The following is a 56,976-nucleotide window of genomic DNA, read 5'->3' on the forward strand; positions in this document are numbered from 1 at the left end:
CCAACAACTTACACCACACACAACACACTGCACGCGTCCACTATGTGGTTCCCAACCAACAACCCCGCCCCCAAACAGGGGCACGGTCACAGGAACACACAACTCAATAACAACACCACAGTTGTAACCAGAGTCTTCCCACCCACCCCACCAAGGGGCCCGGGTCCGGGTAACAAGGTTACGGCGGTCATAGCGTGGGGGAAACGCCCGGTCCCATTCCGAACCCGGAAGCTAAGACCCACAGCGCCGATGGTACTGCACCCGGGAGGGTGTGGGAGAGTAGGACACCGCCGGACAACCATTAGGTCGAGACCCCCCAACCCACACCGGGTTGGGGGGTCTCCCACATTAACCAACACAACACCGCTCAAGGCCTCCCCCAGGGGAGGCCCTCAGCCGTTAAGGACTACCCCAGAACCCACCCAGCTCAGCGGCCAGGGACAGCCCTTGTTCGTAGCCGGCCCGCGCCGCAGCTGGGCGGAGCGACAGGTCCATCGCGTTGACCCCGAACATGTGCTCTGAGCCGCTCTCAGGGACGATGGTGCGCACCTGGCTTCCGCTGCGCTGCAGCGTAGACACCTGGGTCTGCAGATCCATTCCCCATTCATGAGGCATCCGTGTCCGGCCGCCAAACGGCGAGAGCACCAAGACCCTGTGATATCCCGCTGCAAGGTCGGCGTTCTCCGCATTGGTGCGGTATCCGCCGTCGATGTAATGGTTGGTGCCTATGTTGTAGGCGAAGCCGCTGGCGCAGCTGGCGGCCACGGCGTCCACCAAGTCGACTCCGCTGTGGCGGTCGAACACCACAGGCTCCCCGGTTTCGGCGTCTACGGCTGTGAGAAGCACAGCCCGTTCCGGCCACTGCTGCCGGGGCAGTCGGCCCGCTACGGTGGCCCTCCACCTTTTGGTGGCCCCGTCCATGGCTGCTGCCAAGTCGAGGGCCGCGGCCCCCATACGGCGGCGCATGTCGGCCATGTCCGCCGAGGCGTCCAGGATCTTGCCTGTCCGCTCCATATGGTCACTAACGGATCCAGCGGGCCGCTGTGCTGGTGCCGCCGAAGCTGCCGGGCCCGCGCCCCGTGGTGTACGGGAAGGAAGGGAAGCCGGAGAAAGCGTGGCGTTCAACAGATCCGCGGGGGCAGCGCCGGCGAGCTGGGCCGCTGCCGTGGAACCGGCCGAGGTCCCAACCGTCAGGTCCGCGCGGGTGACGTCCACACCGCCGTCGTAAAGTCCTGCGACGACACCGATGAGCCACGCGTTGCCTGTGGATCCGCCGCCGCCGAGGACCAATGCGCGCTCACCGCGGGGGATGCGCGCAGAAGCGTCGACGGAGGGCCGTACTTGTGCTGCCGGTGAGCCTTCCCGGACAGAAGGGGCGGGTAAGGGAGATGTGTTCATGGGAGTTGCCTTTCGCGAAATGCGTATCAGGCGCTCCCAGGGGCGGCTTGCTCAGCCGCGGGATCGTGGACTGCAGGGAGCGCCCACTGTGGATACTGCCTTCATGGGTCTCACCTCCAGTCCGAAATTCACGGTTGTTCGAAGATCACGATCACCGAGAAAGTACCACCGGCGAGGGTCGGTGTGCAATGCCGGCACAAAAGCAGGGTCCGCGAACGCGCTGCGAGGGAAGGGGCCTTCCCGCCATGTCTGATCGGCACAGGGTACGCCAACGGCTTAAAGGGCTCCTAAAAACCCCTGAAATCCGGTGATTTTGGTCAAAAAAGCGCGGAAACACGCGGAATTTGCTGGCCAAGGCAGCCCAAGCTGGTAAGTTTTCGAACAGTGGCTTGCTCGCATTCCGCTTGAAAGCTCAAAAACGTATGAGTCCAGGAGGACGTAAATGGCTAAGAACCGTAGTGAACTCGTTGCAGAGGTAGCAGGCAAGGCTGGCACCAGCCAGGCAGCAGTCAACTCCGTGCTCGATGCACTGTTCGAAGTTTTCGAGACTTCTGTCGCTGCTGGCGAGAAGATCACCATCCCGGGCTGGCTCGCCGTTGAGCGCACCGACCGTGCAGCCCGCACCGGCCGCAACCCGCAGACCGGCGAAACCATCCAGATCGCAGCAGGCCACAGCGTCAAGCTGACCGCTGGCTCCAAGCTGAAGGCAGCTGTCGCCAAGAAGAAGTAACTTCTTCGGCACAGGCCTTGAAAGGGCGGCAACCTGAAGGTTGCCGCCCTTTCTTCTTTGAGTAATGCACATAGCGCACCTTCGATTCGCAGCCCGGCGACAGGTAGCGGACAATGGATAGGTGCCATCAGCAAGAAGTTCCGCAACTGCCCCTTCGTCTCCTCCCAAGCCGGGAGTGCGGGGAGGCTCTACAGCCGCGGGGATTTCACTTCCCTGGCAAGTGGCGGGATTGGCAGTTCTGTTCCTCACTCTTGCCGGCGCGCTGATCTTCTCCGGCGCCTCGGCGGCCCGCCAGGTTTCAGACCCCGGTGCCTTGGTCAGATGGGGTCTGCCGTTTGCCAAAGCCGTCCACAACGTCTCGATAGCCACCGTGATCGGCGGCCTGATCTTCGCTGTCGGCATCCTGCCCAAGAACCTCGGCGGATCCCGTTCGCGTGAGAAGGACGCCGACGCTCCTGAGCATCCGGCCTTCGCGAGGGCCCTTGCGGTGGCGGCTGCCGCAGGTGCCGCGTGGACCCTGTCCGCTGTGGCAGTCCTCGTCCTGACCTACGCCGACGTCGCAGGGCAGTCGCTCTCAGGTGACGCCGAGTTCACCCGTTCACTGGTCTACTTCATGACCGACATCGAAACGGGCAAAGCGTGGCTTGCCGTGACGATTATTGCCGCCGTGGTCACGACGGCGCTGTTCGGCGTCCGGTCCTTGACCGGTCTGGCATTTACCCTCGTGCTCGCGTTGATCGGGTTGATCCCGACAGCACTTATCGGCCACTCCTCGAGTTCCAGCGACCACGAAGGCGCCATCAATTCCCTGGGCCTGCACTTGGTGGGCGTCTCCACCTGGGTGGGCGGAATCATCATGCTGGCTGTCTTGTCGGGACTCCTTACCGGTTCACGGAAGGAAGGGATTGCGGATATCACGGAGCAGACCCTCCGGCGTTTCTCCTCCTTGGCAGGCTTCGCTTTTGTCCTGGTGTTCGCTTCGGGTGTCATCAATGCTGCCATCCGGGTCACCAACCCCGCAGACCTTTTCGGCTCGTCCTACGGGCAACTGATCGTGGCCAAAGCACTGGCCACGTTGGTGCTGGGCGGCATCGGCTTCATGCACCGCCAGTGGGTCATCCCGCAACTCGGGAAGAACGGTTCCATGTCGGCCCGCCGGGTGCTCTGGCAGCTGGTTTTGGTTGAGCTGCTGGTGATGGGCGCGACGTCGGGACTCGCCGTTGCGCTCGGACGCTCGGCTCCGCCGCAGCCCACCACCTACGCACCCGACGCCTCGCCGTCGTTCATCCTCTCCGGATACGAATTGCCTCCGGAACTGACCCCTGCGCGCTGGCTGACCGAATGGCGCTTTGACTGGCTGTGGGTGGGCGTTGCCTTGTTCGGCGCCGTCACGTACATCATGGGCATCGTCAAGATCCGCCGGCGCGGAGACCGATGGTCTGCCTTCCGGACGGTGAACTGGATGATCGGCCTGGTGGTCCTCACCTACATCACGTCCGGCCCGCCGGCAGTCTACGGCCGTGTGCTGTTCTCTGCGCACATGGTGGACCACATGGCACTTACCATGGTGGCACCCATCTTCCTGGTTCTCGGCACTCCCGTGACGTTGGCCTTGCGTGCGCTGCCGTCCCGCGGCGAGGGTGCCCACGGCTCACGTGGCCTGCGGGAGTGGCTGCTGCTCTTCGTGCACTCCCGGTTCTCGCAGGTGGTCACGCACCCCTTGTTCGCGGCTGCCAACTTCGCCGGCTCCATTGTCTTGTTCTACTACTCGGACCTGTTCGGCCTGGCCATGCGAGAGCACGTTGGCCATGAGCTCATGAACCTGCACTTCCTGCTGACCGGATACATCTTTGTGCTCAGCATGATCGGCAGCGATCCACTGCCTCGTCGTGCGCCCTATCCGATGCGTCTGCTGCTCCTGCTGGCCACCATGGGATTCCATGCCTTCTTCGGAGTGTCCATCATGGGCGGCACAGGTCTGCTCGCGGCCGACTACTTCGGCAACCTGGGCCGTGCCTGGGGCCCCACGGCCTTGGGGGACCAGCAACTGGGCGGCGCAGTTGCCTGGGGCATCGGTGAAATCCCCACGCTGCTGGTGGCCATCGGTGTAGCGGTCATGTGGTCCCGGTCGGACGAACGGGAGAAACGACGGGTGGACCGCGCGGCCGACAGGAATAACGACGCCGATCTCAGTGCTTACAACGATATGTTTGCCCGGCTGGCTGAGCGTGATGCCAGGCTGGCGGGCCGGACGGCCAAAGCTGCACCATCAGCCCCGGCCGAACGCCCCACAAACGACAATGCCGGGCAGAGCGACCCGAATACCAAGCTGGAAGGACGCTGATGAGCGAATCCGTACGTACCCAACACCGGGTCCGGGCCTCCGAACTCGAGGGCCGCGGCTGGCTCAATACGGGCGGCAAGTCCCTGGACCTCGAGTCCCTGCGCGGCAAGATCGTGCTGCTCGATTTCTGGACCTTCTGCTGCATCAACTGCCTGCATGTGCTCGATGAGTTGCGCCCCCTGGAAGAGAAGTACTCGGACGTCCTGGTGACCGTCGGCGTGCACTCGCCCAAGTTCGAGCATGAGGCAGACCCCGTCGCACTGGCATCGGCTGTTGAACGCTACGAGATCCACCACCCGGTCCTGGACGACCCCGAACTCGCCACCTGGAAGGCGTACACGGCTCGTGCCTGGCCCACATTGGTGGTGGTGGATCCGGAGGGTTACATCGTGGCCCACCTTTCCGGTGAGGGCCACGCAGACGGCCTCGCTGTCCTTCTGGAAGAACTCGTCGCCGAACACGAAGCGAAGGGGACCCTCCACCGCGGCAACGGTCCCTACGTAGCCCCGGTGCCGACGTCGGGCACCCTGCGGTTCCCCGGCAAGGCAACCCAGCTCGCCAACGGCAATTACCTGGTAGTGGATTCCGGCCACCACCGTCTGGTGGAGTTGCGCCCGGACCTGGAAACCGTCGAGCGCGTCATTGGTTCGGGCACCAAGGGTTACCTGGATGGGCAGTCCGAAATTGCTCAGTTCAACGAACCCCAGGGTGTCACCCTGCTGCCGTCCGAACTTGCCTGGAAGCTCGGCTACGACGCGGTTGTGGCAGACACCGTCAACCACCGTCTCCGCGGTGTGACACTCAGCTCCGGTTACGTCCAGACGATCGCCGGCAACGGCGTGCAACGGCTCCTGGACACAGGTCCTGCCCGCGTCACCGATTCAGGCGCCGGTACCTGGTCTGAACACCACGACGACGGTCCGGCTGACTTCGCGGGCGACGCCGTGGATGTCGGAGCGCTGGGTGTTGGTACCGAGGTTTCATTGTCCTCCCCGTGGGATGTGGTCTGGAGCGAAAAGCTGCAGAAGGTTGTCATCGCAATGGCCGGCACCCACCAGATTTTCGCTTACGATCCCCTGGCCAACGAGGTCTCCATCCTGGCCGGCTCAGGTCTCGAAGGCCTGCTGGACGGTAAAGCCGAGGAAGCCTGGTTCGCCCAGTCCTCGGGCTTGGCGATCGACGGCGAAGACAACATCTGGGTAGCCGACTCGGAGACCTCGTCCCTGCGCCGCCTGGTCCTCAGCGATTCCGGTGTCACGGTGGAAACCGCTGTGGGCAAGGGTCTGTTCGATTTCGGTTTCCGTGATGGCGAGGCTTCGGAAGCCCGACTTCAGCACCCCCTCGGTGTGACGGTGCTGCCGGATAACTCCGTGGCCATTGCCGACACGTACAACGGAGCTGTGCGCCGCTACGACCCCGCAACCAAGTCCGTCTCCACACTGGCGAGGGGCCTTGCCGAGCCGAGTGACGTCGTCGTGGTTCAGGTCGAAGGCAGCGACCCGCTGCTGGTGGTGGTTGAGTCGAACAAGCACCAGCTGGTCTTGGTGCCGATCCCCAAGGAAGCCCTCCAGGTGGACGAAGGTGCATCGCAAACACAGCGTCCCAAGAGCCCGGTGACCCCCGGAACACTGGAGCTTGCTGTGCGCTTCAAGGCTCCCACCGGGCAGAAGCTTGATGACCGCTGGGGCGATCCCACCCAAATGAAGATTTCCTCCACCCCGCCTGAGCTGTTGGTTTCCGGCGGCGGAACATCGGTGGGTCTCCTGCGGACGCTCGAACTGTCAGCGGATGTTCCCGAGGGCATCCTGCACATCACAGCCCGCGCGGCTGCTTGTGACGGACCGGAGACCGAAGACGGCGAGATTCCTGACCACGCAGCATGCCATCTGTACCAGCAGGATTGGGGCATTCCCGTGGTCCTGCAGGCCGACGGCGAGTCCGAGCTGGTGCTGGACCTGCGCGGCATGGACTAAAACGGCAACCCCAAGCCAAAGATGAATGGCCCGGTTCCTCCCCACAGCGGGGCAGGAGCCGGGCCATTGTGCGTTGAGCAGCGGAACTTGAGCAGCGGGGCTTACGCAGCGGGGCTTGAACAGCGGGGCTTACGCAGCTGTTTTACGCGGGGCTTACGCAGCCAAGCGGCTAGAACGTCAGCAAGGGCGTCACCGTCACCGTGTCGCCTTTGATGTCCAACTGTGTGGTGAAACTGAAGTCATGCTCTACGTTGAGGTCGTTGACGAGCCCTGTGAAGAGGTTGACCTCCCTGGCGGTCAAGGTGGCCTTGCCGTTCAGGGGTGCGACAACCCACCTGCCGCTGAACGGCTCGATGGTGATCTTGGGGTACTCCGTAATTGCCCACTTGATGGTTCCGTCCACTACCCGGGCGTTGCTGACGTGGTAGAAGGGGCAGTCGGGCTGCAGGCGTTGTTGTTCAGTCGCCTGTGCCGCGCAATTGTCGAGGAACTCGCGCACCTTGCCTGCCACGGCGTCGTTCATGGCCTTGGTGGAACGGGTCTGCAGGTTCAGGGGGGCCTGCCCGCCGTCGCGCGTTGCCACCAGTGCCGATGTTACGGGAGCTTCGAAGTAGGTCCCGTTCAAGCTGGCTTCATATTTGCCCGGGAAGAACACGGCGAACGTGTTGCGGCCGTTGGGCATGTTGACCGGCACACCGTTGAGGGTAGCTTCGCTGGAGTTCACCACGGTGACGTCAATGGTGGGCAGGGTGGTAGGAACGAACGCCCACTTGGCAAAGAAAAGCCACTGTGTTCCGGTGCGTTCCATCAGGAATTCGGTGTGGAGGCGGCTGCCGTCCAAGGTGTAGTCCACCGGGACCGACACCCGGTTGGTACCGCGGGCCTCCGGGTTCCCCACTTTGACGTCGGACAGCTTGGAAGCGGCGGTCTGAAGGGCGGTTCCGTCCAGCATGGCAGCATTGGCACTGGGCACTTTGGCTCGCAGCAGCCCGAGCGCTTCTTCGCCGTTTCCATCCTGGAGCGCCTGTAAATACTCCTTGACCGGCTGCTGTGGACTGGCCACGGAGGAGCTCACCAAGTTGATGGAGACGATCGCTCCCGCGACAGCAAGCATCAGACCGAGCAGCCATCCGGCTGCGGTCTTTACGAACGCTTGACTCAACTGCACGCCCTTTACGTTACCTGCCGCAGCAGCCACCGACGTGCAGGAGGTGCCGGTTGTGACGCCTGGTGCTAGCGCCGGCGACGTGAAGATGTGCCGAAAACACCGCGCATGAGGTCACGGCCAAGCTGCGTTCCCATGGACCGGACCATGCTCTTGAGGCCGCCTCCCAACGCTCCACCGAGCGCTCCTGCAATGTCTCCGAACACGCTGTCCTGCGGTGAGGGCTGCTGGGGGACAGGTACGGGAGCGGGCGGCGTCGGGAAGGAATCGGGGGCTGATGACGCGGGACGCGAACTGGGCCGCCCGAGGATCTCTTCCTCGATACGGCGTGCCTCGGCATCGATGTCGGCCTGGGAAGTGCCTGCAGGCGAAGCCGGTGAACCGGAGGATGGGACCGGCGGCTGGCCCGGTGCGGCATCCCCGGTGGGCGCTGCGGCCTTGCCGTTGAGTTTCTCGTAGGCCGAAAGATTGTCCACTGCTGTCCCGTACTTGGCCAGGAGGGAAGACGAGGCGATGGTGCTCTTGATGAGGTCATCGGCGCTGGGACCCATGACGGATTCAGGGGCGCGGAGCTTGGTCAAGGCCACAGGCGTAGGTGCGCCCTTCTCGTTCATGACCGTGATGACGGCCTCACCGATGCCGGCCGAGGTGAGGGTCTCTTCGAGGTCGTAGTCGCTCACCGGGAACGTGGACACGGTGGCTTTCAGGGCCTTGGCGTCTTCGGGCGTGAAAGCGCGAAGGGCGTGCTGGACACGGTTGGCCAACTGGCCCAGGACATCTGCCGGGACGTCCTTGGGCGTCTGGGTGACGAAGAAAATGCCTACGCCCTTGGAACGGATCAGCCGGACGGTGGTGGTGATGGCTTCAAGGAAGGCCTTGGAGGCGTCGTTGAAGAGCAAGTGGGCCTCGTCCAGGAAGAACACCAGCTTTGGTTTGTCGAGGTCGCCTGCTTCGGGAAGTTCCTCGAACAGGTCCGCCAGGAGCCACATCAGGAAGGTGGAGAACAGGAGGGGCTTGGTTTGCAGGGTGGGCAGTTCCAGGCAGCTGACCACACCGCGGCCGTCCGGGGCTGTACGGAGCAACTCTGCGGTATCGAATTCGGGTTCGCCGAAGAACTTCTCCATGCCCTGGGCTTCCAGGCCGATCAACTCACGCAGGATCACCCCGGCAGTAGCCTTCGACAGCCCGCCGAGTTCAGCGAGTTCGGCTTTGCCCTCGTCCGACGTGAGGAACTGAATCACCGCGCGGAGGTCCTTGAGGTCGATCAGCTCAAGGTTCTTCTGATCCGCGAAATGGAAGATCAGCTGGAGGCTGGACTCCTGGGTGTCGTTGAGATCCATGATGCGGGAAAGCAGGATGGGTCCGAAAGATGTGATGGTGGCCCGGACCGGGATCCCATTGCCGTCTCCGCCGAGGGAGAGGAATTCCACCGGGAAGTTCTTGGCTTGCCAGTTCTGTCCGAGCGCAGAGGTGCGCGCAGTCAGCTTCTCGCTGCCAGTGGCCGGCGTCGCCAAACCGGAAAGATCACCCTTGATGTCCGCGAGGAAAACCGGAACACCCGCCGTCGAAAGTTGTTCGGCGATCATGTGCAGCGTGACCGTCTTGCCGGTGCCCGTGGCGCCGGCCACCAGTCCGTGCCTGTTCATCATGGCGAGTGGCAGGCGTACCTGGGCTTCCTTGTGGACTTCACCGTCCACAATCGCGGCGCCGAGCTCAATGGTGGCCCCTTCCAAGGTGTAACCCTCTTGGATGGTGGCGAGTTTTTCCGCAGTGGTTTTCTTGGCCATGCGCATAGCTTAGCTGGGCTTGGCAAGATCCTTGCTGAAGGCCAAATGCTTGATGTCCTCGGGGTCGGCGGCGAGGTCGAACAGGGCTTTGTACCCTGTGGCGAGGTAGAGGTTCTTGGCCTCGGGTTGCCTTGGCCCGGTGGTCAGGTAGAGCTTCCGGTAGCCGCGCCGTCGTGCCTCGTTCTCGAGCTCTGCCAGGACCAAACGGGCCAGCCCGCGTCTGCGGTGCGCCGAGTGCGTCCAGATCCGCTTGAGCTCAGCGGTGTGCTCATCGTAGCGACGGAAGGCGCCGCCGGCGACGGATTCGCCGTTCTCCTGAATGATGATCAGCGCACCATGCGGGGGTGCGAATTCCTCGGCGGGGTAGCGGTTCAGTTCCTCGGAAGCACCTTCGCTGCTGAAGAGGTCCCCGTACCGGGTGTTGTATTCAACGGCGAGCTCGTCCAGGAGCGGACGCACGCGAGGGTCCCGCATGGGCAGGCTGAGGACGGTAAGGCCCGACGGCGGCCGGGTTGGGGTTGAGGTCATAGCGTGCCTTTCGTAGGTGGAACCCAAGTAGGGGACAGATAACGCTCTACTGAGGGGCCAGAGCGACAGTATCTGTCCCCTAGTTGGGTTGGAGGGCTGGGACGGCGGTGGTCAGGGTTTCCAGGATCCTGCGGGCCAAGGCGTCGTTCTCCCGGAAAGGAGCTGCGTTGGTGTTCGGACGCGCGAACGCCCCAGCGCCCCAGCCCGAAGTCCAGGGACCCACGGCAAACAAACCCTGCTGTGGGCTTCCAACAGGCGACAGGACCTCGAAATTCCCGGAAACCAGGAGCTTGCCCGTCGAGTGTGTGCCCTCGGAAGTGAGCAGCCGCTGTTCGGTGCCCCAACCGGCGTCGTGCAGGTCCGCCAAGGCGGGATTCGCCGAACGCTCGACCGAAGGGGAGGGCAACCGCGCTTCAATGTACGCGACCGCATCGACAACCAACGGCGACTGGAACGAGCCCGCCACGAAGCGGCCCAGGGACTCATCAGCACGTACCCACATGCCGGGGCCGAGGAATTTGAGGAGTCCGGCCCTGTGGAGGGCCAGCATCTCGCGGAGACGGTGCGACGGCGGCCCCGAGTCCACGAAACTGAAGAAACCGTGCCACCACCCATGGATGGACTGCTGGGAGCGGGCGTTCAGCCGTTCCTGCGGGACCAGCCGGCCAAGGTCCATGTACACGTACAACAACGCAGTGAACAGGGCCAGGGTTTCGGAGTGGTCGGGCCCGGTCCGGAGGTCGAGGTCCCGCTGGATGTAGGCGGTAACTGCCCGCTGGACGGCGTCGTGGTCGGCGAAGGCGCAGCCACTGAGCGGGTGGTCAAGCTTTTCCAGGTCAAGGCGCAGGGCAGCATCGGGCACGGACACCGCCACGAGTTCCTCGCGAAGCTGGCTGTACCAGTCAAGGGCATCGAAGCGGGCTTCAAAGTCGGCCCAAGAGCCCAGGACACGCTCCGGGTAGCCGGTGAAGAGCTCACGGTAGTAGGCGTAGCCCGCGTCCTTGGCGATCAGCGGCCACAAATGCGCCCGGAAATCCAGTTCCTGATGCTCGGCGAGCAAGGCGTCGATGGCTGCTGCGGTGAAGTACCGCGGACGTTCCACCGGCGTGCGCAGTGTGGAGGAAATCTTGGAGTGGTAAGGCACCCCGCGTCGTGACCCTGCCCAAATCCGCGGCTCGGCACCGGAGGGCAGGTAGTCCAGCCCACCGTCGGGCCTTTCCTCGAAGCGGCCGCCACGGCCCTCGAACAGCAGCACGAGAAGGTCAACGAACGCCAGGCCCATGCCGGAGACGATGACGTCCTGGCCAGCCTCAATCCCCGAATAGTCCACGTCCGTGGTGTAGGACGGCGGCGCATGGAACCCGCCATGGCGGGCGGCGAACTCGCTGTGCCGGGCGGACTCGGGGTCAACCTGGGAGTCGGTGTGGCCCAGGGCGTACACGACGACGTCGGCGACCACCTCGGAGCCGGAGGCCAACCGCACGCGGTGGGAACCGTCGTCGTGTCCGCCTTCAGTGGCGGCCGAAACGGCGGAGGCGGGCGAAACGGAGGTGGCGGTGTCCTGGTGGACCGTTACCGTCACCTCGGGGCCAAGGGCGCTGACTGCCCGGCCAAAGAACCATTCGAGGTACTTGCTTTGGAGCTGGCGTGTGGGAAAGGACGCGGGGGTCAGTTCGCGCAGTTGGGCCAGCAAGTGCGCTTCCAAGGGAGGGACGTCGCGGATGGTTCCGTTCAGAACGCCGGCGGCCCACGTCGACAGCCCCGGACCCTGCACGGAAGGACCCTCGCAGGTTACGGAGTCATCGGTGAACATGGTGACGTCCGCGGCGGTGGAGTTAAGAAGCAGTCCCGGGCTCTGGTCATAGCGCCAGATCCTCCCGGAACCGGGCTGGTGGGGTTCTATGACGTGGATGTCCAGGGGGCCGTTGAACAGGTCCGGCCGGTTGGCTGCGAGTCGTTCCAGGACACCGGCCGTGCGGGGACCGCCGCCAATGAAGGCGATGGCGGGAACTCGTGGCGGCATGGTATCTCCTGAAATGCAGTGGTTGGTGATGCCCAATCTAGGGACTGACCGACGTGCTGGTCGAGGAGCGGGTAACCGCCGTTCACCACGCGTCATGGGCCGTTAACCAACGCAAAACAGCGACTCATACGACGTTTCGTGACGCGGATTGTGACGCCCCAAGAACTCCGGCGAAGCCCCGAGAAGTCCAGTGAAGAAGTGCAAATACCCGCCTTGCTGGAGGCTTTGGCACGCCCATAGATTGGCAGCCATCCGATAGAGAACAACCAACGAAATGAGGTGGCGCATGAGTGCAATCGCACCGCCTGCCACGGCGGACACTGCACCGCCCACCCCGGATTACTCCGAGTACAAGCTGGTGCCCGCCCGGCATCCCTGGCGTTGGGTGGGGACGGTGGTTGTCGCCGCCGGTGTAGCCGCGATCGCCTGGTCCCTTGTCACGAATCCCCGCTGGGAGTGGGGCGTGGTGGCCCAGTGGTTCACGGCGCAGTCAGTGGTCACCGGCCTTGTGGAGACGCTCAAGCTCACCGCCATCTCCGGCGTCCTTGGCTTCGTGCTCGGCTTCATCCTGGCGCTCATGCGTCTGTCGGCTTCGCCATTGCTGGTCTCGGTGTCCTGGACGTTCTCCTGGATTTTCCGCTCAACCCCGCTGCTGGTCCAGCTCCTGCTCTGGTACAACCTCGGCTACCTGTACGAGAAGATCAGCCTGGGCATCCCCTTCACCGATGTCCGCTTCTTCGAGGCGCAGACCACCACGCTGATCAGCCAGTTTGCTGCAGCGGTCCTGGGCCTGACGTTGAACCAGGCCGCCTATTCGGCGGAAATCATCCGTGGCGGCATCCTCTCCGTGGACCAGGGCCAGCTCGAGGCTGCCTCCGCTTTGGGCATCCCGGCCTGGAAGCGCAATACCAGGATCATCCTGCCCCAAGCCATGCGAGCCATCCTTCCCAACGCGTTCAACGAGATCATCGGCCTGGTCAAGGGCACCTCGATTGTGTACGTCCTGGCCTACTCCGAGCTGTTCTACACGGTCCAGGTCATCTACAACCGCACCCAGCAGGTGCTGCCGCTGCTCCTGGTGGCGACGCTCTGGTACGTGGTCATCACCTCGGTGCTGAGCGTTTTCCAGTACTACATCGAACGCCACTTCTCCAAGGGCGCCGTCCGGAACCTGCCGCTCACCCCGCTGCAGAAAGCGCGAAAGTTCTTTGCAAGCCATGCTCCCGCCTCGACCACGAAGGACGCCCGATGAGCATCATCGCCGCACGCAAGCAAGCAACGACGACGGCGGCACAGGCTGCCGCTGAAACCCCGGCCGCCGCCTCGGCCGGGACAGCTTCAGCCGGGTCAGCTCCGGCCGCAACGGCTGTGCAGCGCGCTGCCACGCGTGGGCAGGTCGACATCACCAACGTCCGCAAGTCCTTCGGTGCCACGGAGGTCCTCAAGGGGGTGTCCCTCTCGGTGCCCCCGGGTGGTGTCGCAGTGATCGTGGGCCCGTCCGGCTCCGGCAAGTCCACCCTGTTGCGGACCATTAACCACCTGGAAAAGGTCGACGGCGGCTACATCACCATCGACGGCGAACTGGTGGGCTACGAGGTCCGCGGCAACAAGCTCCATGAACTGCGCGAGAAGGACATCCTCAAGCAGCGCACGAACATCGGCATGGTGTTCCAGAACTTCAACCTGTTCCCGCACCTGACTGCGCTGGAGAACGTGGCTGAGGCGCCGGTCGTGGCGCAGGGCCGTTCCAAGGCCGAAGCCCGCAAGCGCGGACTGGAACTCCTGGACCGCGTGGGCCTGAAGGACCGTGCAGACGCCTACCCCCGCCAGCTTTCCGGTGGGCAGCAGCAGCGCGTTGCGATTGCCCGGGCACTGGCCCTTGATCCGAAGATCCTGCTCTTCGACGAGCCCACGTCCGCCCTGGACCCGGAGCTGGTCAACGAGGTCCTCGATGTCATCCGGGAACTCGCCACGTCAGGAACCACCCTCATCGTGGTGACCCACGAGATGGGCTTTGCCCGGGACGTCGCAGACACGGTGGTGTTCATGGACGACGGTGTGATCGTCGAGTCCGGCTCGCCCCAGGACATCTTTGCCAACCCCCGTGAAGAACGTACCCGCACATTCTTCTCCCGAGTCATCGAACCGGCTTTCAACATCTAGGACCCCTTCATGCTTCGCACCACCCGTTCCACCTCCGCCGTCCGTCCCACCAAAACCAAGCTTCTGGCACTCGCGGTGCTGCCCGCCGTCGTCCTTCCTGTCCTGGCCGGTTGCGCCGACCCTGGGGCGTCGGCAGCCAAGCCGGAATCCGAAGCCGCCAAGAACGGCATCGTCTACAACACCTCCGTGGACCAGAACCGCATCCGCAGCGAAAAGGATGCAACTGCCGCTGCAGCCGTCCCTGCCGCCATCGCCAAGGACGGCAAGCTGACCGTTGCCACCACCGCCGGTTCCATCCCGCTGTCCTTCCACGCCACGGACGACAAGACCCCGATCGGCGTCGAGGTGGACATCGCCCAGCTGGTGGCCGACAAACTCGGCCTTGACCTGGACCTGCAGGTGACCTCGTGGGAGAACTGGCCGCTGAAGACCCAGTCCGGCGACTTCGAGGCCGTGTTCTCCAACGTGGGCATCAACGCAGCCCGCGTGAAACTCTTCGACTTCTCCACCTACCGCGCGGCCTTCATGGGCTTCGAAGCGAAGAAGAGCTCCAGCTATGACATCAAGGGCTCGGACGACATCTCGGGCCTGAAGATTTCCGTGGGCTCGGGCACCAACCAGGAAAAGATCCTGCTCGCCTGGAACAAGGAGCTCGAAGCGAAGGGCAAGGCGCCGGCCACGCTGCAGTACTACTCCTCCGACGCCGACACCATCCTGGCGCTCTCCTCGGGCCGAACCGACCTGAACCTCGCTCCGTACCCGTCCGTGACCTACCGCGAGAACACCCGTGACGACCTCAAGGTGGTTGGCAAGGTCAACGCCGGCTGGCCGTCCGAGACCTTGGTGGCAGCAACCACGCTCAAGGGCAACGGCCTGGCCCCGGCCATCACCGACGCCTTGAACTCCACCATCAAGGACGGCTCCTACGCCAAGGTCCTGGAACGCTGGGGCCTTTCCGAAGAAGCCGTCCCCGAATCCAAGACCGTCACCGAAGCAACCTTTGGAACGGGCAAATGAAATTCCAGGTCCTGGACATCATTCCCCACCTGAAGAATCCGGTCACGGGGGAGATCGTCTCCACCGCTGACCGGCTCAACCAGGTGGTGGAGACTGCCCGCCGTGCCGAGCAACTCGGTTTCGACAGCTTCTCCGTGGGGGAGCGGCACGCCGGCGAGTTCGTCTCGTCCTCGCCGACGACGGTCCTCGCCGCCATCGCGGCCGTCACCAGCCGCATCCGCCTCCAGACCGGGGTCACTGTGCTCTCCGTGCTGGATCCGGTGCGCGTGGCCGAGGACTACGCAACGATCGACCAGCTCAGCCGTGGCCGCCTCGAACTGGTGATCGGCAAGGGCAACGAGGTACTGCAGTACCCGCTCTTCGGCCTGTCACTGGATGACCAATGGGACCTCCTGGCCGAGAAATACGCCCTGCTCCGGAGCCTGTGGCGCAAGGAAAGTGTCACCTGGTCCGGCCGCTTCCGGCCCGCCCTCACCGAACCAACGACGACGACGCCGCGCCCCTTCGCGGGTTCGCCGCGGATTTGGCACGGCTCGGCTACAACCCTGACGTCCGCTGCGCTCGCCGCCAAGTGGGGCGATCCGCTGTTCACGGCCAACGCAATCCAGCCCCGGGAAAACTACAAGGTCCTGATCGACCACTACCGCGAAGAGTACGAACGCCACGGCCACGATCCGCGGCACCAGTACCTTGGCTCTGGCAGCGGGGCAGGCGGGGTATTCATCGCGGACACCACGCAGGAGGCCATCCGTCAGTACGGTCCCGTCTATGAGGGCCTGACCGCCGGCCGCAATGTGCCGGGCAACAACTCGCCCTTCCGGGACATCGAACACGCGGTTGCCGAGGGGCCCGCCCTGGTGGGAAGCCCGGAGCAGGTCATCGACAAGATCCTCAGCTACCACTCGCTGTACAACCACGATCTCCAGTCGATCTCCCTGCCCACCACGTTGCCGTTCGAGAAGCAGCTGGAAATCCTGGAGCGGTTTGCCCTGGAAGTCATCCCGGCCGTCCGTACGGCCGCCCCCACCACACTGTGGGAGTCCGGGGATCCCTTTGCCGGCCGCCCGGAGTTTGCCGGGGCCACGGAACCGGACGCCGCTGCAGCCGTCACCGCCGACCACGCCTTGAACAGGAGCGACACCGCACATGTCTACGCACACTGAAACCGCGCTCGAAGCCTTCGACGAGGAATGGCAGGAGTGGCACGCAGCCCACGAACGCTACCGCGCCCACCCGCACGGCTTCCTGGCCGTCACCCACCTTCACTGGTTGACCGCTGAGCCGACCCGGCTGGAAGGTGCGCCGGGAACCTGGAGCGCGGCAGACGACGTCGTACGCGTTGAACTTGAGGCGGGCGAAAACCTGCTGCAGGACGGAGTTGAGCTCAGCGGCAGCGTTGGGCTCGGGCCGATCGCGGAACGCGGCGGCATCAACCTCGTATCCGGGGACACCGTGATCGAGGTGGCCAAGCGGGGCGGCGAGTACATCGTGCGCCCGAGGAACCCGGAGAACGCGTTGCTCCAGGAGTACCAGGGCACACCCGCGTACACCCCCAATGCGGCGTTTGCCGTGGCTGGGACCTTTGTCCCGTTCGAGGCGCCACGCGAGACCACCGTGGGTGCCGCCGTCGAGGGCATCCAGCATGTCTACGAAGCCCCGGGTGAAATCCGTTTCAAACTTGCCGGGCAGGAGCTGTCGCTGACCGCGTTCAACGGGTACGCACCGGGGTCCTTGTCCGTGCTGTTCACGGACCAGACTTCCGGAAAGACCACATACGCAGCGAACCGGTCGCTGTCCGTGACACCCGCCGCTGATGGCACCGTGACGCTGGACTTCAACCGCGCGGTCAACCTGCCGTGCGCCTACACGGACCTCGCCACCTGCCCGCTGCCGCCTGCCGAAAACCGGCTGCCCGTGGCCATCGAAGCCGGCGAAAAGATTCCCTACGAACGTCAGGACCAGAAGTGAGCATCTCCCATACCCCAGGATTCCTGGCCATCGAACTGGATGGGGCCGGATACCAGGACCTCGCCGGGGCTGTCTTCGCCGCGGAATCCGCCGGCTTCCACGTAGCCACGTTCCAGGACGCACCCCAGCCAGGACGAGCAAATGCCCTGCAGCGCGCCGCGTTCGCCGGCCCGATCACCCGGACCATCGCCGTCGTGCCGGAAGTGGACACTGTCTATACGGAGCCCTTCCACATCTCCACGCAGCTCGCCAGCCTGGATTACGTTTCCGGGGGCCGTGCCGGGTGGATCGTAACCGCGGACGAGTCACCTGAGGCGGCTGCCGCCGTCGGACGCTCCTTTGTCTCCGGTGAGGCACTCGCGCAGGAAGCCGCGGCCTCCATCGAGGTGGGCCGGCGTTTGTGGGATTCCTGGGAGGACGACGCCGTCATCCGCGATGTGGCCACGGGCCGCTACCTGGACGTCGACAAGCTCCACTACGCCGATTTCGAAACCCCTGCCGATTTCGCAGGCACCCCGTATTCGGTAAAGGGACCGTCCATCATTTCAAGGCCGCTGCAGGGGCAGCTGCCCGTACTGGCCGCCGCGTCCTTGGTGGGCGACGGCCTGGTGCCGGCTGAGGCCGTCGACGCTGTTCTGGTCTCGGCGCCCACACCCGAGCTGCTGAACGCCGAGATCCGGGACGTCCGTGCAAGGCTGGGCGGTTCGGTGGCCGTTGTTGCCGAGCTCGACGTCGTGCTGGACGCCCGCGGGCAGGCTGCGGAAGCGCGCGTAGCCTCTTTGCCGGACAGCGGACGGGCACGTTATGCCGGCCCGGCTGCGGGACTCGTCGAGCTGCTGGACGTCTTGCTGGGCGAAGCCGATGGCATCCGTCTCCACCCCGCTGCCGTGGACGTGGATCTTGAGGAGCTTTCCCGTCTTGTCCTTCCCGAGCTGCGGCGCAGTGGTTCGCTGCGCGGACCTATCCAGGATGGAACCTTCCGCGATCTGCTGGGCCTTGGGCCGGCGCAGAACCGCTACGCCACCGCCGCCTCCGGAACAGGAAAGTAAGGACCACCATGACACGCGATATTTTTCAGCCGAGCGGCCAGATCCAGTTCGGCATCTTCTTCCAGGGCGTCAACTCAGGCACTGTCTGGAAGGCAGCGGAATCCGGTTCGCAGACAGACTTCGAATCCTTCCGCCGGATCGTACAGACCGCTGAGCGCGGCAAGTTTGCTGCGTTCTTCCTGGGCGAAGGGCTGCGGCTTCGTGAACATTTGGGGCGTCCACATGCCTTGGATGTTGCCGGGCGACCCGATGCCCAGACCATGCTCGCCGCCCTCGCATCGGTGACGAAGAACATCGGCCTGGTGGCCACCCAAAACACCACCTACAACGATCCAGCGGACCTGGCGCACCGTTTGTCCTCGCTCGACCTGATCTCCGGCGGCCGGGCGGCATGGAACGTGGTGACCACGGACAATGCGTGGACCGGGGCCAACTTCCGCCGCGGCGGCTACCTGGACCATGCCGATCGCTACAAGCATGCGGAAGCTTTTGTCGAAACGGCAAAGCGCATCTGGGACTCGTGGGAGACGGCGTCCGGACCCGCCCGGCCTGTGCTCCACGAAGGCCAGCACTACACCGTTGACGTGACTCCCCGCCTGCCGCGCAGCGCCCAGTACCGTCCCGTGCTCTTCCAAGCCGGTGACTCACCCGAGGGTCGTGACTTCGCTGCCCGGCAAGCGGACGTTATCTTCTCCGCACACCCCAAGTTCGATGATGCCGTGGAGTTCCGCCGCGACATCGTTGCCCGTTCGGTGGCAGCAGGCCGCGGTGCCAACGCCGTACAGATCATGCCTGCCAGCGAGTTCATCCTCGCGGACACTCCGGAGGAGGCAGAGGAAAAGAAGGCTTGGGTGCGCAGCCTGCAGATCGGACCTCAGCAGGCCATCGCGTACCTGGAGCAGTTCTGGGGCCGTGAACTTTCCTCCTACGATCCCGATGGCCCGCTTCCGGATATCGATCCCGTAGTGGAAGAAACGTCGGAGACGCGCGGCAGCGGATTCCACGGCGCCAAGGCCCGCCAGCTTGCCGATCAGTGGCGTGCGGAGGCCAAGGACAAGGGGCTCTCCATCCGCCAGTTCGTCACGTCGAAAACGGCGCGCATCGACTCCACGTTCACCGGCTCCTACTCGGCGGTGGCCGACCACCTTGCCGAGTACGCCCGCGTGGGTGCTGTGGACGGGTTCAACATCTCGCCCTGGCTGATCCCCACCGGCCTGGACGACATCGTGAACCACCTGGTGCCCGAACTCCAGGAACGCGGTGTGTATCCCACGGAGTACCGGGGCACGACACTGCGGGAAAACCTGGGCTTGGAAACCCCGGTTCGCTCCGAAGAGTCGGTCCAGGTCTGATGAAGCTGGAAAATTCTGCTGGATCATCGCTCCCGGACGGGAACGAAACCCCGGAATCACGGGGGCTGTTTCCCACGCTCCTGGCGATGATCCAGCAGAATTTCACGGCTGGCCCGGTGGATGAGGAACGCGGAACCGTCGCACTGCAGCTCACGGTGTTGGGGCAGCCGCTCTAGCTCGTCCCTTCGATGCGGGCTACAGCAATTCCCGGAAGACGTTCCAGCCATTGCCGACTGGCCCGTACGGTCCATACAGACTCGTGGTGGCTGCGCCTGTGGAGTACAGCACAAGATCGCCGTTCTGGTTGATGGCCACAAGGTTGTTGTACCTCTGATGGGCGAAACTGCCCAGGCCGGACACATCCAGGAAGGTGTTCCAGCCGCCGCCCATGAAAGCCGGAACGCCCCATCCTCCCTGACCGTCGGTGGGGTACAGCTGAAGGCCGCCGTTGTGGTCCCGGCCGAAGATCTCCACTGTGCCGTCGCCGTTCATGTCGCCGCTGGTGATGATCTTGTTCATGACCTGCCAGCCCCAACCCACCTTGGCGGGTGCGAGCCAGCCGCCCTCGCCGTCACCTGGGTAGAGGTAGAGATCGCCGGAGGGTGTGCGGGCCAGGACGTCATTGCTGCCATCGCCATTGAAGTCCCCGGGACCCACTATCGAATCGAAGATGTTCCATCCCGAGCCCACCTGGCGGGTGGGCAGCCAGCCGCCCTCGCCGTCGCCGGGGTAGAGGAACAGTTGGCCGGCGGAGTTCCGGGCAAGGAGGTCATTGAACCCGTCGCCGTCGAAATCACCGGGTGAGAAAACGATGTTGAACATGTTCCACCCCGCGCCAACCTGCCGGGGCTCGTCCCATGAGCCCCAGTACGCCGGGCAGGGTCCCTCGCAGGAGCCCTTGTAGTACGTGTAGGTCCGCGGGTACAGGATGAGCCTGCCGTCATGGGTGCGTGCCAGGGGTTCGAAGTTGCCGCGCCCTGTCCAGCCCATGGCGCGGGAAGAAGCCTTGATGGCAGTCGTCTCAGGGCTGAGCTGGGTGCCGGTGGGACAGCCGGGTTCCCCGGGAGTCAAAGGATGGACCCGCACGGAGATGCGGCTGCCCAGGTCCTCGGGCAAGATCCGCAAGGTTTCGCCCTGCCGCTCCTGGGGCAGTGTTTCCCCGTCCCGCAGCCACTCCAAGGAGATGCCGTCGCCGGAGCCGTCAGGATTTTTGCAGCCCCAGTAGTCGTAGTTGTACTGGCGGCGCATTTCGGAACCGACATACGGAACCCCGTCGATATACGGAGTGGGCTGGTAGTCGGCCGTGGCTGGTCCGGCAGCCAGGAGGCCGGACGCCAAGAGACCCGCTGTCATTGCGATGGTGCCTGCGTGCCTCAGAGTGCGCGCTCGAAAGAACCCCATTTTTCCCCCCGGAAAGTGTCGCGTCGAAGCCGCGTGGTGTGCTGAGGTTACCGCATTCGGCGACAACTGTGGTCAGCTGTTGCCCGGGGCCACCATGAAGACGTCGACTGCGTCCTCGGATTCGAGCGTGAAGCCGTGGCGCTCGTACAAGCGCCGGGCAGCGCTTCCTTGCAGCACATCCAGCCGGAAGGGCCGCTCGTCCACCGATGCAGCCATGACGTGCCGCAGCACTGCCCCGCCAAGTCCCTTGCCCTGATGGGCCGGCGCAATGAAGAAATGTTCTATCCAGCGCGCGTCCGGTTCAGGCCTGACAGCAATGACCCCGGCGTCGACACCGTCTGAATGGATGATGTACGTGTGCTCGGGCTGGAAGGCGTTGAGGAATCGCTCGCGAACACGGACCGGGTCAAAGCGTTCAAGGCGCTCCAGATCGGGCCGCATCACCACGGCGCGGAGTTCGGCGATCCAAGCGGCGTCGGTGGCTGCGGCGGGGCGCAGGACGAAGTCAGGCATGGATCAAGCCTAGGTGCTCCGGCTCAGCCCTTTTCTTCTACGGATGCCTGCGCCGCGTCACGTTGTTGCGCCGCTTCACGTTGTGTAGCCACCCAACTGGCGAGCACCTTCAAAGCGTCCTCGGACGGTGTTCCCGGATCTGCGGTGTACACGTTGATCCGCAGGCCAGGATCGGCCGCGAGCTCCAGCGCCTCGAAGCTCAGGTCCAAGTCGCCGACAACCGGATGGTGGAGGTGCTTCCGGCCCGTCCGGTGGTGTTTCACGTCGTGACGGGCCCACCTGATGCGGAATTCTTCGCTGCGGGTGGAGAGTTCTCCAATGAGGTCCGTCAGGTCCCGGTCATAGGGGTTCTTCCCGGCAGTCGAGCGCAACACAGCCACGATGTCGTCCGCGCTGCGCTCCCAATCAGCGAAGAACTGCCGGGCCTTCGGATTCAGGAAGGTGAAGCGGGCGCTGTTTGGCGGCTTGGTCTCCTCGGCCATCAGGTCCATATACAGCGCCGCGCCCAGTTCATTGGAGGCCAAGACATCACCGCGGTCGTTGCGGACCCAGGCCGGCGCCGTCGTGATTGCATCGACGACGCGCTGAACGCTTGGGCGGACCGTGCGGGGGCTTCGCTTGCGGCGGACCCGTGGGGCGGCGCCAGCCGCGCGGGCGAGGTCGAAAAGGTGGGCTGTTTCGGCGTCGTCAAGCTGTAAAGCGCGGCCAAGCGACTCAAGGACGCTGTCCGACGCGCCGGAGAGATTCCCCCGCTCCAGCCTGATGTAGTAGTCGATGCTCATCCCGGCAAGCATCGCCACTTCTTCCCGGCGGAGCCCGGCAACGCGGCGGTTCCCGCCGTAGGCAGGCAGGCCGGCGGCCTCGGGCGTGATCCGCGCCCGGCGCGAGGTCAGGAACTTTCGCACGTCGTCACTGTGGGTCATGCCTGCAACGCTACGCTGCCCGGGTTCCGCGAGGGAGGGACTGCCGTTACTTGGGAACGCAGGGAGGTAATAGTGTGCACTCCCAGGCGTGCGTTGCCGTGAATAGCGTGGAGGGCATGAACAGTGAACTGACTCTCAACAATGGCGTGACCATGCCGGCGCTCGGCTTGGGCGTTTTCCAAAGCGCCCCGGAAGAAACGACGGCGGCAGTCCAGGCCGCGCTCGCGGCCGGCTACCGGCATATCGACACTGCGGCGGCCTACGGGAATGAACGGGAGGTCGGTGACGGAATCCGTGCTTCAGGCCTGGACCGCTCGGATGTCTTCATCGAGACGAAGGTCTGGGTCAGCGACTATGGCTACGACCAAACGCTGCATGCCTGGGACAAGGCCGTGGGCAAGCTTGGCGTGGACTACCTTGATCTGTTGATCCTGCACCAGCCGGCTCCGGACCGTTTCGACCAGACAATCGCCGCCTACAAGGCGCTGGAAAAGTTGTTGTCCGAGGCTCGTGCCCGGGCGATCGGGGTCAGCAACTTCATGCCTCACCATCTCAAGGAATTGCTCGCTTCCACCGACGTTGTGCCGGCAGTGAACCAGATCGAGCTTCACCCTTACTTCACGCAGCCGGAGGTCCAGGCCGCCGACGCTGAGAACGGAATCCTCACTCAGGCGTGGTCGCCGATCGGCGGGATCACCTTCTACCCCGGCTGGGGCGAAGAGCGGCAGAACGTCATGGAGGACCCAGCGATCGCTGCCATCGCACAGGCCCACGGGAAGACGCCGGCGCAGGTCATGATCCGCTGGCACCTTCAGCAGGGCCGCTCGGCCATCCCGAAGTCCACCAACCAGGCCCGGATTGCAGAGAACTTCGACGTCTTCGATTTCGAACTCAGCAGCAGCGAACTGGAGGCCATCGACGGATTGGACCGTGGAGTGCGGAACGGGCCGGATCCTGATGTTGCCCGGCCTGAGCGCTTCGCCATGGTGATACCGGAGGCGTGATGATTCCTTCAGGACGCAGGGTACGAGCTGTCCTTGAAGGAGTGCGCGTGCCCGGGTATACCCGCCAACCATAGGATGAACCTGACGAAAGGGGCATCCATGGTCACACGCGAAGAAGTGGAAGCTGCATACTCCCGGACGAGCGGTTGGGTTCGGCACACTCCCATGGCGGAGAGTGGCAACGGCGAGCCATACCATCTGTGGTTCAAATGCGAATACATGCAGCACACGGGATCCTTCAAGGCCCGCGGCGCCTTCAACCGGCTGCTCACCGCAAAGGAGCGCGGCGAACTCAACCCTGATGTGGGGATTGTGGTGGCCTCCGGGGGAAACGCGGGACTGGCCAACGCCTATGCTGCGGCCAAGCTCGGCGTCCCGGCAACTGTTTTCGTTCCGGAATCCGCTCCGGCGAACAAGGTCCACAAGCTGTACGCCATCGGGGCCACCGTGGTCCAAGGCGGTGCAGAGTACGCCGAGGCCTACGCGGCTGCCGTCACTTTCGCCGAGGAGAAGGGCGCCGTCTACTGCCACGCCTACGACCAGCCTGAAATCGTGGCAGGCGCCGGTGGCGTTGGGCTTGAGCTCCTGGATGAACTGCCCGACGTCGATACCATCCTGGTCGCTGTTGGCGGCGGTGGGTTGATGGGCGGCATTGCCGCGGCCGCGGAAGGCCGGGCACATGTTGTTGCTGTTGAACCGGAAACGGTTCCCACCCTGCACACTGCTTTGGCGCAAGGAGAACCGGTGGATGTCGCCGTTTCCGGCATTGCCGCTGATTCCCTGGGTGCCCGCCGGGTAGGGGAGATCGGTTTTGGCGTTGCCCGCCGCACGGGTGTGGAGAGTGTGCTTGTGACGGACCACGACATTGTTGAAGCCCGGCGTGCCCTTTGGGAGAAGCACCGGATCCTGGTGGAACACGGTGCCGCGGCAGCGTATGCGGCGCTGCTCTCGGGTGCGTATGCCCCGCGCGATGGTGAGACGGTCGCCGTCGTACTGTGTGGGGCGAACACGGACCCATCACAGCTCTGATTAACCCAACCAGGGGACAGTAAACGCTCCAATGACGAGTCATTAGGACGTTTGCTGTCCCCCAGTTGGGTGAGCTCCTTGGGTGGGGCGCTACTTCTTGGGCAGGCCCGGCGGGTTCAGCTCTGATGCGGGGATGGCCTCGGACGAGAGCCCCCAGCGGTCCAGGATCTTGCCGTAGTTGCCGTCCTTGATGAGGGTGTTGAGGGCGGCCTGGGCTGCGACAGCCAAGCCGTTGCCCTTCTGGGTAGTGAACGCGATTTCCGCCTTCAGCGGCCAGCCACCCTCAAGGGTGCCCACCTGCTTGGTCTTGCCGTCCTTCGCGGCCTTGTAGGCGGCGGAAGCGTTGGGCCCGAACGTCAGGTCCGCGCGTCCGGACTGGAGGGCGAGCTGGGAGGCGGAGTCGTCGTCGTAATACTGGAACTCGACCGGCTTCAAGCCGTTTTTCTTGTTCTCCTCGTCCCAGCGCACCAGGATGGCTTCCTGGTTGGTGCCCGAACCGACGATGATGCGCTTGCCGGCAACGTCCTTGGGTTCCTTCACCGTGGAGATGTCCGAATCGGCCTTGGCGTAAAAGCCCAGGAGGTCGTTGCGGTAGGTGGCGAAGTCGAACTTCTCCTTGCGCGCCTCGGTCACGGTGACGTTGGAGAGGACGGCCTCGTACTTGCCGGACTCGACGCCCAGCGGCCAGTCGGCCCAAGCAACCGGCAGTACTTCCACCTGCAGCCCCAGGCTCTCACCGACGGCGTAGGCAATGTCCACTTCGCTGCCGATCAGGGTCTTGTTGTCAGTGGCGAAAGTGCTCAGCGGGGGAGTTCCGCCCGTCGTCACCACGGTCAGTTTGCCGTCGGCTTTGATGGCGGCGGGAACCAGGGCGGCTGCCGCCGAGTCCACCGAGACCTTGATGCGGTCCTGCTGCGGGGTGAGGTTGAACTGCTTGGTTGCGCTGGTTGAAGCGTTCGACGCCGGGGCTGACGCGGCTGCCGTTGCTCCCGGATCCGAGCATGCCGCCAGCCCCAGCAGGGCGGCGGCGGCGAGCGCCGCAGTGACGCCGGAAGCGGCTGTAATTCGTGCCATTGGTTCTCCTTTGAAGGCTCTGATGCGAGGTCTTGGCTGCAACTATCCGGGTCGGCCGGGAGGGCGGTCAAAGCAGCCCGAAACGCTGGGATACAAGGGTTCACGGCACTTAACAAGGCGTCCAACAGGGTCACAAAAGCGGCTCGGAACCACCACGCGACGCAACTCACAGAAATAAGCCGGGGGCCGCCGTCGTTGTCGCTTAAGTGCCCGGCAAGCAGAAGAGGGCACCGCGAAACGTACCGAAAGGCTTCCCCGTGACTGTTCCTCTTTCCATCCTCGACCTGGCGACCATCGGGAAGGGCCAGACGGTGGCGGAAAGCCTTGCGGGCAGTGTGGCGATGGCGCAAAAGGCTGAAGAACTGGGCTACCGGCGGGTTTGGTACGCCGAGCACCACAACATGTCCGCCATCGCATCGTCGGCCACGAGCGTATTGATCGCCCACGTGGCCGCGCACACCAAGACCATCCGACTGGGCGCCGGCGGCGTCATGCTGCCCAACCACTCGCCGCTGACCATCGCGGAGCAGTTCGGCACACTTGAGACACTGCACCCGGGCCGGATCGACCTCGGTTTGGGACGTGCCCCGGGCAGCGACCAAAACACCATGCGTGCCCTGCGGCGCGACCATACATCCTCTGACCGGTTCCCGCAGGACGTTCTCGAACTCCAGGGCTACCTCACCGGTCCCACCCGCATCCAGGGTGTTGAAGCGACGCCGGGCAAGGGCACCGACGTGCCGCTCTACATTCTTGGGTCCTCGCTGTTCGGCGCGCAGTTGGCCGCCCAACTGGGCCTGCCGTACGCCTTCGCTTCACACTTTGCCCCTGCCGCGCTCCAGGACGCCGTGGCCATTTACCGCCGTGAGTTCAAGCCCTCGGAGCAGCTGGCTGAGCCGCATGTGATCGCGGGGGTCAACGTGACGGCGGCAGACAGCAATGCCGAGGCCCAGGCCATCCACCTGGCGGTGAAGCGTGCACGTGTCTCGCTGTTCTTCGGCGGCGGGCGCGAGTTCACCGACGACGAAGCAGACATGGTGCTCGATTCCCCGCAGGGCCAGCACATCGCCCAGATGATGAAGTTCTCCGCCGTCGGCACCAAGGACGTGGTCCGCGACTACCTTGATGAATTCGCCGCGTTCTCCGACGCCGACGAATTGATCGTGGCACACCAGAGCGTCGGCACGGAGGAGCGGTTGCGGTCCGTTGAGCTGCTGGCCGACGTCGCCGGACTCGTGCCGGCATAAGCCCGGATAAATCCAAGGAAAGACTTTACTCGTTTGCAATAAACGAGGTAGGCAAGCGAAACCCATCGGGCGGAAACTTTAGCTATCCGCTTCGGAAGGATTCGCTATGCCTGCGCCTTTAAACCAGACAGTCGCCGATTCAGCACTGCTGATGAAGTCACTCCCACTTGGCCTCCTGAGAACGGTTCTTCAGTCCGACGCGGAGAATGGGATCACGCCGGAGTTGTTCGCGGAGCTCCGGATCCTGTCGCGGGTCCCCGGCCTTCTGGTCGCCTGCAATTACGGCGGAACGCTCTGCTCGGCCGAAGGCGTCTCCACCGAAACCTTGCCCTTGGACAGTGCGGCCGTCGCCCTCCGTGCACTTGCGGCCCTCCCCAACACGCACGCCGCCATCATTTCCGGCAGGTCCTTGCGCGACTTGGCGGCGGTATCCCGTCTCCCGGCCGAGGTTCATCTGGTGGGCTCACATGGCGTCGAGTTCGACATGGGCTACGCCTATACGCTCTCCCTCGCGACGGAACAGCTGCTCCAGCAGGTGACTACTGCCCTTACCGAAGCCGTGGGTTTCGAGAAAGGCATCAGCGTTGTCCGGAAACCGGTAGGAGTGGGTGTGCACACGCGTCCCGCGACGCCGGAAGTCGTGGAAAGAGCAACGTTCGCGGCGCAGAAAATCGCCATCGAGTTCGGCATGTACTTCATCGTGGACGGGTCCGTCCTGGATCTTACGGTGGAGGAGCCCGCCAAGGGCCAGGCACTGGAACAGTTGCGCGCGCGGTTGGGCGTCAGCGCCGCCCTTTACGCCGGCGATGCCGAAAGCGACGAGAAGGCGCTCGCTACCCTGCGCGGCCCCGACCTTGGATTGCACGTGGGGCCAGGGAGCACGACGGCGGGACACACCATTCCGGACCCGGAAGCCTTTGCGCGCGTGCTGGCTTTGTTGTTCGAACTCCGGCGCGCATGGCTGTTCGGTGAGGACGCCGTGGGCTTGGAACGGCACTCGATGATCGGCAATGGAACATCCACCGCACTCCTCACACCGGATGCCAAGGTTTGCTGGATGAGCCACCCCTTGCCCGATTCGGGTTCATTGTTCGCCCATATCCTGGGCGGCGACCCCGCCGGGCACTTCAGCATCGAACCGGTGAAGCCCTCGCCGGTGCTGGCGCAGCGTTACGTGGACAACACCATGATTGTTGAGACCCGTTGGACTGACGTCACTGTCACCGACTACCTGGAACCTGCTCCAGAGGGCATCACCAGCCTGGTCCGAGTCCTGTCCGGGACCGGTTCGGCGCGCGTGGTTTTTGCGCCCCGGCCCGACTACGCCAACGCCCCGTTCAGCATGGAGATCCGCGGCGAAGAAGTGCACATCCTCGGCACCTCGGACCCCATCATCCTGGCGGCCCCCGGGGTTGCCTTCACCATCACCAGCGACGGCCGCTTCGCAACTGCCACCGCGGAAGTCGCGCTCGGTGATGGGCCCATTGTCCTGAACATGCGCTGCGGTGATACCGAGCCGCCGCCCGCGGACCCGGACGGAGAGCCGATGAGGCGTGCCGCCGTCGGACGTGACATGCGCGAGTGGGTCAGGACGCTGCAGCTGCCCACCATGAAACCGTCGCTGGTCCGCCGGTCTGCCCTGGTGCTGAAATCGCTGGTTCACGAGCCGACAGGCGCTGTCCTGGCCGCCCCCACGACGTCGTTGCCGGAGGGAATCGGTGGGACGCGCAACTGGGATTACCGCTACTGTTGGCTGCGCGACGGGTCCATGACGGTCAACGCGCTGGTGTCGTTGGGGTCCACCAACGAGGCGCACGGTTTCCTGGATTGGCTGGGCCGGATCCTGGAGAACGCGCCCGGGCCTGAATGGTTGCACCCGCTGTATTCGGTCACCGGCGCGCCCCTGTCCACGGAAGCGATCGTGGAGAGCCTGCCCGGTTATGCCGGTTCGCGTCCCGTGCGCATTGGAAACGCCGCTGACCACCAGGTCCAGCTGGACGTGTTTGGGCCCATCGCCGAGCTGATTGGCGATCTTGCCGAGCGCCAGGACTTCCTGCCCGACGAGCATTGGTTCCTGATGGAGCAGATGGCCCATGCCGTCATGGCGCGTTGGCATGAGCCCGACCACGGCATCTGGGAGGCCCGGCGCGCGCCCCGGCACCACGTCTACACCAAGACGATGTGTTGGGTGACGCTGGACCGTGCCGTGAAAACTGCGGTGAAGCACGGCCGGGTCCCCCACGCTGACTGGGCCCCTGAGGCAGCCATCATTCGCGATGAGGTTCTTCGCGAGGGCTGGGACGAGTCGGCCCGGTCCTACACTGTGGCCTACGACAGCCCTGACCTTGACGCAGCCGTCCTGCACATCGGCCTCTCGGGGCTCCTGGATGTCCAGGACCAACGGTTCCTGGATACGGTCACCGCTGTAGAGCGGGAGCTGCGGGTGGGGCCAACCGTTTTCCGGTACAGGTACGACGACGGCCTGCCGGGTTTGGAGGGCGGCTTCCACATTTGCACCACCTGGCTGATCGAGGCGTACTTGGCCGTGGGGCGTTTGGATGACGCGCTTGAGTTGTTCAACCAGCTGGTGGCTTTGTTCGGCCCAACCGGTTTGCTGCCCGAAGAGTACGATCCCGCGACCGAAACCCACCTGGGCAACCACCCGCAGGCGTACTCACACCTTGGTTTCATCCGTTGCGCCCAGCTCCTGGACCACTACCTGGCCTCCACCGACGTCGAATAACCCGCCTTGGTCGAGGGGGCGTCAGGTGAGCAGCAACGCCACTGCGATCATCGCCGGGACGGCCACGATCGTGGTGATCAGCACGGTGTCCTTGGCCACGGTGATTCCCGCCTGGTAACGGTTGGCCGCGACGAACACGTTCTGGGCCGTGGGCAGGGCTGCCGTGACTACCGCGGCGAACAGTGCGTGCCCGTCCATTCCCAAGGCAAACCTGGCGAAGAGGTACGCGACCAGCGGATGCACCACGAGTTTGAAGCCGCTGGCCAGCAGGGTGTCGAGCCGGCGTCCGGAGGACTTCTGCAAGGGCCGTGAACCGTTCAGGCTCATGCCGAACGCCATCAGCATCGCCGGAATCGCGGCCCCGCCAATGAGATGGATGGGTTCGAGAATGAGGGTGGGCAGCTGGAAGCCGGTACCTGCGACCAAGAGCCCCAGCGCAGAGCCTACGATCATCGGGTTCTTGACGATCATCAGGACAAAGCGCAGGGGAGTGGTGCGGTGCGAACTGGTGCTGGCGTCCAGGGCCATGAGGTACATCGGGGTGAAGAACGCCAGTTGGAAGATCAGCAGCGGCGCTACGTAACTGGCGTCGCCGAGGACAAACACGGCAATGGGAATGCCGAGGTTCGCAGAGTTTGCCAGGGACGCACTCATGGAGGACATGAGGGCTTCGGGCATGGAACGTTTGAGCCAGAACTTCACCAGCAGGAAGAACAACAGCCCCGTCATCACGGCGCCCACGGCCGTGACTAGGAGCGGTGCGGCGAAGACGTCGTGCAGCTTCGCTTTGCTCAGGGTCTCGAACAGCAGCGCCGGGCTGGCCACGAAGAACGTCAGCGAGCTGAGCACTGATCGCGCATTCTCTCCCAGGATGTTGCGCCGCCCGACGAACATGCCCACCAGGATGATGGCCCACACCACGAAGAACCCGGACAGGACGCCGATCATGACAGCGTGCGGGCGGGTTTTCGTTGGTTCACGAACTACAGCCTAGCCAGAACTGCCGCCTGAGTAAGCGTTTTCAGGTACACGTTCCGCCATGTGGACCCGGAGTTTTTGTACACCTCATGAGCCTAAGGGGGCCTTCTAGGGGCGGTAGCTGTACAAAAACTACGACGTCGGGACTCAGGTGAGTGCCGACGTCGAGCGTTGTTGCTGAAAACTTAGCTGAGGTGCGCCGCGTTGCTCAGTGCGTGGGGCGGGCGCATGAGGCCAGGAGTGTGGGCTTCGGCGGGGTCGTTGCCGAGCTGCACGATCTTGTTGTCCTTGCCCACGTGGACCACCTTGGGCTCGTAAGCCCGCGCCTCTTCGGTGGTCATCTCCGCGTACGTGATGAGGATGACCGTGTCGCCGACATGAACCATGTGGGCGGCAGCGCCGTTGATTCCAATCACGCCGGAACCGCGCTCACCGGCGATGGTGTACGTCTCCAGCCGGGCACCGTTGGTGACATCCACGATGGAGACAAGCTCACCGGGAAGGATGTCGGCCGCGTCCAGGAGGTCCAGGTCGACAGTGACTGAGCCGACATAGTGAAGATCGGCGTGGGTCACCGTTGCGCGGTGGATCTTGGACTTGAACATTGTGCGGATCATAGTGGCACCAGTTTAGCGCGGGACCCTCGTCCGGCGCTGTGACGTAGCAGACGTTCGGGCCTTTGCGCTGGTGAAAACGGTTACTATCGCTAGGGTCGGAACAGCCCTAACTGAAGGATAAGAAGCTTGGACGGAGTGCTGAAGGGCTTCTTTGTAGTAGGCGTGGTCCTGCTGGTGGGCTACATTCTGGGCAAGACAAATGCGCTGGGGCCGCAGGGGAGCAAAGTACTTTCGACCCTGACCTTCATGGTGGGCCTGCCAAGCCTGATGTTCTCCACCATTGCGTCCCGTCACATCTCCGACATCTTGAGTCCAACCGGCCTGATCTCTGTGGTTACTGCCTCTGCCGTGATGCTGGTCTTCGCAGTTTGCGGTGCCGTTTTTCGTTGGGGAGTCAGGCGGACCACCATTGGCGCCCTGGCCACCGGGATTGTGAATTCCACCAACTTGGGCGTTCCCTTGTCCCTCTACATCCTGGGCAGCACCACCTACGTTGTTCCCATCATGCTCTTCCAGTTGGCCTTGGTGACGCCGATTGCGCTCACCATCCTGGACCTGACCAACCCCACCGCCACGAAAGTATCCGTGTGGCGCATCCTTGCCACGCCCTTCCGTAATCCTGTGACGGTTGCCGCCATCCTCGGCGTGCTGGTGAGCGCCCTCGGACTGGAACTGCCGGACTGGACCCTCGACCCCTTGAAGCTGGTGGCGCAACTCGCGGTGCCGCTCATGCTGATCATCTTCGGCATGTCACTGCATGGACTCTCCGCTGGGCAGGGGACAGGGGACCGCGCGCCCACTACCCTGGCCATCGTTCTGAAGTCCGTGATTCAACCGGCGATGGCATGGGTGCTGGCGGCGTTTGTGTTCCGGCTGGATTCCTTCAGCACCTTCGTGGTCACAGCCTGCGCGATCCTGCCTACCGGCCAGAATGTGGTGCTCTATGCGCTCAGGTACGGCGTGGGGCAGAAGATCGCCCAGTCGACGGCGGTGGTCACGTCCATGTTGGCGGTGCCGCTGCTGCTGGGCGCGGCGTGGGTGATGGGGTGAGGCGGCCGACGGGCCCGAATCGCGAAGTCGCGGCAAACACGCCAGAACCCCTGGAAAGTTCCGGCGACCACGCACGTTTCCCGCGAACAGGAGGAATCATGACCGAAGTACAACTCACTGGGCAACTCGTATGCCAGGACCTTGATGAGGCGGCGGTCGTCGTCGAACATCTGGCCCGCCACATCGAATTGACGCTCGCCGAACCCGGCTGCGTCTCCTTCCAAGTGAACGCAACCGAGGACCCCTGGGTGTGGCAGGTCGATGAATTGTTCGACGACGCCGCATCATTCCGAGCACATCAAGACCGCGTCGCTGCCAGCGAATGGGGCCGGGCCACGGCCGGCATCCAGCGCCGCTATACGGTGACGGGACTCTGACTCAAACCCAAAGCCGTGGTGGGCATGGTGGGCCGTCCGGTTTCCGGGCCGCCCATCACGCACCTTGTCAGACGGCCACCCGGTCCTTCGCCGGGTCATCCTCGCCATACCGCTCCTGCTCGATCTCCTCCAGGGACTTGCCCATCGTATTCGGTGCCCAGATCACACCGATGAGTAGTGCTGCCACCAGCGCGCCGATCATGATGAGGCCCACGAACGGGACGCCCTGCTCGGCGAGCAATGTGGGGAACCAGTAGCTGAGCAAACCCACGACGATGCGGGCCACGAAGAACAAGACGCCCTGGGCGCTGGCCCTGTAGCGGGTGGCGAAGATTTCTGCGGCCCACAAGGCGTAGAAGGCCTGCGCGCCAATACCTGCCGAGATGCCCCACAACGCCGCGAAGATGATCAGCACCGGCGTTGTCACGTGGACGAAAACCAGCAGGACCCAAGCCGCAATCCCAAGCACGGCACCGATGCCGTATAGGAGCCGCCGGTCGATGCGGTCGCCGTACTTCATGAAACCGAAATAGGTAGCGAGCACAGTCAGAGTCCACAGGAGAACCTGCAGGAGGTTTTGCTCGGTTGCCGACTCGACGCCCGAGGACTCGTAAACACGGGGCATGAAGATTCCCATCTGGCCAGCCACCAGGTTCCACAGTGCGTACACGCCCGTCAGGAACAGCAACGCCTTCAAGTTGGTGACTTTGGTCAACAGCTCCCTGTAGTTGCGCCGTTTCACGCCGCCAGCCACTTCGGCCTTGCGCACCTCGTTGGACTTCTTCCACGTTTCGGACTCTGAAAGCCGACGCCGGATCCACCACGTGATGAAAGCGATGATGAATAGGTGCCCAAAAATCAGACGACTACCCAGAAGGCCCAAGGGGACCACGAGCGTAGCCAGCAGGAACACCAGTGCGGGTGCCAGGGACCAGGCGAACTGCGCCGTGCCGACGTGCTTGGCTCGCTGTTCCGACGGGGCTTCTTCGGCAATGTACGTCCAAGCCACAGGGACACCTGCGCCGACGGCGATGCCGGTAAGGACTACGCCGACGATCAGCATCCACGGGGCCACCGCGAAAATCACCAGCAGAGTACCGAGCATGTAGATGATGAGGTCGTAGGTGTAGATGAACTTACGGCCATAGCGGTCGCCCAGAGGACCGCCGATCATGGCACCTACGGCGGAGCCGAAAGCGTTGGCGCTCAAGGCTGCGATCAGCCCGACGGCAAGGTTGCTGAAGCCGAAATGCTCCTGCCAGAGTGTGAGGCTGGTGGCCAAAGCGATGATCGAGCCAGCCTCGATGTAGTTGGACATGGATACTGCGACAGTTGCTTTCCATCCGCCAAGTGCGGGGGAGTTGGTCATGGTGAACCTTTCCGTGATGACCTCGTTGACATCGATGACCCACCGGCTGTGTCGGCAGCTGGCGGACGGAGCGCATTGGCCGCTCCCTAAAGTGTGGCGAGCGCTTCCCCGAGCCCGTACCGCACCAATTCCGTTCCCGCGCTAGCGAGCGCCCGAAGCTCAGCCAAGCCCCCGTCCACCACACCTGCAGCCCGCGCCTGAACCAGGACATTGCCCAGGGCAGTAGCCTCCACAGGGCCGGCCACCACAGGCTTTCCCGTGGCGTTGGCCGTGAGCTGGCACAGGAGCTTGTTCTGTGACCCGCCGCCAACGATGTGCACCACGCTGGTGCTGCGGCCGGTGAGCCGTTCGGCGTCGTCCAGTGTCCGGGCGTAAGCAGAGGCGAGGCTGTCCAGGATGCACCGCACGACGGCGGCGGGCCGGTCAGCGAGCACGTCACCGTTGCGCTGCGCGGCTGCGCGGATGCGCTCGGGCATGTTGCCCGGGGCGGTGAACACGGGGTCGTCGGCGTCAATCTGTGGCCCACCCGCCGGGAGTGCGGCGGCGGCGTCGAGCAGGGCAGGCAGTGATTGGGTGAAGCCCTGGGCTGCCCAGGAACGTTGGCATTCGCTGAGTAACCAGAGTCCACCGACGTTGCGCAGGTACCGGATTGTCCCGTCTACGCCGCGTTCGTTGGTGAAGTTGGCTGTGCGGCTGGCTTCGGAGAGGACGGGCTCGGGAAGTTCCACGCCCACCAGCGACCACGTTCCCGAGGAAATGTAGGCAAAGTCCTCTGCAGACGCAGGAACAGCAGCGACGGCAGATGCTGTGTCGTGCGAACCGACGGCAACCACTTCGGTGTCAGCGGGAAGCCCCGTACGCTCCACGATCACAGGCAGGAGCGCACCCACGGTTTCCCCGGGCTGGATCAGTGGCGGGAAAATGTCCCGGGGCAGGCCCAGGGTGTCCAGGAAAGCCGTGGCCCATTCACCGGCTACGGCATCCAACAAACCTGTAGTGGACGCATTGGTGGCTTCGGTCCGGCGCTCGCCGGTAAGCATGAAAGCGATCAGGTCCGGGATGAGAAGGGCCTGCACACCTTCAAGCGAACGTTCGGCAGCCAGCTGGTACACCGTGTTGAACTGCAGGAACTGCAGTCCCGTGGTCGCGTAGAGTTTCTCCGGCGGGATGAGCGCGTGGACTCGTGAGACGGCGGAATGGCACCGCTCGTCGCGGTAGCTGAAGGGCACTGAGACCAACGTTCCCGCGGAATCCACAAGCCCGTAGTCCACAGCCCATGTATCGATGCCAATGCTTGCGATCCGCTCCCCGCGTGCAGCGGCAACGGAAGCTGCCGCCGCCAGGCCCTCGAGAACCTCAGCGAAGAGGACGTCGAAGTCCCAGTGGAGGCCGCCGTCGAGCTCTATGACCCCGTTGGGAAAGCGGTGGATCGTCTCGAGGGAAACGCCTGTGGAGGGAGAGACGCGGCCGAGCATGACGCGTCCGGAGGAGGCGCCAATGTCGACGGCGGCGAACACGCCAGGGGCGGGACGACCGCCGTCGACATCACCGAGGACACCACTCATCGCAGGAACGCTGCCGCGACTCCGGCGTCCACGGGGATGTGCAGGCCGGTGGTGTGGGAGAGTTCGTTGCTGGTGAGCACGGCTGCTGCGTTGGCCACGTGTTCGGGGAGGACTTCGCGTTTGAGCAGCGTGCGTTGGGCGTAGTACTCGCCCAGTTTTTCCTCGTCCACGCCGTAGACCGCTGCGCGTTTGGCTCCCCAGCCGCCGGCGAAGATCCCGGAGCCGCGGACCACGCCGTCGGGGTTGATGCCGTTGACGCGGATGCCGTGATCGCCCAGTTCCGCAGCTAACAAACGCACCTGGTGGGCTTGGTCGGCTTTGGTGGCGGAGTAGGCGATGTTGTTCGGGCCAGCGAACACGGAGTTCTTGGAGGAGATGTAGATGATGTCCCCGCCCAAGCCCTGGTCGATCATGACCTTCGCCGCGGCTTTGGAGACCAGGAACGAGCCCTTTGCCATGACGTTGTGCTGCAGGTCCCAGTCCTTCTCGGTGGTTTCCAGCAGCGGCTTGGAGATGGACAGGCCGGCGTTATTGACCACCAGATCCAGGCCACCGAACGCGAGCACGGCCTCTTGGATCGCGGCGGCGATTTGGGCTTCGTCGGTCACATCGGCCTGGACGCCGATGGCGACGTCGGGTCCGCCCAGTTCCTCGGCGACGGCTTGGGCGTTCTCAAGGTTCAGGTCGGCAATCACGACGCACGCGCCGTCGGACGCCAGCCGGGTGGCGATCGCCTTGCCGATGCCGGAAGCGGCGCCGGTGACCAGCGCGATGCGGGTCGCGTGGGACTTGGGCTTGGGCATGCGGGCGAGCTTGGCCTCTTCCATGGCCCAGTACTCGATGCGGAACTTCTCGGATTCCTCGATCGGGGCGTAGCTGGAGATCGCCTCGGCGCCGCGCATCACGTTGATCGCGTTGAGGTAGAACTCGCCGGCCACACGGGCGGTCTGCTTGTCCTTGCCGAAGGAGAACATACCCACTCCGGGGATGAGCACGATCGCCGGGTCCGCGCCACGCAGCGCGGGTGAATCTGCGTCGGCATGGCGGTCGTAGTAGGCCTGGTAGTCCTGCCGGTAGGCGGCGTGAAGCTCCTTCAGCCGGGCCACCGAGTCTTCGATGGACGCGTCCGCGGGCAGGTCGAGGATGAGGGGCTTGACCTTGGTGCGGAGGAAGTGGTCCGGGCAAGAGGTGCCGAGCGCACCAAGGCGCGGGTGCTCGGTCGCGGCGAGGAAGTCAAGGACGACGGCGTCATCGCTGAAGTGCCCCAGCTGCGGTTTGTCGGTGGAGGCCAGGCCGCGGATCACCGGGGCCAACGCTGCTGCCTTGGCCCTGCGCTCAGTTTCGGGGAGGGCGCCGTAGCCCGGCAGGGCAGGACCGAAGGGCTGTTCCTTCCCGTTCGCGGCGATGTACTTCTCGGCGGTGTCGATGATCCAGAGGGAGTTGGCCTCGGCCTCCTCGCTCGTGGCGCCCCAGGCCGTGATGCCGTGCCCGCCCAGGATGGTGCCGATCGCCTGCGGGTTGGCTTCCTTGATCGCGGCGATGTCCAAGCCGAGCTGGAAACCGGGACGACGCCAGGGAACCCACACCACCTTGTCACCGAAAATCTTGGACGTGAGCGCTTCGCCGTCCACCGCCGTCGCGATCGCGATACCCGAGTCCGGGTGCAGGTGGTCAACGTGCCCGGCGTCCACCAGCCCGTGCATGGCGGTATCGATCGACGGCGCGGCGCCGCCCTTGCCGTGCAGGCAGTAATCGAACGCGGCCACCATCTCGTCTTCGCGCTCGACGCCGGGGTAAACGGACTTCAGCGCCTGGAGCCGGTCCAGCCGGAGTACAGCAAGGTTCTCGGCCTTCAGGGTGCCGAGGTCGCCGCCGGATCCCTTGACCCAGAGGAGTTCGACGTCCTGGCCGGTGACCGGGTCCTTTTCGGTGCCCTTCGCGGAGGTGTTGCCGCCGGCGAAGTTGGTGTTTCGCTTGTCCGCGCCGAGGCGGTTGGAACGGGAAATCAGCTCTTCAACAGTCTTGTTGCTCATTAGAATTAAGCGCCCCATCCGGCTTGCTGGCCGCCTGCGCGGTCCTCGTTGATCTTCTTCTGGTAACCGCTGGCCTTGTAGGCAGCGATCGGGTCGGCGGGCAGGCCGCGGGATTCACGCCACTCGGCCAGGACCGGGCGGACATCGGTGTAGAAGGCATCGTTGAAAATGCCGTTCGCGGCCAGTACATCCCCTGCACGCTGGGCCTCGTTCAACGCGGCGGTGTCCACCAACAGGGCACGGGCGGTCATTTCCTGAACGTTGAGCACCGAACGGATCTGTCCCGGGATCTTCTCCTCCAGGTTGTGGCACTGGTCCAACATCAACGCGACACCGGAGTCCCTCCCGAAGCCGCCGCCGCGGATGACCTCGTGCATGATGCGGAACAACTGGAACGGATCAGCCGCGCCAACAATCAGATCGTCATCGGCGTAGAAGCGGGAGTTGAAATCGAACGACCCCAGCTTGCCCAAGCGCAGGAGCTGCATCACGATGAACTCGATGTTGGTGCCCGGGGCGTGGTGGCCGGTGTCCAGGCACACGAACGCCTTCTCGCCCAAGGCCAGGGTCTGCGCGTAGGAGGTACCCCAGTCCGGAACATCGGTGTGGTAGAAAGAGGGCTCGAAGAACTTGTACTCCAACACCAGTCGCTGCTCGTCACCCAGGGCAGCGTAGATTTCCTGCAGGCTTTCCGCGAGCCGGTCCTGCCGGCCGCGCATGTCGTCCTGGCCCGGGTAGTTGGTGCCGTCAGCCAGCCAGATCTTCAGATCGCGGGAGCCCGTGGCGTGCATGATTTCGATGCACTCCAGGTGGTGCCCGATCGCGCGGCGGCGGACTGAGTCGTTGGACGAAGTCAGGGAACCGAACTTGTACTCGTCATCCTGGAAGGTGTTGGAGTTGATGGTGCCCAAACCAACGCCGAGCCCTTCGGCATACGAACGCAGGGCGGAGTAGTCATCCACCTTGTCCCACGGGATGTGCAGCGCAACAGTAGGTGCGAGCCCCGTGAGCTCGTGAACCTTCGCGGCGTCGGCGATCTTTTCCTGGACGGTGCGAGGCGTACCCGGGGTGCCGAAGACCTTGAACCGGGTCCCCGAATTCCCGTAGGCCCAGGACGGCACTTCGATGGCCAATTCTCCCAAGCGGCCCAGGGCCGATTCTGTGGTGTTCATGCTTGTTCCTTCTGATGGGTAGGGGCGTTGCCGGCTTCAGAAGCCGAAGCCAGTTGGTCTTCCAGGTTGAAAACTTCCTCGACGATTTCGAAGCCCTCGTCTGGAGGGACATTGCTGTCGGCGAAGAGGCTGGCCATCTCGGCCTGCCAGCGTGCGTTGACGTCGGTGAGAGCCATGCGGGCCTGTGCGGCCTCGTAGTCTTCGCACTCCAGGTAGCCGATGAGTTGGCCGTCCGGCGCCAGGAAAAGGGAGTAGTTGTTCCACCCCGAATCTTTCAGGGCGCGGAGCATCTCGGGCCATACGGCCGCGTGGCGTCGCTTGTACTCGTCCATCAACTCCGGCTGGACGGAGGAGCGGAAACATACCCTCATGCGGATCTCCGGGTCACTCGTCTTTGAATCGTTTCATTTGTTACGATTCAAATTACCCTCGGGCAAACGAGGGTGTCAAGACGTTACTGACCCTTTGACTTGAGTTGGTGACGAGCCAGCGAGAACGGAACGCATGTCCCAAACAGCCAGCATCAAGGACGTTGCCACACACGCCAACGTTGCCGTGGGCACAGTCTCGAACGTGCTGAATTATCCGGACAGGGTTTCCGCCAAGACCAAAGAGCGCGTCCTCAAATCGATCGCAGAGCTGGGTTTTGTGCGCAATGACGCCGCCCGCCAACTTCGCGCCGGCCAAAGCCGCACCATTGGCTTGGTGGTGCTGGATGTCGGCAACCCCTTCTTTTCCTCAGTAGCCCGCGCGGCCGAAGACGCCGCCACCGCGCTGGGGAGCGTTGTGCTGGTAGGGGACAGTGGGCAGGACGCCTCGCGGGAAGCGCACTACATGGATCTCTTCCAGGAGCAGCGCGTGCAAGGGTTGCTCCTGTCTCCCGTGGGCGACGTCGCCGATCGGATTGACAACCTTCGTGAACGTGGCGTGCCGACTGTCCTGGTGGACCAGCTTGCCGACACGGAACGCTGCAGCTCAGTTTCCGTCGATGATGAGGAAGGCGGCTATCTGGCGGCCAAACACCTGCTGGACATCGGCCGCCGTCGTCTGGTTTTCGTCGGAAGTCCCGCGATCCGCCAGGTGGCGCATCGCCTCAAAGGCGCGCAGCGGGCGGCCGCTGAGGTGGCGGGAGCGTCCATCGAAGTGCTCGACTCTGCCGGGCAAACGGTGCTGGCCGGGCGTCAGGTGGGCAACGATCTTGTGGAGCGTGCACCGGAGGAGCGCCCGGATGCTGTCTTCTGCTCCAATGATCTGCTTGCGCTCGGAGTCATGCAGTCCCTGACCATGCTGCGCACCGTCCGCATCCCTGAGGACATTGCCCTGATCGGGTACGACGACATCGATTTCGCAACCTCCGCCGTCGTTCCTTTGTCCTCCATCCGCCAGCCGACCGAGGCGCTGGGCCGGACCGCCGTCGAGCTCCTCGCGGAAGAGCAGGAAAGCAACGGAACCAAGCACCGCGCCGTCGTCTTCACCCCGGAACTCGTGGTGCGCCAAAGCACCGCCGGCCCACCCAACTAGGGGACGGATAACGTTCCACTGACGGCTCAGAGCGACGTTATCTGTCCCCTAATTGGGTGGGATTACGACGCGCGGAGCCGGGCCAGGTACTCCACCGGCACCATCGCCTCGGGCTGCTTCGTCTGACGGAACAGGCCCGGGGTGGCGGCGGCCAGCCGGTCCGCTGAGCGGCCAAGGCACTGAATGACACTGCTGATGGAGATACCCGCCTCCGTCTTCTGCCGCAATGCAGAGATATGCCTCCGGGCCGTGCAGCCGCGGATGCCCGTGGCTACGATCCCCTCCGTGGGGACGTGGTCCAGCGCGGGAACCAAGGCGACACCGAGCCCGGACCTGACCATGCTGCGGATGGCATCGTAATTGTTGCTGCGCACGCTGATACGGGGAGCGAACCCGCTTCCTGCGCATAGATGCCGGAGGCATGCGTCGCCCGACGACTCTTCCTTGGTGGACACCCAGTTCTCCCCAGCGAGATCCTGCATCGTAATGTCGTCCGTTCCCGCCAAGCGGTGGCCCTCCGGAAGCAGCAGCACCAGCTCCTCGGCCAGCAGGGGGACGGACACCACATTGGCCGGCCACTTTTGCGGGACGAGGTCGTAGTGGAACACCACGGCCACATCCAGTGTCGAATCCCGGACCATGGCCGCAAGTTCCACGGGTCCGCTTTCCTCCAGTTCCACTGAGGAGTTCGCGTGCCTGCGGAGGTAGGAGGCCAACCCTCCCGGCAGGAGCCTTTGGCTGGCCGTGCTGAAGCTGCCCAGCCGCATGAGGCCGTAGTCGCCCTTGCTGAAGCCCTTCATGTCGTCTTCGAGCGCACCCAGGGCGTTGATGATGTCGTGGGCGCGTGCGGCCAGGAACTTGGCAGCCTCCGTGGGGCGGATGCTCTGGGCGTCGCGCTCAACCAGCGGCGCCTGCACGGCCCGCTCCAGCGCCGCCACCTGCTGCGAGACGGCCGAGCCGGTGTAGCCGATTTCGCGCGCGGCGTCGGCGAATGAGCCCGTACGGAGGACCACGGAGAGGGTGCGTAAATGAACTGGATTTAGCATGGCCTTGCTACTTCTGCGTCGGGGGCGTGAGCAGTTGTTCGACATCAACGGCGCCGCCGGCGGCTTCAAAATCCAGCTGCACCTGCTCCCGGAGCCGGGCGTCGGCGAGGTAGTCGGCAATCGTCAGGGCCAACCCGACGGCGCCATCCACCACTGCGGCGTCGCCCACGGGACTGATGGAGTGCTGGCCGAACTCCTCCGTGTGCATCACGGCAGTTTCGCGGGAAATGCTCACTGTGGGATGGATCGACGGGATTCGCAGGCTGACGTTGCCCAGATCCGTGGACCAGCCACCGCCCACCAGCTCAGTCTCGAATGTGATCCTCCGGCCCCGCGCGGACATATGCCCGTGGTACCGGGCCGCCAATGCGTTGTTGCTGCGGACGGGAAGATAAGCGGGGAATGGGTCCCAGTTGGTCTCGAGACGGGTGCCTGTCATCAGTGCCGCACCTTCCAGGATGTCCTGCACTTTCTGCGAGATGTCCACCAGACCTGCCGGGTCCAGGGAGCGGATTTCGACGACGGCGCGCGCCACGTGGGGGACAACGTTCACCGCCGTGCCGCCTTCCGTGATGAGGCAATGCAGGCGATCCGTGGCAGGGATGTGTTGGCGCAGGGCGGCGATCCCCTGGTACGCGGCTACCACGGCGTCGAGGGCGTTGCGCCCCATATGCGGTGCCGACGACGCGTGGGCGGCCACCCCGTGGAAGGTTACTTCCACGTCGCGGACGGCAAGTGATGCAAAGGACGCAACCTCATATTCCCCGGTGAAGGGATGCAGCATCACGACGGCGTCGATGTCGTCGAAGGCGCCTGCCCTGGCCAGGAGTTCCTTGCCGTTTCCGTTCTCTTCTGCAGGCGTGCCGATCAGCACAACCGAGCCGCCCAGCTCTTCGACATGCGCGGCGACGCCGAGGAACGCCCCTACGGCCGCGGCGCAGATGACGTTGTGCCCGCATCCGTGGCCCACCCCCGGAAGGGCATCGTATTCGGCAAGCACGGCCACCTTCGGGGAGCCTGAGCCCGCTTCGGCACGCAGCGAAGTGCGCAGGCCATACCGTCCCACCTGGACCGGATAGCCCCTGTAGCGGAGGAATTCGGCGGCGAAGGCTACGGAGAGACGTTCCTCGAAGCCGACTTCCGCGATGCCGTGGATTCCGTGGTTGAGTTCCTGGAGGTCCGGGGTGAGGTCATCGATGGTGGCAGTGATGTTCCTGGCAAGTGAGTCCGGGGCACCGAGGATGCCGGTCAGGGCCAAGGGGGACGGGGGCGTATCCACGGGGTTCACGTGGCGTCCTTTCGGGGGAGGTAGGCCGGCCAGGCCGCGACGTCATTGTCGCCGGAGCTGGCTCGTTGTTTTACTTAAGATACATCCGAAAGTGCCTTAAGAACAGCTTATTGTGCAAGAATGATTCATGACCGAAAAACCCCTCCCGGACGTCACCAGGCTGCGACTCCTCAACGAGGTCGCGAAGCAGGGGTCGCTTGCGGGCGCGGCCCGGGTCCTGGGCATCACGTCCTCGGCTGTCTCGCAGCAAATCAGCATCCTGGAACGTGAAACCGGCGTCCAGCTTTTGGACCGTTCATCAAGGGGCGTCGGGCTGACAGGTGCGGGGGAAATACTGGTGGAGCACGCACGCGCGGTGGTCCGGCTCCTGGAGGCAACCCGCGCCGAGATGGACCAGCTCAGCGGCGAGCTTGCCGGCCGGGTCCGGATCGGCTCCATTCCCTCCCTTGCCCGGAACGTACTGCTGCCGGTCGCCGAAAAGCTCGAGGTGACCGTTCCCGACGTCGAACTGACGGTCAACGTCGTGGAGCCGGTGGACAGCATCGAGCAATTGCTGAACGGCGCTTTGGACATTGCGATTGTGGACCTTTACGACAATGTGCCCGTCGCCTTCCCCGACTACCTGGTGACCAGGGAAGTCATGAGTGAGCCATTGGCCTTGATCACTCCACCGGACTTTGTTGTGCCGCCACGGCTGAAGCTGACTGACCTCAAGAACGCAGACTGGGTGTTGACCCCCGAAGTGGGTGCCTGCGGACAGGCGGTCCGTTTCGCCTGCCGGAACGAGGGATTCGAACCCAACAGCCGGTGGGTTGTGGACGATCTCCTGCTCTTGGTCGAAGCCATTTCCCGGGGAAGGGGCATCTCTTTGCTTCCGCCATTTTCCGTGGACAGTGCGGTGGCGCCGGTGGGAATCCATACCTTCGACAAGCCCCGGATCCAACGACGGGTGCTCACGGTAACGCGCAGCAGCGACGCCCGGAGGCCAATCGTGAAAGCCGTCCTGGACGAAGTCCATGGGCTCCTGGGTGCCGCGGCCGCCTAAGCCGCCAGGGCCGCCGTCGGGCCTTTAACCCAGGCCCAAGAATCTCTTGCGGCAGCCCCAGCAAACCTCGTTCTGCAAGCCGGTCAAACCCCCTTTTTTCGTTCCATGCTTGAAGTGATCAGTGACGATCACCACAAAGGAGAAACGAAAAATGACCACCCTCGAACGACGCTTCGCAGAGGTTCCCGGACACTGGCAGGTGCCAGGCCACTTCAAGATCAACCACAGCCACGGCATCCGCGTTGGGGACATGATTTATGTGGGTGGCCAGGAGGACCTCGACGCTGACGGCAACGTCAACAACCCCGGCGACATCGTGGCCCAGTGCAAGAACGTCATGGAGTCCCTGAAGCGGGTCATCGAAAGCCTCGGCGGAACCATGGGCGACGTCGTCCAGTTCAACACCTTCTACGCCGGCGAGCTCAGCTACGAAGAATGGCAGCGTACCTACGACATCCGCTTCAGCTACTTCCCGGCCCCCCGGACCCACGGCGACCGGCATCCTGATCGGCGAGGAGCTGAACCTGCCGGGCATCCGGGTGGAGGTCAACGCCGTCGCCATCGTCGGCAGTGCCGCCACCCGCGTAGAAGCGTTCGACGGCGGCAGCCAGGCAACGCTCGACGTTCCCGTGGAGGTGGCCGGCAATGACTGAAGTCAAGCCCCAGCTTGGCGTCATCCTCTGCGACCTCGACTCGTATCCGGTGGACTACGTGGAATGCCTCACCCCGGATGCGCCCGGCATCAGTGACAACCCCGTAGGCTTCTTCGAGAATCCCGCCAGCTGGCAGGGCCTTCCCGTGGCCTACGCGGTGGCGCGGGGTGCCCGGGTGGAGCCTCTTGTGAACGGTGAGCCTGAAGCTGTGGAGGCCTTCTGGAAGGCGAGCAAGAAGCTTGCGCACTGCCCCTTGGTCATCACCGACTGCGGCTTCTTCTTCTACGCCCGCAAGGACAAGCGCCAGACGACCAACGTCATCACCAGTGGGCTGGATCTGCTCCCCATCGCTTCGGTACTGTCCAGCGGCTACATCGGTGTGTTGACCGTCTCGGAGTCACTGGCCACCAAGCTGTTGGCCGATCACCCCCTGTCGCCACAGATCGTCATCGCCGGCATGGAAGGCGAGCCTGGCTGGGCAACCATGCTGACCAACGATCACGCGCTGGGCAACGGCTGGGACCAAGCCTTGCTGAAGGAGGGCGTCGCCAGGGTGGTCAAGCGTGAGTTCGGGCCCGGTGGCCGCTTCGCCGACGTCGGTGTCCTGGTCCTTGAATGCACGTTGTTGCCCGAATTCCGCCAAGAGATCCGCAAATACACCAACGTGCCGATCCTCGATATCGCCTCTTTTGCGTTGAACGCCCTGGGCAAAGGGTTCGACGCCGGTGCGGCACCGGCGCCTGTCGGCGCCGCCTTGAGCCAATGACACAGGTCAGGAACGAGTCAGTCATGCATGAAGACACCGAGCCGGGCAGGACCGCCATCTCGCTGGAATCAGTCGTCAAGCGGTACGGGGACCACACCGTTATCAATGACGTGTCCTTGTCTGTCCGCGAAGGCGAAGTCATCGCCATCATCGGTCCCAGTGGGGCTGGAAAGAGCACCCTGCTCAGGTGCATCAACCTGCTGGAGGTCCCGGACAGCGGACGGATCACCGTTGAGGGAAACCAGGTGGTGGCCGGGACGGAGATCAGCCGTAAGGACCTGGTCCGGCTACGCCGCAACGTGGGCATGGTGTTCCAGTCCTTCAACCTCTTCCCGCACATGACAGTGCTGCGGAACATCTCCCTTCCGCAGGAACGCGTCCTTGGCAGGAGCCGGGCAGAAGCTGACGCACGTTCCATGAAGCTCCTGGAACGTGTAGGGCTGGCAGACAAGGCCAGGCAATATCCGGGCCGCTGTTCCGGCGGCCAGCAGCAACGCATTGCAATCGCCCGGGCTCTGGCTCTGGACCCGCAGGTGATGCTGTTCGATGAGCCGACGTCGGCCCTGGACCCGGAAGTTGGCCTTGAGGTCCTCGCGGTCATGCGTGAGCTGGCCGCTGAGGGGATGACCATGGTGGTGGTCACCCACGAGATGCAGTTCGCCAGGGATGTCTCGGACCGCGTAGTGGTGATGGCCGAAGGTGCCATTCTCGAAGAAGGCGACCCTGCCGACGTCTTCACTGCTCCCGCCATGGACCGCACCCGCCGGTTCCTGCGTGCCGTATTGGAGCGCTGACATGGATCACCTCAGCGTGGTGGCGCAGGGCGTTTCCATGACGCTCGCGCTGACACTTTCCTCGCTTCTGGTTGGTGCCATCGGTGGCATCCCGTTGGCACTGGCCCGCCGGTCCCGGCTGGCGGCAGTGCGGTTCATCGCGCGTTCCTTCATTGAACTGCTGCGCGGGATCCCGCCATTGGCATGGTTGTTCATCATCTATTTCGGCGTAGGAACGGGTGTGATTGAGCTCAGTTCCTTCGCGGCTGCCGTGATTGGCTTCGGCCTCGTGTCCTCCGCCTACATGGCCGAAATCTACCGTGGCGGGCTGACAGCCATCCATGACGGCCAGTGGGAAGCCAGCGACGCATTGGGCCTTTCACGCGCCGCGACGTTGCTCAGCGTCATCGGACCTCAGGTCCTGCGCGTGTCCATTCCTGCTGCTGCCACCTTCGCCATCGGCCTGCTCAAGGATTCCTCCGTGGCCTCGGTCATCGGTGTCCAGGACACCATCTATTGGGCCAGCCATGAATCCACGGTGTCCGGTGATGCGATCGTGCCCTTCCTGTGGGCAGCCGGGCTGTACGTGGCCATGACCATTCCCTGCGCTTGGGCAACAAGGTTGCTGGACGCCAAGCTCCGAAAGCGGGTTGCGCGATGACTTTCTTCAACGACTGGGTGGATTACTTCCCGGACCTGTTGGGCGGGCTCGGAGTGAGCCTGCAGCTGACGCTGGTAACGCTGCTGATTGGCTTGCCCGCCGGACTTGTTCTGGCCCTCGGCGCGAGTTCGGGGAACCGGCCGGTGCGGGTCCTGTCGATCGGTGTGATCGAGGTAGGTCGTGGAACTCCTGCCCTGGTGGTCCTGCAGCTGTTCTACTTCGGCCTTCCCTCGGCCGGAATGACGCTGACCTCCTTCGTCGCAGCATCGCTGGCGCTCGCCTTCACTACCGCGGCCTACACCAGCGAGATCATTCGTGGCGGCTTGCAGGCAGTGCCCGCCGGAGAAATTGAAGCCGGTCATGCCCTGGGGATGGCCCGCGGGGACATCCTCCGATTTGTCGTGATTCCGCAAGGGATCAGAATCGCCATCCCGCCGCTCATGGGATTCGCGATCATGGTGTTCCAGGCGACCTCCTTGGCCTACACCATTGCAATGCCGGAACTGATGAGCCAGGCCTACTCCATCGGCTCCATCACGTTCCGCTACCTGAGCATCCTCACCCTCGCGGGCCTCATGTACGCCCTGATCACCATTCCCGCGAGTTCCCTGAGCAACTTCGTTGAGCATCGTTTGGCGCGTCACCGTTGATACGCCATTTAGGCAAAGGAACCACAATGAAATTTCGAATGATCGCGTCCGCTGTGGCTGCCCTGACGCTGGCTGCGGCGCTCAGCGGCTGCGGCGGTGGCACTGAAGCGGCCGGATCCAAGGTCTCCGCAGACTGCAAAGCTGCATCGGACTTCGGCACCATTAAGAAGGGCAACCTGACGGTGGCTGTCTATGAAGCGCCTCCCTACGTCACGTTCAAGGGCAATGAGCTCGGAGGCGTTGACGGAGATATCCTCATGGGTTTTGCGCAGAAGCAGTGCCTCTCCATCACTACTGTTTCCGCTGCTGCCGCGGCAGTCATCCCCACAGTCCAAGGTGGACGCGCCGACGTCGCGACAGGCGGCTGGTGGCGGTCCAAGGCGAGGGCCGACATCCTGGACCTGACCGACCCCATCTACACGGACCAGATGGTGTTGATCTCCAAGGACGGTCTCAACAAAGTCACTGACCTCAAGGGCAAGAAGGTCGGCACCGTCAACGGCAACGTCTGGGTGGATGACGCCAAGAGCTACCTCGGCGGGGACCTCCAGCTCTACAAAGCGCCCGTGGACTTGTTCCAGGACCTCAAGTCGGGCCGGCTTGACGTGGGCATCGATGGCTTCGGTGAGGCCCACAACAACAGCAACGGCCTCAAGGTAGAAGTTCTGGAGCCTGACAACGCCATTAAGGCTTCCCTCGAACCGCCGCAGACCTGCCTGCCAGTGACCAAGGGAAACACTGCTTTGCTCAAGGCTTTGAACGACTACGTGGACAGCCTCCGCAAGGATGGCAGCCTGGAGAAGATCGTGGTGAAGAACGGCTTCCCGGCCTCGGCGATAGAGACGGGGGCGGCCCGCCTGATCGGCTAACCCAAGTAGGGGACAGCACCTGCTCCACTGAGTGCTCAGTAGGACGTGTGCTGTCCCCTAGTTGGGTTGCTGGAGGGCGTAGATGCTCCAGGACGCTGTGTGCTCGGCTCCGGGTTCGAGGCGGACCAGGTCCGTGCCGCTGTTGAAGGCATCGGGCGGGCACGTCATCGGCTCCACGGCCAGTCCAATACGGCTCGGAATGGGTGCTGGCTTGTCAGCCGTATGGATCTGAAGCCACGGGCAGCTTCCGTCCCACGACATTCCGACGCCGGTGCCCGCCGGGTCGCGCAGAGACAGCCGCGCCAGCCCGCCGTCGAACGCTATGTCCGTAAACGCGTGGTCGATTTCGATGGCGCCGATCGGACGGGCCGCACGGAAATCGAACTCATGCCCCTCCACGGGTTCCAGCGAAACCGGCAGCAGGCGGTCGGGCGTGACCTCGAGGAACGAGGAAGCGGGCGCTTCAAGGATCCACTCGTCCAAGGGCGAAGAACCAGCCACCAAGTACGGGTGCGGGCAGACCCCGTAGGGCGCAGCAACATCTGCGGCGTTGTGGGCGGTCACGGAGGGGTGGAGCCCGGTTTCGTCCAGGACATACCGCGTCGAGAGTTCCACCACGAACGGATAGCCCGGCGTCGGTCCTACCGTGCACGTCAACGTGACCGAACCGGCGTCGTGTTCCTTCACGGTCCAGTCGAGCGGGTAAGCGAGCCCGTGCAGCGCCGTGCCCCGCTCCGGTTCGCTGACCGCCAGCTGGTGGCTGACGCCGTCGAAGGTGTATCTCCCGTCCGCGATCCTGTTCGGCCACGGCGCGGCGATGATGCCGCGGTAGTCCGAGATCGGGCCGCCTTCGGGGAACGGAACCACAAGGTCCCGGCCTTCGAACTGCAGGACACGCAGCGCAGCGGACCGTTCCGTGACAACCGCCTCGTAGCCGCCGGCTTTCAGGCTGTATTCAGCGCTCACAGGCCGCCGGCCAACTTGTAGTAGGCCGCGTTCCAGGCGAGTTCCTTTTTGAATTGCTTGATGGTGGTGCCTTCGTCGATGGTGAGCAGTTCCGTGCGGGCGATCTCGGCGAAGTCTTCAAACACCTCGAGTCCCACCTGCGTGGACAGTACCGTGTGGTGGGCGGCGCCGGCGGTCAGCCACGCGGCGGCCGAGGTGGCAAAGTCCGGCTTCGGTTCCCAGAGCGCGCGGGCCACCGGCAGGTTGGGAAGCGGCTGGTCGAGGTCGACGACGTCCACGGCGTTGGCGACCAAACGAAACCGGTCGCGCATATCGGACAGCGCGACGACGACGCCGGGCCCTGCGTCGGTGTCGAAGACCATCCGGACGGGATCTTCCTTGCCGCCAATACCCAGTGGATGGATCTCCACGCGCGGTTTCTTCGCCGTGAGGGACGGGCAGACCTCCAACATGTGGGCGCCGAGGATCTTTTCGCTGCCCGGTTCCAGGTGGTAGGTGTAGTCCTCCATGAGCGAGGCGCCGCCGGGCAGCCCCGAACCCATGACCTTGGCCGCCCGGACCAGGATGGCGGTCTTCCAGTCACCTTCGGCTCCGAAGCCGTAACCGTCGGCCATGAGGCGCTGCACGGCCATGCCCGGGAGTTGCCGGAGTTCGCCGAGGTCCTCGAAGGAGGTAGTGAAGGCCGCGGAACCGTTGGCTTCCAGGAAACTGCGCAGGCCCAGCTCGATCCGGGCGCTGTACCGCAGCGATTCGTGCCGGGCACCGCCGGCCTTCAACTCGTCAGCCACGTCGTAAAGCCGCTCGTACTCGGCAACCAGGGCGTCGACGTCGGACTCTTCCGCGCCGTGGACGGCGTCGGCGAGTTCGTTGACCGACCAGGTGTTGACCGAGACGCCGAAGCGCAGTTCGGCTTCGGTCTTGTCGCCCTCGGTGACGGCGACGTTGCGCATGTTGTCGCCAAAGCGGGTCAGCTTCAGGTTCCGGACCGCTGCCCAGCCGGCGGAGGCACGCTGCCAGGCGCCTATCTGGCGGGCGACCTCCGGGTTGGAGACATGGCCGACGACGGTCTTCCGCGGCACGCCGAGGCGCGCCTGGATGTAGCCGAATTCGCGGTCGCCGTGGGCCGCCTGGTTCAGGTTCATGAAGTCGAAGTCGATGTCCGCCCAGGGGAGGTCCCGGTTGGCCTGGGTGTGCAGGTGGAGCAGCGGTTTGCGGAGGGCGTCCAGGCCTTGGATCCACATCTTGGCAGGGCTGAACGTGTGCATCCAGGCGGTCACGCCGATGACGGAATCGTCCGAGTTCGCTTCAAGGGCGGTGCGGCGGATGGCGTCGGAATCGGTGAGGACGGGCTTCCAGACGAGCTTCACCGGCACCTCTCCAGCGGCGTTCAGGACGTTGGCGATCTCCTGGGACTGCGCAGCGACCTGCTTGAGGACATCCTCGCCGTAGAGGTGCTGGCTGCCGGTGAGGAACCAGACCTCGTACTGGTCGAGCGAGGTGTTGTTGGCGTTGGGCATTTGATGGCTCCTGGGTATGGGCGTAAAGCGGCGGCTGGTTGGGCGGCAGAACGTTGATGGGTCCGCCTCAGCGGCCGTAAACGTTCTGGTAGCGGTCGTAAAGCGAGGCGATCTTGGCTTGGTCGATGGGAAGCGGATCCCCGAGCTGGCGCGAAACGTGCACTGTCTTGGCCACTTCTTCGCACATCACGGCGGCTTTGACGGCCTCGCGGGCGGATTTGCCGATGGTGAACGGGCCGTGGTTCTGCATCAGCACCGCCGGAGAGTTGGAGTCCTTCAACGTCTCCACGATCCCCTGGCCGATGGAGTCGTCACCGATCAGGGCAAACGGGCCTATGGGGATGGGGCCGCCGAATTCGTCGCCCATCATGGTCAGCACACAGGGGATCTCCTCGCCCCGGGCCGCCCATGCGGTGGCGTAGGTGGAGTGGGTGTGCACCACTCCGCCGACCTCGGGCATGTGCCGGTAAACATAGGCGTGTGCAGCGGTGTCCGAGGACGGCGAGAGGTCGGGATTGCCCCAGTCGATGGTGCCGCTGCTGCCGGTGTTCATGCCCCTGACGGGGGTGCCGTAAAGATCGGTGACCACCATGAGCTCGGGGGTGAGGTCGTCATAGGAGACTCCCGAGGGCTTGATGACCATCAGGTCATGGCCCGGGATACGGCCGGAAACGTTGCCTGCCGTCCAGACCACGAGGCCGTAGCGCGTCAGTTCGGAATGGAGTTCGCAGACGTCGTTGCGGACCTGCGCGATGGTGTCCAGGAGGGCGCTCATGCGGACACCCGCTCAGCGTTGTCGGTGGAAGAGCTCGACGCCGGTTCGGAGACCCCGCCTGCGCCCTGCGCCTGGCGCTGGATGGACTTGAGGCGGTGCATCACGTTGTTGGTTCCGCGGCCGAAGTAGTCGTGAAGGGTTTTGTACTCCTGGAAGAGCACTTCGTACGCGGCCACGTTCTCCGGTATCGGGGTGTACACAGCCCCCGGCGCGGCGGCCATGGCAGCGGCGGCCTCCCGGATGTCCGCGTACTTACCGGCAGCAACGGCGGCGTGGATGGCCGAACCCAGTGCGGGACCCTGCTCAGATCCGATGGTGGAGAGCTGCAGCCCGGTGATGTCCGCGTAGACCTGCATCAGGAATTTATTCTTCAGCAGGCCCCCGGCCACGATGAACTCCTTGACCGGTACGCCAGAATCGCGGAACGCATCCACTATGGTGCGGGTTCCAAACGCCGTAGCCTCCAGCAAGGCCCGGTAAATGTCCTCCGGCTTGGTGGCCAACGTCTGGCCCACCACGACGCCGGACAGTTCGTGGTCCACCAGCACTGAGCGGTTGCCCGAGTGCCAGTCCAGGGCGATCAGTCCGTGCTCTCCGATCGCCTGCTTCTCCGCGAGCTCCGTGAGGTACTCGTGGATGCTCTGGTCCTGGGCTGCTGCGGCTTGGTGGTATTCGGGCGGCACGCCGTTTTTGGTGAACCAGCCAAAGATGTCACCCACTCCGGACTGGCCCGCTTCGTAGCCCCACAAGCCATCCACGATGCCGCCGTCGACCACGCCGCACATGCCGGGGACTTCGCGTAGGACATCGCCGTTCATGACATGGCAGGTGGAAGTTCCCATGATCGCGACGAGCTGCCCGGGTTCCACTGCGTTGGCGGCAGGCGCGCTGACGTGGGCGTCCACATTGCCCACGGCCACGGCGATTCCCGCCGGAAGCCCCGTCCAGCCGGCGGCTTCTTCGGTGAGATAGCCCGCGGCATCCCCCAGACGCCCGATGGTGTGTTCCAGCTTGCTGCTGACAAAGTCCTTGAAGTCAGGGTTCAGGGCTGCCAGGAAATCCTCCGAGGGGTATTTTCCGTCCTGGTAGATGCCCTTATAGCCGGCCGTGCAGGCGTTGCGAACGTAGCTTCCGCAGAGCTGCCAGACGATCCAGTCGGCCGCTTCAACCCAGTGCTCCATGGCTGCGTAGACTTCGGGGTCTTCCTCGAGAAGCTGCAGGCCCTTGGCGAATTCCCACTCCGAGGAAATAAGGCCGCCGTAGCGGGGGAGCCAGGACTCGCCGCGCTCTTCGGCCAGCTGGTTGATGCGGTCTGCCTGCGGCTGGGCGGCGTGGTGACGCCACAACTTCACATACGCGTGGGGCCGGTCCGCGAAGCGTTCCAGCTCGTTCAGCGGCGTGCCGTCCGCCGTCGTCGGAACCATGGTGCAGGCGGTGAAGTCGGTGGCGATGCCCACCACGTTCTCCGGGTTGATGCCGGCATCGGCGACGGCGGCCGGGACGGCATTGCGCAGGACGTCGCGGTAGTCGTTGGGGACCTGGAGGGCCCAGTCTGCAGGGAGACGGTGGCCGCTGGTGGGGAGGCGGTCCGAGACGACGGCGTGAGGGTACTCGAACACGCCGCTGCCGATCTCGGCGCCATCCGAAACGCGCACCACGACGGCGCGGCCGGACAAGGTGCCGTAGTCCACGCCGATGACGAACTGCTCATCGAGCGGGAGGTTATCAGAGGTTTTCATGGGGGTCTCCATCCGGCTGGCCAGGGCCTCATTGCCGGGGGTCGGGGTGGAAAGTGAAGAACGTCTGATGCAATTGTTAGCGCTCACAACATTGATGTCAAGAGAAGTCCGGCGACGGGACGGGCGGCGCGCGGGCGGCGAGACGGGCGGTGCGGGGGCGGCGAGACGGGCGGTGCGGCGGCGGGCCCCAGACGAGGCTGCCGGGATGCTCCGGCTTAGCTGGGGAGCGGCGCCGTGGTGGAGCGGACGATGAGCTGCGGAGTCACGGTAGCAGCAGTGCCGGTGCTGCCGCTCTCAATGCGGTCCAGCAACAACCCAATGCACCGTTGGCCGAGTTCTTCGAAGTCCTGGGCCACTGTGGTCAACGGCGGGATGAAGTAGGCCGACTCTGGCTGGTCATCAAAACCCACCAGGCTGATGTCACCGGGAACCTGCACCCCGGTTTCATGAAAGGCGCGCAATACCCCAAGGGCCATCTGGTCGTTGGCCACAAACAGTGCGGTGACGGCCCGTTCGGCCGCGATCTTCAGGCCTTCCCGGTACCCGCATTCGGCGCTCCAGTCACCTTCGATCAGGGATCCGGGCTCGATGCCGGCAGCGTCCAGTGCATCACGCCAACCGTCGATGCGGGCGGCGGCGTCGATCCAGTCGGAGGGGCCTGACAGGTGGCCGATCCGCCGGTGCCCAAGGTCCAGCAAATGCTCGACGGCGAGCCGCGCCCCCTGCCGCTGGTCGACCGTGGCGCCTACGAGTTGCTCATCGCCGACGGAACCCACGGCAACCAATGGCACCTGGGAGGTGACATCTTTGAGGACCTCGAACGTGCCCGGATGCGGAACAGTCACCACAATGCCGTCAACGCCCTGGTCCATGAAGTGGGCCAGGGCATCCTTGATGGTTTCCGGAGTGACCTCGCGAAGGCCCGCCACGCTGACGAAGTAGCCGGCGTCACGGGCTGCCTGCTGCACGCCGAGCAATGTGTGCGATGGGCCGTACTGGGCAAGCTCACTGCCCAGCACCCCAATGGTTTGGGACCGCCTGGTTACCAGGCTGCGCGCTGCAGTGTTGCGCCGGTAGCCCAACTCGGTGATGGCCTGCTCTACACGTTCGCGTGTCTTGGAACTCACGTTCGGGTGGTTGTTCAGGACCCGGGAGACAGTCTGGTGGGAAACTCCTGCCACGCGGGCTACGTCCTCCATGACGGGAGGGCGGGCTGATGCAGATTGTTCTGAGCTCACCCTGTCACGATAAAGCACTGGCGGCCAGGATCAGCCGATGGCTGCCTTGGCGGCGTAATGGCGGTACCTCTCCAGGAAGGGCGCAACGCCTTGGGGCTCAGCGTGGTCTACAGTGAGCCCTTCCACGGGCCATCCGGGCAACTGGCCCGTGAGGACTCCGGCCGCTTGCCGTGCAGCGCCGTCAGCGACGTACTCGCCGGGCTTGGGAACAAAGACGGGCAGGCCGAACGCGGAGGCAGCCACGTGTTGAACAGCTTCTGATTGAGCGCCTCCACCAACAAGGATGATCCGCCGGGCATCGACACCCTGGGCCTGGAGGGCAGCCAAACCGTCAGCCAGCGAGCAGACAACTCCCTCTATCGCCGCGCGGGCCAGGTTCGCGGGGGTGTAGTTGGAGAGGGTGAGTCCGTGAAGTGATCCCGTGGCCTCGGGAAGATTCGGGGTTCGTTCGCCTTCGAAATAGGGCACCAGGGTCAAGCCTTCCGCACCTTCCGGAGCGGACAGCGCCAGGGCTCCAAGCTCGTTCAGGCTCACGTCGAGCAAGGCGGCGGTGGCATCGAAGATCCGCGTGGCGTTGAGCGTGCAGGCCAGCGGGAGGTAGTGGCCAGTGGCATCGGCAAAGCCCGCCACCAGTCCACTTGAGTCGCGGGAAGGAGTATCCGAGACCGCGAATACCGTTCCGGACGTTCCGATGGAGATGACAACGTCCCCGACGCCGGCACTCACTCCGAGCCCCGCAGCGGCGTTGTCTCCTGCGCCGGGTCCTATCAGGGCGCCGCTTGGGGTCTTGCCTGCCGTCTCCAGGGGTCCAACGACTCCGGGCAGGACCGGGAGGTGCCCGAGGGTGCTCTCCAGGACATCCGGAAGGTACTCGCCGGTGGTCGCCGAAAAGTATCCCGTGCCGGAAGCGTCGGAGCGATCGGTGCGGAGTAGTTCCAGCGATGCCGGGCCTGTTCCGGGCCCGTGACCGGCCAATCGCCAGGACAGCCAGTCGTGGGGGAGGCACACCGCGGCCGTCCGTTGCGCGTTTTCGGGCTCGTTCCGCGCCAGCCAGCGCAGTTTGGTGGCCGTCAGGGACGCCACCGGAACCGTGCCCGTGCTGCCCGCCCAATAGCTGGCTCCGGCAGCTGGATCACCCTGTCCGGCGTTGCGGATGAGTTCTTCAGCGTCCTGCGCGGAGCGGGTATCGTTCCACAGCAGGGCAGGACGGACCACATTTCCGCTTTCGTCGAGGCACACCATCCCGTGCTGCTGCCCACCGACGGATACAGCATCGACGTCGTCGAGTCCGCCTGCTGCCGCGATTGCTTCCTGCAGGGCTGTCCACCAATGATCCGGGTGGATCTCGGTGCCCTCCGGGTGGGAGGCCCGGCCCTGGCGTACCAAGGCTCCGGTAACTGAATCCCTGATAACCACTTTGCAGGACTGGGTGGAGCTGTCGATCCCGGCTACGAGAGGCATGCGTTGTTCCTTTGGCGGGCCGCGCCGGGCTGCCCGGGAAATCCTGGGCAGCCCGGCGGCGGGGTTGCGGTGGTGGGAGTGGCTTAGCGGGCGCCGAGGAGGTGTTCGATGGCCAGCTGGTTGAGGCGGATGAACGCGAACGAGCGCTCAGCTGCCTTGTCGGCGTCGAACGCGTCGAAGGCGCTGGCGTCAGCCAGCAGGTCAGCGGTGGTTTCGCCCGCACCCAGGGTGCTCTCGCCGAGTTCGAACACGCCCGAGGTTGCCAGGGCTTCCTGTACTTCGGGATCCGCGCGGAAGGCCAGGGCGCGTTCCTTCAGCAGGAGGTACATGGACATGTTGGACTTGGCCGATTCCCAGACGCCGTCGTAGCCATCGGTGCGGGAGGGCTTGTAGTCGAAGTGGCGCGGGCCGGTGTACTTGGGGCCGCCGTTGGGGAAGCCGTTCTCCAGGAGGTCCACAGTGAAGAAGGCGCTGGTGAGATCGCCGTGGCCGAAGACGAGGTCTTGGTCGTACTTGATACCGCGCTGGCCGTTGAGGTCGATGTGGAAGAGCTTGCCGGCCCACAGTGCCTGGGCGATGCCGTGGGTGAAGTTCAGTCCGGCCATCTGCTCGTGGCCCGTTTCAGGGTTGAGGCCGACGATGTCGCCGTGCTCCAGCTGGGCAATGAACGCAAGGCCGTGGCCCACGGTGGGGAGGAAGATGTCGCCGCGTGGCTCGTTCGGCTTGGGTTCCAGGGCGATGCGCAGGCCGTAGCCCTTCTCCTTGATGTACCCGGCGGCGGTGTCAACGCCTTCCTTCATGCGGTCCAGTGCCGCAGCGAGGTCCTTTGAGCCGTCGTACTCGCTGCCTTCGCGGCCGCCCCACATGACGAAGGTTTCGGCGCCAAGCTCAGCCGCGAGGTCGATGTTCCGGAGGATCTTGCTTAGTGCGAAGCGGCGGATGGAGCGGTCGTTGGAGGTGAATCCGCCGTCCTTGAAGACCGGGTGGCTGAAGAGGTTGGTGGTGACCATGGGCGTCTTCAGGCCGGTCTCGGCCAGGGCTGCCTTGAAGTTCTTCAGGATGAGTTCGCGCTCGGAGGCGCTCGCATCGAAGGGAACCAGGTCATTGTCATGGAAGGTGATGCCGTAGGCGCCGAGTTCGCTCAGCTTGTGGACTGCTTCGACCGGATCCAGTGCCTGGCGCGTCGCCACGCCGAAGGGGTCGGCGCCGGTCCAACCGACCGTCCAGAGACCAAAAGTGAACTTGTCTGCAGGGGTGGGCTGCGGGGTCATGATTGCTCCTTTGCAAGGCAACGGGAAAGAAATGAAAAACAGCGTTCCAATTAGTTTTCAATCTGAACTATATGGGGGATGATGGATCATGGTCAATGGAAGTCCGCAAGAAATTTTTCAATCGATGAGGAGGTCCCTGCCGATG

The 56,976-nt window shown here is 64.2% G+C and carries 51 protein-coding genes and 1 rRNA gene (1 of these 52 only partly in view); 27 read left to right on the top strand and 25 right to left on the bottom strand.

The features are described 5' to 3' along the window. The first annotated feature begins 179 nt into the window (after nt 1-179). Nucleotides 180-296 (top strand): 5S ribosomal RNA (rrf, locus tag FDP28_RS08995). Nucleotides 297-399: 103 nt separating this feature from the next. On the opposite strand, the gene FDP28_RS09000 is transcribed toward rrf, so the two are convergent. Next, the gene (locus tag FDP28_RS09000) at nt 400-1,398 is read right to left on the bottom strand and encodes a patatin-like phospholipase family protein (RefSeq protein WP_144660793.1); all 999 of its coding nucleotides are present in this window, start codon (nt 1,396-1,398) and stop codon (nt 400-402) included. 442 nt (nt 1,399-1,840) lie between these two features. On the opposite strand from FDP28_RS09000, the gene FDP28_RS09005 reads away from it, so the two are divergent. From FDP28_RS09005 to FDP28_RS09015, 3 genes are all read left to right on the top strand, one after another. Beyond that, entirely contained in the window at nt 1,841-2,128 is a 288-nt protein-coding gene (locus FDP28_RS09005; RefSeq protein WP_011776355.1) for an HU family DNA-binding protein, read from the top strand. A 121-nt stretch (nt 2,129-2,249) separates the two neighbouring features. Next, nucleotides 2,250-4,472, top strand: coding sequence for a bifunctional copper resistance protein CopD/cytochrome c oxidase assembly protein (locus tag FDP28_RS09010; protein ID WP_397321052.1), 2,223 nt, complete (start codon nt 2,250-2,252; stop codon nt 4,470-4,472). Further along, a complete protein-coding gene (locus FDP28_RS09015) occupies nt 4,472-6,445 on the top strand; it encodes an NHL domain-containing thioredoxin family protein (protein ID WP_144660794.1) in 1,974 nt (657 codons plus the stop codon). Before FDP28_RS09010 ends, FDP28_RS09015 begins: the two co-directional genes overlap by 1 nt. Nucleotides 6,446-6,614: 169 nt before the next feature. Here the strand turns inward: FDP28_RS09015 and FDP28_RS09020 are convergent, their stop codons facing one another. From FDP28_RS09020 to FDP28_RS09035, 4 genes are all read right to left on the bottom strand, one after another. Beyond that, complete coding sequence (locus FDP28_RS09020) at nt 6,615-7,643, bottom strand: hypothetical protein (protein ID WP_144660796.1); 1,029 nt, start codon at nt 7,641-7,643, stop codon at nt 6,615-6,617. Between the two features lie 35 nt (nt 7,644-7,678). Then, complete coding sequence (locus tag FDP28_RS09025) at nt 7,679-9,397, bottom strand: helicase HerA-like domain-containing protein (protein ID WP_186313568.1); 1,719 nt, start codon at nt 9,395-9,397, stop codon at nt 7,679-7,681. A 9-nt stretch (nt 9,398-9,406) separates the two neighbouring features. Then, a complete protein-coding gene (locus tag FDP28_RS09030; protein WP_144660801.1) occupies nt 9,407-9,925 on the bottom strand; it encodes a GNAT family N-acetyltransferase in 519 nt (172 codons plus the stop codon). A 79-nt stretch (nt 9,926-10,004) separates the two neighbouring features. Next, nucleotides 10,005-11,948: an FAD/NAD(P)-binding protein gene (locus FDP28_RS09035; RefSeq protein WP_144660803.1), complete on the bottom strand. Its 1,944-nt coding sequence runs from the start codon at nt 11,946-11,948 to the stop codon at nt 10,005-10,007. A 286-nt stretch (nt 11,949-12,234) separates the two neighbouring features. Here FDP28_RS09035 and FDP28_RS09040 point away from each other — a divergent pair, with 286 nt between their 5' ends. Genes FDP28_RS09040 through FDP28_RS20520 form a run of 8 tightly spaced genes read left to right on the top strand, consistent with a single transcriptional unit; the run spans nt 12,235 to nt 19,673 of the window. Next, nucleotides 12,235-13,200 (top strand): amino acid ABC transporter permease, encoded by a 966-nt coding sequence (locus tag FDP28_RS09040; protein ID WP_186313569.1) that lies wholly within the window; start codon nt 12,235-12,237, stop codon nt 13,198-13,200. Then, nucleotides 13,197-14,111, top strand: a complete 915-nt coding sequence (locus FDP28_RS09045; protein ID WP_260842405.1) for an amino acid ABC transporter ATP-binding protein — start codon at nt 13,197-13,199, stop codon at nt 14,109-14,111. The genes FDP28_RS09040 and FDP28_RS09045 overlap by 4 nt, the downstream gene beginning before the upstream one ends. Before the next feature lie 9 nt (nt 14,112-14,120). Continuing rightward, nucleotides 14,121-15,128 (top strand): ABC transporter substrate-binding protein, encoded by a 1,008-nt coding sequence (locus FDP28_RS09050; protein WP_144660808.1) that lies wholly within the window; start codon nt 14,121-14,123, stop codon nt 15,126-15,128. Beyond that, a complete protein-coding gene (locus tag FDP28_RS09055; RefSeq protein WP_144660810.1) occupies nt 15,125-16,291 on the top strand; it encodes an LLM class flavin-dependent oxidoreductase in 1,167 nt (388 codons plus the stop codon). The genes FDP28_RS09050 and FDP28_RS09055 overlap by 4 nt, the downstream gene beginning before the upstream one ends. Then, on the top strand, nt 16,275-17,096 hold the full coding sequence (locus FDP28_RS09060; RefSeq protein WP_144660813.1) for a DUF1684 domain-containing protein: 822 nt from the start codon (nt 16,275-16,277) through the stop codon (nt 17,094-17,096). The genes FDP28_RS09055 and FDP28_RS09060 overlap by 17 nt, the downstream gene beginning before the upstream one ends. Further along, the gene (locus tag FDP28_RS09065; protein WP_144660815.1) at nt 17,093-18,145 is read left to right on the top strand and encodes an LLM class flavin-dependent oxidoreductase; all 1,053 of its coding nucleotides are present in this window, start codon (nt 17,093-17,095) and stop codon (nt 18,143-18,145) included. Before FDP28_RS09060 ends, FDP28_RS09065 begins: the two co-directional genes overlap by 4 nt. Before the next feature lie 8 nt (nt 18,146-18,153). Continuing rightward, nucleotides 18,154-19,497 carry an NtaA/DmoA family FMN-dependent monooxygenase gene (locus tag FDP28_RS09070; protein WP_144660818.1) on the top strand — a complete coding sequence of 448 codons (1,344 nt, stop codon included), beginning with the start codon at nt 18,154-18,156 and terminating at the stop codon, nt 19,495-19,497. Continuing rightward, the gene (locus tag FDP28_RS20520; RefSeq protein ID WP_186313570.1) at nt 19,497-19,673 is read left to right on the top strand and encodes a hypothetical protein; all 177 of its coding nucleotides are present in this window, start codon (nt 19,497-19,499) and stop codon (nt 19,671-19,673) included. The genes FDP28_RS09070 and FDP28_RS20520 overlap by 1 nt, the downstream gene beginning before the upstream one ends. Before the next feature lie 19 nt (nt 19,674-19,692). On the opposite strand, the gene FDP28_RS09075 is transcribed toward FDP28_RS20520, so the two are convergent. The 3 genes from FDP28_RS09075 to FDP28_RS09085 form a co-directional block, all read right to left on the bottom strand. Then, a complete protein-coding gene (locus FDP28_RS09075; protein WP_144660820.1) occupies nt 19,693-20,898 on the bottom strand; it encodes an FG-GAP repeat domain-containing protein in 1,206 nt (401 codons plus the stop codon). 72 nt (nt 20,899-20,970) lie between these two features. Then, nucleotides 20,971-21,411, bottom strand: coding sequence for a GNAT family N-acetyltransferase (locus tag FDP28_RS09080; RefSeq protein ID WP_144660822.1), 441 nt, complete (start codon nt 21,409-21,411; stop codon nt 20,971-20,973). 23 nt (nt 21,412-21,434) lie between these two features. Then, on the bottom strand, nt 21,435-22,334 hold the full coding sequence (locus FDP28_RS09085; protein ID WP_144660824.1) for a helix-turn-helix transcriptional regulator: 900 nt from the start codon (nt 22,332-22,334) through the stop codon (nt 21,435-21,437). Nucleotides 22,335-22,450: 116 nt separating this feature from the next. Here FDP28_RS09085 and FDP28_RS09090 point away from each other — a divergent pair, with 116 nt between their 5' ends. Both FDP28_RS09090 and FDP28_RS09095 read left to right on the top strand, forming a co-directional pair. After that, entirely contained in the window at nt 22,451-23,338 is an 888-nt protein-coding gene (locus FDP28_RS09090) for an aldo/keto reductase (RefSeq protein WP_144660827.1), read from the top strand. Between the two features lie 99 nt (nt 23,339-23,437). Beyond that, entirely contained in the window at nt 23,438-24,367 is a 930-nt protein-coding gene (locus tag FDP28_RS09095; protein WP_144660829.1) for a threonine/serine dehydratase, read from the top strand. Between the two features lie 90 nt (nt 24,368-24,457). Here FDP28_RS09095 and FDP28_RS09100 read toward each other — a convergent pair whose 3' ends face one another. Continuing rightward, the gene (locus FDP28_RS09100) at nt 24,458-25,441 is read right to left on the bottom strand and encodes an ABC transporter substrate-binding protein (protein WP_144660831.1); all 984 of its coding nucleotides are present in this window, start codon (nt 25,439-25,441) and stop codon (nt 24,458-24,460) included. A 257-nt stretch (nt 25,442-25,698) separates the two neighbouring features. Here FDP28_RS09100 and FDP28_RS09105 point away from each other — a divergent pair, with 257 nt between their 5' ends. After that, entirely contained in the window at nt 25,699-26,688 is a 990-nt protein-coding gene (locus FDP28_RS09105; RefSeq protein ID WP_144660833.1) for an LLM class flavin-dependent oxidoreductase, read from the top strand. A 106-nt stretch (nt 26,689-26,794) separates the two neighbouring features. Further along, nucleotides 26,795-29,431: a trehalase-like domain-containing protein gene (locus tag FDP28_RS09110; protein WP_144660835.1), complete on the top strand. Its 2,637-nt coding sequence runs from the start codon at nt 26,795-26,797 to the stop codon at nt 29,429-29,431. A gap of 21 nt (nt 29,432-29,452) precedes the next feature. Here FDP28_RS09110 and FDP28_RS09115 read toward each other — a convergent pair whose 3' ends face one another. Then, nucleotides 29,453-30,379, bottom strand: a complete 927-nt coding sequence (locus FDP28_RS09115) for an AEC family transporter (protein ID WP_144660837.1) — start codon at nt 30,377-30,379, stop codon at nt 29,453-29,455. Between the two features lie 215 nt (nt 30,380-30,594). Further along, nucleotides 30,595-31,026, bottom strand: coding sequence for an aspartate 1-decarboxylase (gene panD, locus FDP28_RS09120; RefSeq protein ID WP_186313571.1), 432 nt, complete (start codon nt 31,024-31,026; stop codon nt 30,595-30,597). 135 nt (nt 31,027-31,161) lie between these two features. On the opposite strand from panD, the gene FDP28_RS09125 reads away from it, so the two are divergent. Together FDP28_RS09125 and FDP28_RS09130 are read left to right on the top strand one after the other, a co-directional pair. Further along, complete coding sequence (locus tag FDP28_RS09125) at nt 31,162-32,076, top strand: AEC family transporter (RefSeq protein ID WP_260842423.1); 915 nt, start codon at nt 31,162-31,164, stop codon at nt 32,074-32,076. A gap of 98 nt (nt 32,077-32,174) precedes the next feature. Then, entirely contained in the window at nt 32,175-32,453 is a 279-nt protein-coding gene (locus tag FDP28_RS09130; protein WP_144660842.1) for a putative quinol monooxygenase, read from the top strand. Nucleotides 32,454-32,520: 67 nt separating this feature from the next. Here FDP28_RS09130 and FDP28_RS09135 read toward each other — a convergent pair whose 3' ends face one another. From FDP28_RS09135 to FDP28_RS09155, 5 genes are all read right to left on the bottom strand, one after another. Beyond that, nucleotides 32,521-33,822: an MFS transporter gene (locus tag FDP28_RS09135; RefSeq protein ID WP_144660845.1), complete on the bottom strand. Its 1,302-nt coding sequence runs from the start codon at nt 33,820-33,822 to the stop codon at nt 32,521-32,523. An 86-nt stretch (nt 33,823-33,908) separates the two neighbouring features. Further along, the gene (locus FDP28_RS09140) at nt 33,909-35,387 is read right to left on the bottom strand and encodes a rhamnulokinase (RefSeq protein WP_144660847.1); all 1,479 of its coding nucleotides are present in this window, start codon (nt 35,385-35,387) and stop codon (nt 33,909-33,911) included. Further along, a complete protein-coding gene (locus tag FDP28_RS09145; RefSeq protein WP_186313572.1) occupies nt 35,384-37,420 on the bottom strand; it encodes a bifunctional aldolase/short-chain dehydrogenase in 2,037 nt (678 codons plus the stop codon). The genes FDP28_RS09140 and FDP28_RS09145 overlap by 4 nt, the downstream gene beginning before the upstream one ends. 5 nt (nt 37,421-37,425) lie before the next feature. After that, nucleotides 37,426-38,592, bottom strand: coding sequence for an L-rhamnose isomerase (gene rhaI / locus FDP28_RS09150; RefSeq protein WP_144660852.1), 1,167 nt, complete (start codon nt 38,590-38,592; stop codon nt 37,426-37,428). Beyond that, nucleotides 38,589-38,963, bottom strand: coding sequence for an L-rhamnose mutarotase (locus tag FDP28_RS09155; RefSeq protein WP_144660854.1), 375 nt, complete (start codon nt 38,961-38,963; stop codon nt 38,589-38,591). Before FDP28_RS09155 ends, rhaI begins: the two co-directional genes overlap by 4 nt. 133 nt (nt 38,964-39,096) lie before the next feature. On the opposite strand from FDP28_RS09155, the gene FDP28_RS09160 reads away from it, so the two are divergent. After that, nucleotides 39,097-40,113, top strand: coding sequence for a LacI family DNA-binding transcriptional regulator (locus FDP28_RS09160; RefSeq protein WP_144660855.1), 1,017 nt, complete (start codon nt 39,097-39,099; stop codon nt 40,111-40,113). 62 nt (nt 40,114-40,175) lie between these two features. On the opposite strand, the gene FDP28_RS09165 is transcribed toward FDP28_RS09160, so the two are convergent. Both FDP28_RS09165 and FDP28_RS09170 read right to left on the bottom strand, forming a co-directional pair. Next, nucleotides 40,176-41,159 carry a LysR family transcriptional regulator gene (locus FDP28_RS09165; RefSeq protein WP_186313573.1) on the bottom strand — a complete coding sequence of 328 codons (984 nt, stop codon included), beginning with the start codon at nt 41,157-41,159 and terminating at the stop codon, nt 40,176-40,178. A 7-nt stretch (nt 41,160-41,166) separates the two neighbouring features. Then, nucleotides 41,167-42,447: an amidohydrolase gene (locus FDP28_RS09170; RefSeq protein WP_186313574.1), complete on the bottom strand. Its 1,281-nt coding sequence runs from the start codon at nt 42,445-42,447 to the stop codon at nt 41,167-41,169. Nucleotides 42,448-42,574: 127 nt separating this feature from the next. On the opposite strand from FDP28_RS09170, the gene FDP28_RS09175 reads away from it, so the two are divergent. From FDP28_RS09175 to FDP28_RS09205, 7 genes are all read left to right on the top strand, one after another. Then, on the top strand, nt 42,575-43,492 hold the full coding sequence (locus FDP28_RS09175; protein ID WP_144660862.1) for a LysR family transcriptional regulator: 918 nt from the start codon (nt 42,575-42,577) through the stop codon (nt 43,490-43,492). 151 nt (nt 43,493-43,643) lie between these two features. Continuing rightward, complete coding sequence (locus FDP28_RS09180; protein ID WP_144660863.1) at nt 43,644-44,141, top strand: RidA family protein; 498 nt, start codon at nt 43,644-43,646, stop codon at nt 44,139-44,141. Further along, nucleotides 44,138-44,911: an aspartate/glutamate racemase family protein gene (locus FDP28_RS09185; RefSeq protein WP_144660865.1), complete on the top strand. Its 774-nt coding sequence runs from the start codon at nt 44,138-44,140 to the stop codon at nt 44,909-44,911. The genes FDP28_RS09180 and FDP28_RS09185 overlap by 4 nt, the downstream gene beginning before the upstream one ends. Nucleotides 44,912-44,934: 23 nt before the next feature. Next, on the top strand, nt 44,935-45,705 hold the full coding sequence (locus FDP28_RS09190) for an amino acid ABC transporter ATP-binding protein (protein WP_144660867.1): 771 nt from the start codon (nt 44,935-44,937) through the stop codon (nt 45,703-45,705). Nucleotide 45,706: 1 nt separating this feature from the next. After that, nucleotides 45,707-46,345 carry an amino acid ABC transporter permease gene (locus FDP28_RS09195; RefSeq protein WP_144660870.1) on the top strand — a complete coding sequence of 213 codons (639 nt, stop codon included), beginning with the start codon at nt 45,707-45,709 and terminating at the stop codon, nt 46,343-46,345. After that, nucleotides 46,342-46,995 (top strand): amino acid ABC transporter permease, encoded by a 654-nt coding sequence (locus tag FDP28_RS09200; RefSeq protein WP_144660872.1) that lies wholly within the window; start codon nt 46,342-46,344, stop codon nt 46,993-46,995. Before FDP28_RS09195 ends, FDP28_RS09200 begins: the two co-directional genes overlap by 4 nt. A 26-nt stretch (nt 46,996-47,021) precedes the next feature. Further along, on the top strand, nt 47,022-47,864 hold the full coding sequence (locus FDP28_RS09205; RefSeq protein ID WP_144660874.1) for a substrate-binding periplasmic protein: 843 nt from the start codon (nt 47,022-47,024) through the stop codon (nt 47,862-47,864). Between the two features lie 57 nt (nt 47,865-47,921). On the opposite strand, the gene FDP28_RS09210 is transcribed toward FDP28_RS09205, so the two are convergent. The 7 genes from FDP28_RS09210 to xylA form a co-directional block, all read right to left on the bottom strand. Then, entirely contained in the window at nt 47,922-48,830 is a 909-nt protein-coding gene (locus FDP28_RS09210) for an aldose 1-epimerase family protein (RefSeq protein ID WP_144660876.1), read from the bottom strand. Continuing rightward, nucleotides 48,827-50,347: an L-arabinose isomerase gene (gene araA, locus FDP28_RS09215; protein WP_144660878.1), complete on the bottom strand. Its 1,521-nt coding sequence runs from the start codon at nt 50,345-50,347 to the stop codon at nt 48,827-48,829. The genes FDP28_RS09210 and araA overlap by 4 nt, the downstream gene beginning before the upstream one ends. A 67-nt stretch (nt 50,348-50,414) precedes the next feature. Further along, nucleotides 50,415-51,122 (bottom strand): L-ribulose-5-phosphate 4-epimerase, encoded by a 708-nt coding sequence (locus FDP28_RS09220; RefSeq protein ID WP_144660881.1) that lies wholly within the window; start codon nt 51,120-51,122, stop codon nt 50,415-50,417. Further along, entirely contained in the window at nt 51,119-52,861 is a 1,743-nt protein-coding gene (gene araB / locus FDP28_RS09225; RefSeq protein WP_144660883.1) for a ribulokinase, read from the bottom strand. The genes FDP28_RS09220 and araB overlap by 4 nt, the downstream gene beginning before the upstream one ends. Before the next feature lie 215 nt (nt 52,862-53,076). Then, on the bottom strand, nt 53,077-54,060 hold the full coding sequence (locus FDP28_RS09230; RefSeq protein ID WP_144661384.1) for a LacI family DNA-binding transcriptional regulator: 984 nt from the start codon (nt 54,058-54,060) through the stop codon (nt 53,077-53,079). A 69-nt stretch (nt 54,061-54,129) separates the two neighbouring features. After that, the gene (xylB, locus tag FDP28_RS09235; protein WP_144660886.1) at nt 54,130-55,560 is read right to left on the bottom strand and encodes a xylulokinase; all 1,431 of its coding nucleotides are present in this window, start codon (nt 55,558-55,560) and stop codon (nt 54,130-54,132) included. Between the two features lie 83 nt (nt 55,561-55,643). Further along, nucleotides 55,644-56,831, bottom strand: coding sequence for a xylose isomerase (gene xylA, locus FDP28_RS09240; RefSeq protein ID WP_144660889.1), 1,188 nt, complete (start codon nt 56,829-56,831; stop codon nt 55,644-55,646). A gap of 142 nt (nt 56,832-56,973) precedes the next feature. Here xylA and FDP28_RS09245 point away from each other — a divergent pair, with 142 nt between their 5' ends. Continuing rightward, nucleotides 56,974-56,976: the start of an ROK family transcriptional regulator gene (locus FDP28_RS09245; RefSeq protein WP_144660893.1), read on the top strand. Its footprint extends 1,203 nt past the window's final position; the window shows 3 of its 1,206 coding nt (coding positions 1-3); its start codon is at nt 56,974-56,976; its stop codon lies beyond the right edge, outside the window.

The organism is Paenarthrobacter nicotinovorans, assembly GCF_007670255.1.
GTDB classification, from domain to species: Bacteria; Actinomycetota; Actinomycetes; order Actinomycetales; family Micrococcaceae; genus Arthrobacter; species Arthrobacter nicotinovorans_B.

Excerpts from the sequence above, each read along its gene's own strand:
- FDP28_RS09000 (WP_144660793.1), bottom strand. The coding sequence starts at position 1,398 with ATGAACACATCTCCCTTACCCGCCCCTTCTGTCCGGGAAGGCTCACCG.
- FDP28_RS09005 (WP_011776355.1), top strand. The coding sequence starts at position 1,841 with ATGGCTAAGAACCGTAGTGAACTCGTTGCAGAGGTAGCAGGCAAGGCT.
- FDP28_RS09015 (WP_144660794.1), top strand. The coding sequence starts at position 4,472 with ATGAGCGAATCCGTACGTACCCAACACCGGGTCCGGGCCTCCGAACTC.
- FDP28_RS09025 (WP_186313568.1), bottom strand. The coding sequence starts at position 9,397 with ATGGCCAAGAAAACCACTGCGGAAAAACTCGCCACCATCCAAGAGGGT.
- FDP28_RS09030 (WP_144660801.1), bottom strand. The coding sequence starts at position 9,925 with ATGACCTCAACCCCAACCCGGCCGCCGTCGGGCCTTACCGTCCTCAGC.
- FDP28_RS09035 (WP_144660803.1), bottom strand. The coding sequence starts at position 11,948 with ATGCCGCCACGAGTTCCCGCCATCGCCTTCATTGGCGGCGGTCCCCGC.
- FDP28_RS09040 (WP_186313569.1), top strand. The coding sequence starts at position 12,235 with ATGAGTGCAATCGCACCGCCTGCCACGGCGGACACTGCACCGCCCACC.
- FDP28_RS09045 (WP_260842405.1), top strand. The coding sequence starts at position 13,197 with ATGAGCATCATCGCCGCACGCAAGCAAGCAACGACGACGGCGGCACAG.
- FDP28_RS09050 (WP_144660808.1), top strand. The coding sequence starts at position 14,121 with ATGCTTCGCACCACCCGTTCCACCTCCGCCGTCCGTCCCACCAAAACC.
- FDP28_RS09055 (WP_144660810.1), top strand. The coding sequence starts at position 15,125 with ATGAAATTCCAGGTCCTGGACATCATTCCCCACCTGAAGAATCCGGTC.
- FDP28_RS09060 (WP_144660813.1), top strand. The coding sequence starts at position 16,275 with ATGTCTACGCACACTGAAACCGCGCTCGAAGCCTTCGACGAGGAATGG.
- FDP28_RS09070 (WP_144660818.1), top strand. The coding sequence starts at position 18,154 with ATGACACGCGATATTTTTCAGCCGAGCGGCCAGATCCAGTTCGGCATC.
- FDP28_RS20520 (WP_186313570.1), top strand. The coding sequence starts at position 19,497 with ATGAAGCTGGAAAATTCTGCTGGATCATCGCTCCCGGACGGGAACGAA.
- FDP28_RS09075 (WP_144660820.1), bottom strand. The coding sequence starts at position 20,898 with ATGGGGTTCTTTCGAGCGCGCACTCTGAGGCACGCAGGCACCATCGCA.
- FDP28_RS09080 (WP_144660822.1), bottom strand. The coding sequence starts at position 21,411 with ATGCCTGACTTCGTCCTGCGCCCCGCCGCAGCCACCGACGCCGCTTGG.
- FDP28_RS09085 (WP_144660824.1), bottom strand. The coding sequence starts at position 22,334 with ATGACCCACAGTGACGACGTGCGAAAGTTCCTGACCTCGCGCCGGGCG.
- FDP28_RS09090 (WP_144660827.1), top strand. The coding sequence starts at position 22,451 with ATGAACAGTGAACTGACTCTCAACAATGGCGTGACCATGCCGGCGCTC.
- FDP28_RS09095 (WP_144660829.1), top strand. The coding sequence starts at position 23,438 with ATGGTCACACGCGAAGAAGTGGAAGCTGCATACTCCCGGACGAGCGGT.
- FDP28_RS09100 (WP_144660831.1), bottom strand. The coding sequence starts at position 25,441 with ATGGCACGAATTACAGCCGCTTCCGGCGTCACTGCGGCGCTCGCCGCC.
- FDP28_RS09110 (WP_144660835.1), top strand. The coding sequence starts at position 26,795 with ATGCCTGCGCCTTTAAACCAGACAGTCGCCGATTCAGCACTGCTGATG.
- FDP28_RS09115 (WP_144660837.1), bottom strand. The coding sequence starts at position 30,379 with ATGATCGGCGTCCTGTCCGGGTTCTTCGTGGTGTGGGCCATCATCCTG.
- panD (WP_186313571.1), bottom strand. The coding sequence starts at position 31,026 with ATGATCCGCACAATGTTCAAGTCCAAGATCCACCGCGCAACGGTGACC.
- FDP28_RS09130 (WP_144660842.1), top strand. The coding sequence starts at position 32,175 with ATGACCGAAGTACAACTCACTGGGCAACTCGTATGCCAGGACCTTGAT.
- FDP28_RS09135 (WP_144660845.1), bottom strand. The coding sequence starts at position 33,822 with ATGACCAACTCCCCCGCACTTGGCGGATGGAAAGCAACTGTCGCAGTA.
- FDP28_RS09140 (WP_144660847.1), bottom strand. The coding sequence starts at position 35,387 with ATGAGTGGTGTCCTCGGTGATGTCGACGGCGGTCGTCCCGCCCCTGGC.
- FDP28_RS09145 (WP_186313572.1), bottom strand. The coding sequence starts at position 37,420 with ATGAGCAACAAGACTGTTGAAGAGCTGATTTCCCGTTCCAACCGCCTC.
- rhaI (WP_144660852.1), bottom strand. The coding sequence starts at position 38,592 with ATGAACACCACAGAATCGGCCCTGGGCCGCTTGGGAGAATTGGCCATC.
- FDP28_RS09155 (WP_144660854.1), bottom strand. The coding sequence starts at position 38,963 with ATGAGGGTATGTTTCCGCTCCTCCGTCCAGCCGGAGTTGATGGACGAG.
- FDP28_RS09160 (WP_144660855.1), top strand. The coding sequence starts at position 39,097 with ATGTCCCAAACAGCCAGCATCAAGGACGTTGCCACACACGCCAACGTT.
- FDP28_RS09165 (WP_186313573.1), bottom strand. The coding sequence starts at position 41,159 with ATGCTAAATCCAGTTCATTTACGCACCCTCTCCGTGGTCCTCCGTACG.
- FDP28_RS09175 (WP_144660862.1), top strand. The coding sequence starts at position 42,575 with ATGACCGAAAAACCCCTCCCGGACGTCACCAGGCTGCGACTCCTCAAC.
- FDP28_RS09180 (WP_144660863.1), top strand. The coding sequence starts at position 43,644 with ATGACCACCCTCGAACGACGCTTCGCAGAGGTTCCCGGACACTGGCAG.
- FDP28_RS09185 (WP_144660865.1), top strand. The coding sequence starts at position 44,138 with ATGACTGAAGTCAAGCCCCAGCTTGGCGTCATCCTCTGCGACCTCGAC.
- FDP28_RS09190 (WP_144660867.1), top strand. The coding sequence starts at position 44,935 with ATGCATGAAGACACCGAGCCGGGCAGGACCGCCATCTCGCTGGAATCA.
- FDP28_RS09195 (WP_144660870.1), top strand. The coding sequence starts at position 45,707 with ATGGATCACCTCAGCGTGGTGGCGCAGGGCGTTTCCATGACGCTCGCG.
- FDP28_RS09200 (WP_144660872.1), top strand. The coding sequence starts at position 46,342 with ATGACTTTCTTCAACGACTGGGTGGATTACTTCCCGGACCTGTTGGGC.
- FDP28_RS09205 (WP_144660874.1), top strand. The coding sequence starts at position 47,022 with ATGAAATTTCGAATGATCGCGTCCGCTGTGGCTGCCCTGACGCTGGCT.
- araA (WP_144660878.1), bottom strand. The coding sequence starts at position 50,347 with ATGCCCAACGCCAACAACACCTCGCTCGACCAGTACGAGGTCTGGTTC.
- FDP28_RS09220 (WP_144660881.1), bottom strand. The coding sequence starts at position 51,122 with ATGAGCGCCCTCCTGGACACCATCGCGCAGGTCCGCAACGACGTCTGC.
- araB (WP_144660883.1), bottom strand. The coding sequence starts at position 52,861 with ATGAAAACCTCTGATAACCTCCCGCTCGATGAGCAGTTCGTCATCGGC.
- FDP28_RS09230 (WP_144661384.1), bottom strand. The coding sequence starts at position 54,060 with ATGGAGGACGTAGCCCGCGTGGCAGGAGTTTCCCACCAGACTGTCTCC.
- xylB (WP_144660886.1), bottom strand. The coding sequence starts at position 55,560 with ATGCCTCTCGTAGCCGGGATCGACAGCTCCACCCAGTCCTGCAAAGTG.
- xylA (WP_144660889.1), bottom strand. The coding sequence starts at position 56,831 with ATGACCCCGCAGCCCACCCCTGCAGACAAGTTCACTTTTGGTCTCTGG.